Raw genomic sequence first — 55,078 nt, forward strand, 5'->3', positions numbered from 1 at the left:
CACCAAACGGCGCTTGTGAATTTGAAGTGTCAGCTCCAGGAACCAATTGGCATCTGCCTTGGATTTTGCCTGCCGCCCTCGTGTTTTCTGTGTCACGGAGAAATTTTACCGCACGCGAAAACAAAAAAATTACCGCATTCAGGGAAACCTCACGCTTTAAATCCCGGCAAGCCGTTAGCCGCTCGCCATTCCTTGATCGTCTTGGTGATGCCTCCGGCGGATGTATCGGCTCCTGGCTCCGGGTAATAAATCAAATCTGCTCCGCTGGGATGACCGATAATCTGCCTGAAATGAAATAGCAGCTCATCCGCACGTTCATCAGTAGGCGCTTTATCTTCTTTCCGAATCTCATCGATAAGACCTATGAACTCTTCTTCGGAGTAAGCCGAAAAGCTGTTTTTAATAGATGCATCGCTCATGCTCTAACGCCTTGATGCTTTTGCAAGTTCCTTAAAGCCCGGCAAGCCGTTAGCTGCTCGCCATTCCTTGATCGTTTTAGTGATGCCTTCGGCGGATGTATCGGCTCCCGGCTCCGGGTAATAAATCAAATCAGAGCTCGCAGGATGACCAGCGATTTTATCGAGATGCAGCAACAGCACATCATCACGATTACCAGTGGGTGCCACATCCGCCCTGAAAAGCTCCTCCAAGAACGCGATGAACTCTTTTTCCGTGTAATCAGAAAGACTGTTTTTAATAAACGGATCGCTCATTTTTTTTGCCCTTGATTTTTGTGTACATCGACGTGGTTTTTTGGCGTATTAACTCGCAAATTATCGACGTTGTAGACTTCTCCACCCTCAGAAATTGGCTCAACGTGATGGATATCATGCGAATTCCTGGAACCCGCCCAATCAATCCGTCGAGCTCGCGGCGCACGCCCAACACTCATACGATCCATCTCTTTTGACGTGAACTGTTCACCTAGCTTCGGATCTCTCGAAACCGCAACCCAAAACGCCCGCCTGAACGAATCAAAGCTCGAAAACTTGCGACCTCGCAATGCATCCGCAACACCCGTCGGAATCGGTGCACCCAGCCCCGACCGAGCATGATCAAGCCATTCACCTGGTACGTCTTCACCGAGCCCACTCACCACTCCCGGCTCACCCCGACGCACGCTCAGCGACAGGTAGATTGGCGCAATCGTCGGTTGGCTGGGAAACCAGATAATAGCGTCCTGATAATCCGGCGGATACGCCGGGTTAATCAGGATCTGCTCTGCCTTGGGGCCGGGCGGATACACCCAGACCGCAGGTTTGAGCGTCACACCCTCGAGCGCAGGAATCCCCAACACGGCATTGGGATCAGCAGCCGGCGTCCAAATAATTTCAACACCGTCGCCCATGTCCGCGACCCACTGGTCGCCGCAGGGCTCGGCTTTGATGACCGGCACGCTCTGCCAATCCGTTTTGCCGCCGGTATAAAACCCGTACAGGTCAACCGAGCCGTCTGGCAATTGCTTGAGCGTTACCCGAACGCGGGTATTGCCTTTGGTCAGTTCGGCATAGTGCGCGGATGAATAAAACGCGCTGTCCGGCGAAGTCGTGTTCGGGATCAGTGCCGCCACCGTGATCGCCAGCCCACTCGGTAAAACCGCCGCCAGCGTGCCGCCGAGTCGAGCCGTCAGGGCCGATGCACTGACAGACCCTCCAACCCATTCCAGCGCCTGCGCGCCTGCGGCCATCGCTGCCCTGGAACCAAGCACCGCATAGGCGCCGTAATGCTCTAACGACTCCACAGGCACAAAACCTGTGTGGTCCATCACCCCGTCCGGGAGTGCGCGAGACTTCGCAAAAACGTACCCGTTATGCTCACCTTCGTCCTGATTCTGGGCCTTCTCCCAGCGCTCATCAGCTTCCCGATCGTTGCGTTCGTTTGCCGCCACCGCCCGATCCCAAGCAGCCTGTGCCAACTTTGTCGCCTTGGCATGCTCCTCGTTGCCATCTCGGCCATTGACCCCAAGCGTACTTATTTTAAGCATTTCGGTAGGCATAGCGCTCCTTGCCCTAATCGGTTCGATCCCCAAGACAGTCACCCGATCACTGATTTTTCAGCGACCGAGCGACCTTAGAGACGCCCAATCAAGCGGACAAGCCAGCCGATTCCGACGCAGCCGTAGGCAATGGAGCAAAGCGCTGTAGCCTCTGCCCGCACCTCGTGCGCAGGGGGGGATCGCGGAACGCTACGAAGACGTGCTCACCTTCGAAAGCCGGTTGAGAGCAAAAACACTGCGATCCCGGATTTCAGCAGAACACCCAGGGCGAGTATTCATAGCTGGCCCCAGTCTCGCAAACGTTGGAGCCGCCAGGAAACCCGGGGCGGTTCAGCGGATTAATTTGATAGCAACAAACGGGAGGCTCGCGTTGATTGCCTGCGGTATGTTGACAATCACGCCTACCAGAAGGGAATGCCAATGGCCGACACGGCACTGGAAAAAAGGCTCGCTTGCGAAAACTGGAGCGAGCATCTACATCGCGTAAACGGCAGCGGCTTTAGCGTTATTCAGAACCTGCTCGACCCAGACGTCTGCCAGCGCCTTACCGAGAGCTACAGCGAACCGGATATCTTTCGGTCGTGTATCAATATGAGCAGGCACGGCTTCGGTTCAGGCCAATATAAATACTTCGCCTACCCGCTGCCGTCGATTATCGCCACATTGAGATCCTGTGTTTACCCGCAGTTGGTTCCACTGGCCAACTATTGGAACACTAAGCTTGGCCTCGAACCGCCTTATCCCGAACGCCATGAAGACTTTCTAAGCCAGTGCCACGACGCCCGGCAAGAGCGCCCCACGCCACTGCTGCTGCGCTACGGTGCAGGTGACTACAATTGCCTGCACCGCGACCTGTATGGCGACATTCTGTTTCCCGTACAGATGGCTATCCTCCTGTCTGAGCCCAATGACGAATTCAGCGGCGGAGAATTCGTGCTTACCGAACAGCGACCACGCATGCAGTCCAGGGTCAGCGTAGTGCCGTTGCGCAAGGGCGATGCTGTGATTTTTGCCGTCAACCGCAGGCCCGTGAAGGGAGTCAGAGGCTTCTACTCCGTATTTACGCGGCACGGCGTGAGCGAGGTCCGCGCGGGGGAGAGGTTTACCCTTGGGGTGATATTCCATGATGCGCAGTGATGGGACGGCCAAGCGTGCGAATTTGAAAGCAAGACTCGGGGTTTTAACGCGGCTCGAAAGCGATAGGCTTGTGCAAATTGCGAAGAGGGGGCATTGCCATGGAATGCTTTAAAGAACAAACCACCCAGCCGCTGCTGAGGGCCGAGGACGATCCGCGCTGGAATATCCTCGTAAACCGCCAGGCTGATGCGAACCTCGATTTTGTCTACGGAGTGCTGACCACCGGGGTTTATTGCCGGCCCTGCAGTCCGACCAAGCTGCCTCGGCCAGAAAATGTCGTATTTTTTGACACCGCGGCCGAGGCCGAAAGGGCCGGGTTTCGCCCCTCCAAACGTGATAGCAGCAACCCCGCGGCCGTCGCCCAGAAGCACACCGCGGCCGTCGCCGAAGCGTGCAGGCTCATCGATACATCGGACACGGTGCTCAACCTGGGCGACCTGGCCGAACAGGTGGGCATGAGCAGCTTCCACTTCCACCGCGTCTTTAAGAAACTCACAGGCCTGACGCCGAAAGCCTACAGCGTAGCTTCATTGCGTTCGCGCGTCAGAGACCAGCTTTCGCTCAGCGGCACCATCACCGACGCACTCTATGAGGCCGGCTATAACTCCAACAGCCGATTCTATGAAGCGTCGCAAAACATCCTCGGCATGAAGCCAACCGAGTACCGTGCCGGGGGCGCCAACGTGGATATCAAATTCGCACTGGGCGAAAGCTCGCTGGGTTCGATTCTGGTGGCCAGAAGCGCGCGCGGCATTTGTGCCATTTTATTGGGCGATGACCCTAACGCGCTGGTGGAGAGTTTTCAGGACCAGTTCCCCAACGCCAACCTGATCGGTGGCGATGTCGAGTTCGAGGCGCTGGTTGCGATCGTCGTCGGCTTTGTCGAATCGCCGTGTTCAGACCTTGCGCTTCCGCTGGATATTCGTGGCACCGTGTTTCAAGAGCGGGTGTGGCAGGCGCTCAGGGATATTCCTGCAGGCACGACCGAGACCTATGCCCAGGTCGCCGCGAGGATAGGCATGCCCAGCGCCAGCCGTGCAGTGGCTAACGCGTGCGGGGCCAATAAGCTGGCGGTGGCGATTCCGTGTCATCGCGTAGTGCGCAGTGACGGATCATTGTCTGGCTACCGTTGGGGGGTGGAGCGTAAGCGCACGTTAATTGAGCGTGAGAAGGGCATGCATGCTGCACACGTTGGCGGATGAGCCGAGCCGTGGGTATGGGCTGATCTTGCGTGCTGGCACTGAACGGGGTAGAGCGCGTAATGAAGCGTTGGAAGATCATGGACGCCCACGGCAAGCTTGCCCTCAGTCACACGCCGGGACAGTTTGGCGGGCATAAAAAAAGCAGGATCTACGGGCGCCTGGACTGCCCGGCTGCACTGCGAGCCTTGAGCAAAGGCGGGTATGTGAAGGATCGTGTATTTTTTATCGATGAACAGACCGCCCGATTGGCAGGCTATCGCCCATGCTTCAGGTGCATGCCTGCCCGTTACCGTGAGTGGAAGCTGACAACTGAAGGCCATTTGGCACAGCTGGGTAATACCGCAAAAATATAATCCTTTAGCTATCGCTGTGTCCGCGACTTCATTGATATGGCATGAAACTTTGCCGGCCCTTGTTGTTAAGTAATGGCATGCAAGTTTCATTTTTGCGCACGCTAAAAGTGTGTAGTAGGGCACCGTACAGGATAGATGCATTTTTCGTGGTGTGTGAAAAAATTCAAATATAAAAAGATATAAAAGCAAGAAACAGAGTTTTTCCAGAAATATTTTGCAATATTTTGACCCTGCCGCTCGCTGCTCCCATAGTGCTGACGCGCGGTGCAAGGCTATTGCGTCGCCAACATGCGATAGGCCGAGCGATAAATGTTTTGGTTCTATCGATAAACCTAATCATTTGGGAGTGATGCAATGGATATGCCGGTAACTGAAGACTTTGAACCTCTAATGAAGCGCTTGGGTGAAATAGAACTTTACCATGACGGCGAGGACTGGGTGGAAGCTGAATCTGTCTGGAAGCGGCCCCTTCGACCGCAAGCTTTTCCCTACACTACGTTTGACAGTGTTACGCAAAGTACACTATTCAATTATTCGTCGCTGACGATGAACCGAACACTTACCGCGCTGTACGAACAAGACTTCCTCTACCTGCCCGCTGCCTCCGACACTATTATACAAGACCTTAAAGCTGCCTATACCACGCCACTGAGAACGCTGGCAAACCAGCTGATTGCTCCGCTCGAAGAGAAGGTTCTGGGTAATTTACAGCATCAGGTAAACGTTGGCGGGGGATGGAACAAGGAACTGTTCAAATGCTTTCTCGCCGAAAAGCTGGAACCCCGCGGTGAAGCCGTACACGATTCTTTGAGCCTGATTCAAAGTGCCAGTGATCCGCAACTGATGCTGAAGCTGTTACTGATGCAACACGCTGTGGATTTCCTTCCCGAGTCTTCGCACATGGCGCGGTTTGCAAAGGGTGATTATGGCGACGCGCAATCTGCAGTGTTCCGCGTATTGCTCGATGAGTTCGGTTACGGTAAACACGCGACCAAGCACAGTACGTTATTCAAGGCGACACTGAAATCCATTGGCATGCTGGATAATTCCCACGCCTATTGGAATTTCTACCTGACGTCCTCGCTGCTCAATAATAATTACTTTCATAAGTTGACGCGAAGCCCGGAGTGCTTTTTTGAATACGTCGGCGCAATAACGTATGCAGAAAACTCCTTCGGACCTTATTGCGGCAGCGTCAGGAATTTGCTCTTGCAACACTTTCCCGATGTGGACGCGCGCTATTACACCGAACATGTGCATATCGACGATTTCCACGGTTCAATGACCCTGAATGAAATTCTGCTGCCGCTGGCGGAACGTTACGGGCCGTCGGTGTATCCCGAGTTTGTGCGTGGCATTGAAATGTCCTGCTTGCTCCAGCAGATCATGGAAGATGATCTGTGCGCGCAGATCACCTGGATGAACAAGCGGCCCCTCTATCGCCAACTGGCGATGGACATTAAACACAGGGTGTTGGAAAACATTGAAAACATCCCGGTGGCCCACCTCAACGAGCCCAAGGGCGAGTTGTCTGTTCCGCACGTCCATGATGGTGACGAGTTTTGTATTGTCGATGAAGGCCTGCTGCGGTTTTGTCACGGCCCAGACTGTTTCAGCGATCTCTCGCCCGGCGAGTGCGTGGTCATCGCGAAGAACAGGCTGCACGGTGCGTTGGTGTTGTCTGAGTTTTGCAAATATCGAATTCTGTCTATCGGGGATTATCGCCACTATGCAACTTATAGCCTTTGACCGATCTCAGACGCCACCCGTTATCAAGACGGCGGGTAAATACATCCAAATGCAGCGCGATGAAGGGGGGCAGATAAAGTTTAAAGACATGACCTGTCAGCACCGGGGTGGCCCGCTGACCCATGGCACTGAAGACACTGAGTCGGTGATCTGCCCCTGGCATGGCAAAAAGACCAGAAAGTGCCGGATTAACTACCTGGATATAGCCTTCGTGGAAAATGCGAACACGGTCTGGGTCGGGCTTCAAGATTTTGAACGACTTATTTACAACGTCTGATCTATCCCGCTGAACTGGACGCACCGCCAAACTTCGGAGATTTAGCATGTTGAGTCATAACAGTGAGCCTGTGTTTAACGCGACCTCCATTAATAAGAACGATCCGTTGATAGCTACCATCCCCCGTTGGCATTTTTCCATGTTGAACGACCACCAACGCAATCAGGCTTTTTTTAATGCCATTGAGGCGACCGACTTTACCAATAAAACCGTACTTGATATTGGCACCGGCTCAGGCCTGTTGGCGATGCTGATTGCACGAAAGGGCGCCCAGCATGTTTACACGTGTGAGTTCAACCCACTGGTGGCTGCCAAGGCAGAGGAAATAATTCGGGTAAATGGTCTGGAACATCGCATTACCGTGATCAACAAATTGTCAACCGATCTGATAGCGGGTGAGGATCTTCCACGTCATATCGAGATTATGATTTCCGAAACCGTTGATTGCGGGTTTTTTGGCGAAGGCTTTGGTCACGCGCTGACTCACGCAAAACGTGAGTTGCTCAGTCCCGGCGCCATTATCATTCCTCAATCGGTGAAGCTGAATGCCTGCTTGTTATCAAGTCAGGAGGTGGCCAATCTAAACTATGTGTACGACGATATTTTTGGTCTCGACGTCAGTGCGTTCAATAGTTTCCAAACCGCCGGTTATTTTCCTGTGCGCTTGCAGACATGGCCGCATCGGTTGGTCAGTAACACGGTGGCGTTCTATAATGCCGATTTCAAGAACGCGTTTGTTTTTGATGCCCATCAAGAACTGACGTTTACCGCCGATGCCAATGCGCTGGCGCATGGCATTGTGTTTTGGTTTGATCTTTTTCTTAAAGAAGACACCTGTTTATCCAATGACCCACATAATGTTCGCATCGCACTGGATGCAGGCTGTTCAATTATTTGACTGCCCTATTTACGTTAGAAAATCCCAGGATTACCGAGTCTCGTTAAATCTGAGTTGTGACGGTGTTCGGTTTGGTAAACAACTGACCTCCCGGCTGTTTGAAAATATCGCCAGTTGATAAGCCGGGTCGTTCGGCAGGCCTCGAGCGACGTTACTTTTGTTGAGTCAGGAGAAGGTGTATGGACGCTGAACGAAAAAATCCGTTACTGCGCACCGACCACAAAAATTTCAATTTGCTCTGGTCAGGGCAGTCGCTGAGCCTGCTGGGCAATCAGTTCCTGGTGATCGCGCTGCCGTTCCTGGCGGTGCAAACAGTGGGCGCATCGGCAGCACAAGCCGTACTTTTGCCATTTTTAATGTTTGTACCGTTCCTCGCGTTCGGCCTGCCGGTCGGCGCCTTGATTGACCGGTTGCCCAAGCGAAAAACCATGATCCTGGCGGACCTGGTGCAAATGCTGGTCTACGCCACGGTCGCGCTCATGGCCATGGGCGGCATGCTGACATTCCCGATACTGATGGGCCTGATCCTGATCGCCGGCATTGCGACGGTGTTTTTTCAGGTGGCATACAACTCCTTCCTGCCGGAAATCTATTGCGCTGCGTCCGACTTGCAGAAGGGCAATGCCAAATTGTTTTTCTCCGAGTCGATTGCCCGCACATTGGGGCCAGTAGGGGCGGGACCTTTGATCACGGTGTTCGGCCCGCCGATGGCGATTCTTCTCAACGGCTGCTCGTTCCTGGTGTCGATCCTTACGTTGAGTGCTATCGGCGATGCACCGGTGGCAAGTGCACAGGATCATGCCCCCGCCGCACGCACATCCATCATGGCGGATATAAAAACCGGGCTGAAGTTCGTGTTTTCGCATCCCAAGCTCGAACCGGTTTTTTTGTGTGGTGCCGTTTATGTGTTGTTTCTGACGATTATCGAGACCAGCCTGGTGCTTTATTGCAAGGATATCCTGCTGCTTGCGCCCAGCGTCATCGGCTTGGTCATCGGTGCGGCGGCTGTCGGTTTTCCGATCGCCAACCTGGTCGCCGCGAGGTTGCTCAACCACTTCGGCATGGCGCGCACCCTGGTAATTGCCGCCGCTACGTCGGTCAGTGGGTTGTTTCTGATTGCAGTCTTTGGCGCCTCTGGGTCGATCGCCGGCCTTATAGCTGCCAGCGTGTTGCACGGGTTGGGGGAGGGGGTGTTCGGGCCCACGTCCCTGACGTTGAGGCAGACCGATACGCCGTTGTCCCTGCTCGGTCGCGTTAATTCAGTGCAGCGCTTCATGATCTGGGGCGCCATTCCCCTGGGCAGCGTGATGACTTCATTGATCATCAAATACTGTGGGCTTGAATGGACACTCTGGGTCGGCGGCATTGGCACCGCGCTGTGCCTGTTACCGCTCATTCGCCGCGGAATACTGGCGGATCTGCGAGAACCGAATATTCCCTTTAGTACAGATTCTCCCCACAGCTGACAGGAGCCATTGCGATGACTTACGCACCGGGTATCGAAGAGTTCGTTGATCGTTGTAACGCGGTTATGCCTGCCGATTTCTTCACCTATGCGATGGAGGACCAGCGCCGTCTGTACCAGAGCCTTGTGGTCGAGTTTCCTTATGCGCTGCCGCTTGATGTGCACTGGTCACAACACAACGTCACCGAAGGTGACGCGCACCCTGGATTCAGGCTTTACGAACCGTCGCAGCCGATGACTGAGGGGCTGGTTATTTATATTCGCGGCGGCGGGTTTGTCATGGGGTCCCTCGATACCCACCATTCTGTCGCGGCGGAAATCGCTTCAAAATCCCGTATCAAAGTCATGGCCGTCGACTTCCGGCTGGCACCGGAATACCCATTCCCGTTTGCACTGGAAGATTGTTACAACGCGCTGCTCTACGCTCACGCACAGGCGGATACCCTGGGTATCGACCGAAACAAAATCATCCTGGCCGGCGACAGCTCGGGCGCCAATATGGCGGTGGTGGTTGCAATGATGACGCGTGACCGCAATGGCCCTGCGCTTGCGGGCCAGGCTCTGATAAGCCCCGTACTGGATTTTACCCGCTGGCGTAATGGCGGCGATGATGCGCCGCTGCTGACCGGGGGCGAGATGGAGTTCTACACGGCCTGCTATACCCCGGACCCGTCGACCACCTCGCACCCTTACGTCTCGCCCCTGGTTGCCGGTGATTTCAGCGGTTTGCCCAAGGCCTATGTGATGGGCGCGGAGAAAGATTCGCTGGCGATCGATGCACAGCTCTATGCGCAAGCGTTGCAACGTCAAGGCATTGATGTCGAATTGGTTATCGAGCCCGGCATGGTTCATGCCGCCATCCGCGCACGCGCGCTCAGCCCCACAGTGCAAGACGCATGGACGCGGTACTGCGGCAAAATCAGCGAAATGGCGAGGGCCGTATCATGACGCGCGCCCCTGAGCGTTATGCCGTGATTGTCGATCCGTATTCATCCGGAAATCAGTTTGCCAAGGAGTTTGCGCGTGAGGGTGTCAGGCTGATTGCGGTGCTGTCGTGCTCCGAACCGCCAGAGGTGTATGCCGCCTCGTATCGGCCGCAGGATTTCTTCAGGATATACGTAGCGCCTGTCGCCGATCTGGAGGCGCTGGCTGACGAGTTACGCGATTATTCGCCGATTTGCGTGCTCACCGGCTGCGAGTCCGGGGTGGAGCTTGCTGAACGCCTTGCGCCCCTCCTGCTGCCCCAGGCCTCCAATGCGCCGGGGCTTGCCCTCGCACGGCGTGACAAAGGCCTTATGGCGGCTGCGGCGTCTGCGGCGGGTGTACCGATGATGAAGCAGATATGCACGAATGACTTCGCGAGCGTGCAACGTTGGCGCGTTGACAATGGCCTGGCCCACCGGCACCTCGTGGTCAAGCCACCCAAAAGCGCAAGTACCGATGGCGTCAGTAAGGTCAGCCCGGATCAAAGCTTGCAGACGGCCTTTACACGGCTGCTCGATAAGCCCAACCGCCTGGGCATTATCAACGACAGGGTGCTGGTTCAGGAGTACCTGGCCGGTACCGAGTACGTCGTCGATACCTTCAGTTACGCAGGGGTTCACACCTTGTGCAGCGTCTGCCAATACACCAAGTTGGCCAACGCCAATGGCATGGCCATCTATGACCGGATGGAGTGGGTCAGCCACGACGCCCCGATCATTGAAACCCTGGCCACCTATGCCGAGCAGGTACTCGATGCGCTGGGTATTGCCTGGGGCAACGCCCATATTGAAATCATGCAGACTGCCGATGGCCCACGGCTGATCGAATTGGGCGCCAGGCCTCATGGCGGCGGGCACCCGGCGCTGTGCGTCATCGCCACGGGCGACAGCCAGGTTCATCGGGCAGTGAGGTACTTTGCCCAAGGCGTCACACCGCCCAAGCGCTTCACCCTGCTTAAGCATATGACGGTGGTTTTTTTCCGCGCGCTGGCGCCTTGCATCGCGAGCAATCTTGAAAAACTGCACGCCCTTGGCGCATTGCGCAGTTATGTCGATGCGAGCATTCAGGTCAAGGAAGGTCAGGCTGTACCAGCGACGCAGGATCTGTTCGCAACCCTGGCACTGGGCTTCGTGGTGCTGGCTAACGACGACCCGCAGCAACTTGCCAGGGATGTGGAGGCTGTTCGGCAGGCCGAAGCCTATGTGTTTCAACAGACTATACGGGGGGTTGCATGACGACTTCACAGGTACAGCACGCGCCCGGCATGTTCCATGAGGTACGTGGGAAGCGCCTTTGGGTCGAGCAAGCAGGGGACGGGCAGCCGTTGATGTTGCTCAGTGGACTGGGCCCGGCCGGCTCGCACGCTCTGTTTCATCCGCACTTTGACGCCCTGCACGCCGACTTCAGGGTCATCTATGTCGACCTGTATGGCCGTGGGCGCTCCGATAAACCGGAGGACCTGAGCGCTATCAGCTTCGCGCAAGACGTGCTGGATATAACGGCATTGATCAGCCAGCTTTGCCCTGAGGGTGCGCATCTGTTCGGCTTTTCGTACGGTGGCCTGATCAGCCTGCAGGTGGCATTGGACCGGCCCGACCTCGTGCGGTCCGTACTGCTTTGCAACTCGCTGCACAGCCCGCAGATGTGGCAGCAGAACCATGAGAATATCAATCAGGTCATTGCCACGCAGTTGCCGCATGTATGGGCGCAGATAAGCCAATTACACGCGCAGGGTGAAGTGTCTACAGCGCCGCGCATGCAAGCGCTGTTCGGTCAGGCGGCTACCCTGGTCAGGTTTTATGACCCGGCTAACGCGAGCAAATTGTTCAGTGAGCCAGGCTCACGCAATACAGAGCTGTATCCGCTGTTTTGCGGTGCCGATGTTGATTTCAGCATTGGCGGGCAATTGTTGCAGATCCCGGATTTCAGGCCGTTGCTCGACGACTTGGTGCCACCGACCAAGGTACTGGCCGGACGTTTTGATCGCGCGTTATATCCGGCGCTTCAACTTGGGTTTCAGTGCGCGCGCGTCGAACTGGCATTCCTGGAGCACAGTGGTTCGTTCGGGTTTATTGAGGACAATGAAGAGGTGTTAGGGCACATCAGGGCGCATTGCCGATGAACCGGCTGGGTTTCCTGCACGAGGGGTTGCCCTATGCGTGCGCGTGAACACGATCTCGGGGTTCATGCCTACCGTGCGGTCGCTGTAATGCAGGCCAGCGCGAGTGTGGCGGTGCTGCAATTGGTGCCCGCAGCAGGTTCGAGCGTAGTTCGCTATCGTGCCGGGCAGTACGTCACTGTCGAACTGAACGATGGGACACGCAGGGCCTATTCTCCCGCCACTGGCATGCAGGCCGATGGCCGGTTGGAACTGCATGTGCAGTTGTACGCAGAGGGGCGGTTTTCGCAGCGTGTCAAGCAGGGCGCCGATGCGTTGGGCCTGTTGAAGGTGCGCGGCCCTTTCGGTCAGTGCGTTTGGCCCAACTCACTCGATCAAGCGGGGCAGGCCATCCTGCTGGCGACCGGCACGGGTATCGCGCCCATCAGAGCGTTGGTCATGGATGCCCTGATAGCCGGGAAGGGCAAGGATATTCGCGTGTATTGGGGGGTTCCATCGCGCGATGATCTCTATCTGCGTGACGAATTCGCGGCGCTTGAGCAGCGATATTTACAGTTTCACTTTATTCCGGTACTTAGCCGCGAAAGCCCAGGCGACAAGCGTTATGTCCAGCACATAGCCTCGGCGCAGCACACCTCGCTGGCGCATGCCTGGGTAGTCGCCTGCGGCAAACCCGAAATGGTCAGCGCCGCCGCGAAGTTGCTTGGCGAGCGCAACGGTTTGCCTGCATCGCGGTTTTACGCCGACCCCTTCAGCGCGTCGAACACGCTGCCGCTTGCTGCCGCCGGGGTCTGGAAAGCGGCTGACATGCCCACACTGACAGTCAACGTGACACGTCCACGCAGCCGGTTTCCGGTGCCTGTGCGGGTCCGCGCCGAGGGCACGCTGATGTTGGCTTTGCGCGACGCTCAACTGATCCAGGGCGTCTGCAATGGCCAACAGTCGTGCGGCACCTGCCGGCTGACGCTGCCCAAAACGTGGTTTGACGCATTGCCCGAGGCCACGCGTTCCGAAGCCCGGCTTCTGCGTGCATTACCAGGGGCCGGCCCCCACGACCGTCTTGCCTGTCAGATTGCCCTGAGCCCTGATTTGGAAGGTATGCAGGTTTTACTCACTGAAAGTCCACGACTCACCCCAGGAACGGGAGAACACCCATGTTGAACTTAGCTGATCGTGACGCTCTGGAAGCTGTTGGCCAACATTACAACGTGAGCACCATGCTGAACGTACGGCAGATGACCCGGAACGCAATCCTGGACATCGCTCGTCAAATTAAACCCGGCATGGTCGAAGAGGATGCGCTGGAACTGGCCAAGGATGTGCTGGCCGAGCGCGAGATGCTTAAAGGGTGGCACGGTGTTTTTGTAAGGTTTGGCGCAAATACGACCAAAACCTTTGGCGCGCCTTCGCAGCCCGGCAGGGTGCTGGGTGAGGACGATATTTTCTTCATCGACATCGGCCCGACCTGGCGAGAGTGGGAGGGCGATGGCGGTCAGACGTTTGTAACGGGCGCAGACCCCGAAAAGACACGCTGCGCGGCTGATTCGAAAGCGATTTTCCATGAGGTACGCAACCATTGGCTCAAGACCGGAGCAACGGGCAAAGTGCTTTATCAGTTCGCGGTCGATGCCACTGAGCGTCGCGGCTGGCAGTTGAATCTGGACCTGAATGGCCACAGGCTTTCAGATTTTCCCCACTCTGCGGTCTACGGTGGCGCAATGTCCGACATTGAATTCACGCCAAGCAGCCAGCTATGGGTATTGGAAATTCATATCCGCAACCAGGCAGGCACCTTTGGTGCTTTTTTTGAAGACATGCTGCTTGAAGATGAGTACTTCAACGACTTTTGACGTACGTGGGTTTATTGACTTACACGGCTCGTGTGGGTCTTGCTGACGCATCAACCGCTACCTGGTGTCGTCCACTGCGCCAAGGCCTGCGACCAAGTGCATGCCACCGGCTTGAGGGTTTATCTGCAGACGGCCGCCTGCAGCAACTGCGGGCAGTGGTTATGCAGACGATCCGCTTGGCGGGCAATGGTTTGCCCATGTAGCGGTATTCACTGTCGTAATCGTTTTAACAGCGCCGCAGAGCGACTATTGGTATGTGTCAGCCTCCTCAGCCGGATAAAATTCGCCTTGCTTCCCGAGCTTTTCCAGGCGCTCGCGCGCGATCAACTCAACCGCGGCCACTGCGGCCTTATCGTCAGGGTTGACCAACTGCAAGCACAGGCGTCGGATATTTTGCTCGTGGGTGCCTTCGCTCATCATTTCGTGGGTGAAGACTTGTTCGCCACGCCACAGGCACAGCTGGGTATGCGTGCCGCCGAGCCATATCTCGTTGACGGATCTAAGGTCAGTGGTAGCCAGTTGATCCACGGTGATTGTCTTGTCCATTGCGCTGTTCCTTACCGATGATTAGTGACCGGTAGACTTACAGGCGCAGCGCGTCGTTCCCGGCGTTCGCAGTTCAATCGATCACGGCGTGTTGTAGGACATGTATTCGTTCTGCAAAACAATATGGTCGGCCACGTACTTCGCATCGTGCCAAACCCCGTAGATAAACGATGACGCACGGTTGACCAGGTTCGGCAGGCCGAGGAAGTAAATCCCGCTCTGCGCCGAGATCCCGCGTTTGTGGAACGGCTCGCCTTTTTCGTCGAACGCGTCGACTTTCAGCCAGCTGAAATCGAACGTGAAGCCGGTCGCCCAGAGGATTGTGGTGACGCCTGCTTCGGCCAGGTCCAGGCTGAGTATCGGGTTCACCAGGCACGCCGGGTCGGGCAGCAGTTCCCAGGCGTCGGGTTCCAGGGGGAACGGCAAACCGTTGGCCTCGATATACGCATCCGCATCGCGCAGCACATCAAAGTAGGCGCGGTCGCCTTCGGCCACGTTTTGGGACAGGCCTGGTTGGAAGGTCATGACGCCTTCGTGCCAGTCCTGCGTGACGCCGACCAGCGTGATGCCTTGGTGTGCCAGGCGGCGGAAGTCGACGGTCTTGCCACCTTCGTAACCACTGACCGCAAAGGCCACGTGCTTTTTCTTCGGCTGGATTTTGACTTCGTCCCACAGGCCCAACGCACCCAGCCACCAGCAATAGTCGCGGCTGCGGTAGGCGCGGGGCGGGCGGTAGTGTTCGCCTACCGAGAGGTACACGGTTTTACCGGCCTTTTGCAGTTCTTCGGCGATTTGTGAACCGGAGGCGCCGGCGCCGACCACCAGTACCGCGCCTGCGGGCAGTTGGCCGGGGTTTTTGTAGGCAGAGGAGTGCAGTTGGTGCACCTGCGCCGTGGTGGGTACGATGTTCGGGATGGCGGGCCGTTGGAACGGGCCGGTCGCGGCGACCACGTTGGTGGCCTCGATCACGCCGTGCGACGTGGTGACCTTGAAGCCGGGGCGGCCGATGTGGCGTTCCACTTGTTGCACTTCTACGCCGGTGCGCACGGGCGCCTGCAACTTCTCGACGTAGGCTTCGAAGTAGTCGGCCATGCGCTCTTTCGGCGGGAAGGCTTCGGGAGAAATGCCTTCGAATTTGAGTCCCGGAAAGCGGTCGTGCCAGGCCGGGCCATTGGCGACCAGCGAGTCCCAGCGCTCCGACCGCCAGCGTTCGGCGACGCGGTGGCGCTCCAGCACGATGTGCGGCACGCCCATCAGGGAAAGATGCTCGCTCATGGCGACCCCGGCCTGGCCTGCGCCGACGACCAGCGTATTGATGGTTTCTACTGACATAGCGGCTTCCTGAAAAAGTAAAAAATCGTCTGGAACATCCATCAAGGCTTTAGCAACTCGGCGACCGCCGTGAGTGCCAGTTCATAACCTAGTGCGCCCAAGCCTGCGATCACCCCGGTGGCCGCCCTGGACACACAGGAGTGGTGCCGAAAGCGCTCGCGCTTCCAGATATTGCTCATGTGCGCCTCGATAACCGGGCCGTCGAAAGCCAGCAGCGCGTCGAGGATCGGCACCGAGCTGTAGCTCAGCCCGGCGGCGTTAATCACCACGGCGTCGGCGTTCAGTCGGGCTTCCTGAATCCAGTCCACCAGCACGCCTTCGTGGTTGCTCTGGCGAAAGTCCAGGGTCAAGCCTTGCGCAGCGGCGTGGCGTTGGCAGCGTGCTTCGATGCTCGCGAAACTTTCGCTGCCGTAGCTGCCGTTGGTGTCCAGCCCGTAGAGGTTGGCGTTGGGGCCATTGAGAAAAAACACGCGGTGAGGCATGGCGGTACTCCAGATTATTGCGCGACGGTGAGCACGACTTTGCCGACGCTGGCGTTGGCTTCCAGCAGCCGGTGCGCCTCGGCGGCCTGTTGCAGTGACAAGCCCACCGGCACCGCCAGGCAATGCGCGGCGTCGGCCACGCAGAACTCGGCATAGCCGCCGCCATTGAGCAGCGCCATTACGCGGTCGCCAGGGGCAAATTCATCCACGCCGCTGCCGACGGCCACCACGATGCCCGCCGCTTCCAGGCCCAGCACGTCGGTAACGCCAGGCGGAATCGGCGCGCCGCTGCGTTGCATCAGGTCGGGGCGATTGACCCCGGCGGCGGCCACGCGAATCAGCACTTCGCCCGCCTGTGCTATCGGCTCAGGGCGCTGCACCTGTTGCAGTACGTCAGGCCCGCCCGGTTCACGCGCAATCACCGCTTTCATACTGCCCAGTCGTCCGGCACGACGGCGATCACGTCGATTTCCATCAACCATTCCGGCTGGCCCAAGCCTGCTATCACTAGCCCGGTGGAAATCGGAAACACGCCCTTGAGCCACTTGCCGACTTCCTGATACACCGGCTCGCGGTAGCGCGGGTCGGTCAGGTAGGTAGTGGTTTTGACGATGTGCGACAGGTCGGAGCCGGCTTCCTCCAGCAGTTGCTTGACGTTTTTCATCGCCTGCTCGGCCTGTGCACGCGGGTCGCCGAGGCCGACCAGGTTGCCGTCGAAATCGGTGCCGATCTGGCCGCGCACATAAATCGTATTGCCGGCGCGCACGGCCTGGCACAGGTCGTTGTCCAGCGCCTGGTTGGGGTAGGTCTGTTGGGTGTTGAACATGCGGATGCGGGTGTGGGTAGGCATAACGGGCGACTCGTCGGAAGCGGGATACAGCCAGCTTCACATCGCCTGGTGTCTTGCGAAACCAGCATTTGCGCAGGGTAGTGCTTAGGAAAAACCGAAGCCGGTGCCTGTCATCGGCCAGCGCGTGACCCGGCGCGTGACCCGGCACGAACCCTGCAACGCTGCCGGTACAGTCATTGTTGAGGTGAAGGCGAGATGCTCAGTCGTATTACTCAGCGCCAACTGGAATATTTTGTCGCGTCCGGCGAGGCCGGCAGCATCAGTGCGGCGGCTGAACGCATCCACGTGTCGTCGCCGTCGATCTCGGCGGCCATCACCCACATGGAGGCGGAGCTGGGCATCCAACTGTTTATACGGCACCACGCGCAGGGCATTTCGCTCACGGCGGTGGGGCGCCAAGTGATGCAAGAGGCCAAGTTGATTCTGGAGCAGATGAGCAACCTCTACACCATCGCCTCCGAGTCGTTGAACACCGTGCGCGGGCCGCTGCGCGTGGGCTGTTTGGAGTCACTGGCGCCGATGATCACGCCTGAATTGGTGTTTGGTTTTGGCCGTGCGTTTCCCGGTGTTCGGCTGACGCAAGCCGAAGGCAACCACGAGGAACTGCTCGAAAAGCTGCGCAGCGGCGAGCTGGACATCGCGCTGACGTATGACCTGGTGACCAGCCCGGACATCGACTTCCAACCGCTGGCGCACCTGCCGCCGTATGTGATGGTTGGCGAATATCATCCGTTGGCGAGCTTGCCGGCGGTCAGCATGCAAGACCTTGAAGCGTACCCGGTGGTGCTGCTCGACACGCCCTGGAGCCGCGACTATTTCCTCAGCTTGTTTATGCAGGCGGGCACCACGCCGAACATCATCATGCGCTCGACCAACCTCGAAACGGTGCGCGCGATGGTTGGCAATGGCATTGGCTATTCCTTCGCGAATGCGCGGCCAAAATCCAATGTGTCGCAGGACGGTAAGCGCGTGATTCGCTTGCGCCTGGCCGGTTCGCATCGGCCGATGCGGCTGGGTTACGCCACGGCGAGCAACACCCAACTGTCGCGCGTGGTGTCGGCGTTTGCCGAGCGCTGCCGCCTGTTTGTGTCCGACCAATACATCCCCGGCATGGCCCCACCGAGCTTTTTTGACCCGCATGCGGTGCGGGTGTTGAGCGATGTGAGCTGAGCCTGCACTAAAAAGTTGCGCGGATGCCGGGGTGAACTCAAGCGCGCACCATGTTGGCCAAGTCCGGATCTCCCGGAACACAGCAGGCCAACTGTGGAAAGAGGCAAATGCAGGAATGGCTGATGTGGCAGTGGCTGATGTGGCAACAGCTTATGTGGCAAGGGGCTTATGTGGGAGGGAGCTTATGTGGGAGGGAGCTTATGTGGGAGGGGGCTTGCTCCCGATGGCGGTGTATCAGCCAGCTGAGGTGCAACTGACACACCGCCATCGGGAGCAAGCCCCCTCCCACAGTTGATTCCCACAGTTGATCTGTTCATCCATTTCACCTGCTTCCACATCGCCTGTTCCACACGTTGACCTGACTCACATTGGGGCTGTTTTCAGTTCGACGCTGTAGCGTTATCAGCGGTGGTCTGCGCCTGCATAGGTTCTGCCTACTCACTGGGCCGGGTTTTACGAATTGACCCCAAGTGCCTCCCCCCGCGACTCTCAATCCATCGATGCAGATCGACTTCTTTTTTTTGGCAAGGCACCGCGACGATGACATTCGACTGGAATTACATGTTTGGTTTGCTCGCCGATGCCGAGTTCTGGCGTGCGACGTGGACGGTGATCAAGCTCAGTACCCTGACCTGGGTGTTGAGCATTGCGCTGGGTTTTCTGTTGGCCCTGGCCAAACAATCCAAACAGCCGCTGCTGAGCATTCCGGCGCGGGGCTATATCTGGTTGTTCCGCAGCCTGCCGCTGCTGGTGCTGTTGATCTTTATCTACAACTTGCCCCAAGCGCTGCCCGGTACTTCGGCGGTGCTGGCCGACCCGTTCTGGTCCGGCTTGCTGGCCCTGGTGATTTGCGAGACCGCGTATGTCGCCGAAATCCATCGCGGTGGTTTGCTCTCGATCCCCAAAGGCCAGGGCGAAGCCGCGCGGGCGCTGGGGTTGAGGTTCTTCGGCACCCAGTGGCGCGTGGTCATCCCTCAGGCGTTGCGCGTGGCGTTGCCGTCGCTGGCCAACGAGTACATCTCTATCGTAAAGCTCACCTCGCTGGTGTCGGTGATCTCGCTGACCGAGATTTTGATGGTCGGCCAACGCCTGTATTCGCAGAACTTTCTGGTGATCGAAACCATGGCGGCGGTGGCGTTTTTCTACGTGTTTATCGTCACCGTGTTCGACTTCCTGCTCAAACGCCTGGAGCGCTTTCTCGACGTCAACCAGCGCAACGTGTCCCGCGTGCCGGACGCGGCGGTGCTGGCGCTGGCTACCCAACACCAAGGCGCCTTGCAACGCCCGGCCAGCAGCGGGGCGGCGGCGCTGCACGCCACGCGGCTGCACAAGGCTTACAACGACATCGAGGTTCTGGGCTCGGTCAACCTGCAGGTGCAGCCGGGTGAAGTGGTCTCGGTGATCGGCCCGTCCGGCTCGGGTAAAACCACACTGATTCGCCTGCTCAACGGCCTTGAGCAACTCGACAATGGCGAGATAAAAATCAACGGCCAGCCGTTTATTCACTTGAACAAAGCCGGCGCGCAGAAACCCCGGTACGTCGAGCACGCCGAGCACCGTTTGAACATCGGCATGGTGTTCCAGAGCTTCAACCTGTTCCCGCACCTGAGCGTGCTCGACAACCTGCTGATGGCGCCGAAATACCATCGCCTGGGAAGCACCCACGCACTCAAGCAACAGGCGTATGCGCTGCTGCACAAGGTGGGCATGCTCGACCATGCCTGGAAGTACCCGCACCAGCTTTCGGGTGGCCAACAACAGCGCGTGGCGATTGCCCGTGCGCTGATGATGCGCCCGCAAATCATGCTGTTCGACGAGCCCACCTCGGCGCTCGACCCAGAGAAAGTCAGCGAAGTGCTGCAAGTCATCGAGGCGCTGGCCGGGGAGGGCATCACCATGGTGATCGTCACCCACGAGATGAATTTCGCCTTCAAGGTCTCCGACCGCATCGTCTTCATGGAGAAGGGGCGCGTGGTGTGCGACGACACGCCCGACGCATTGCGCAGCGGCCAGAACCCACGCGTGGAGGCGTTCCTCAAGGACGTCTCGCTGGCGTGACCCTTTAACGTTGAGGAAACACAACATGATCGAGCAAGCGCAAATCGAACAGTTCCAGCGCGACGGGTTTTTGGTGGTCGAAGGCGTGCTGTCGGTGGACGAAGTGGCCGCGTTGCAGCACGACTTCGACCAGTGGGTAGACGAGAGCCGCCGCCACAACGAGGGTTGGGGCGCTACCGTGGATGGCCGCGCGCGGTTTGACCTGGAAGGCGATCACCGCCCCGATCACCCGTCGTTGCGCCGGGTCAGTTCGCCCACCGAGATTTCCACGGTGTATGAACAGGTGGCGTTGCACTCGCGGATGGCAGCGATTTCTGCGCAGTTGATCGGCGCTGGCGGCACGCGTTTTCATCACAGCAAAATCAACTCGAAACTGCCGCACACCGCGACTCAGGTGAAGTGGCACCAGGACTTTTTGTTCACGCCGCACAGCAATGACGACATCGTCACCGCCTTGCTGATGGTCAGCGACGTCACGCCGCAAAACGGCCCGCTGAATTTGATCCCCGGCAGCCACAAAGGCCCGCTGTGGTCGCACTGGCAGCACCAGCGTTTCACCGGCGCGGTCGACGATGCGGTGGTCGAAGAGCATTGCCAGCGGCCGGTCGCCTGCTACGGCCCGGCAGGTTCCGTGTGCTTTATGCACACGCGTCTTTTACACGCTTCCAGCCCTAACGAAACCGAACACCCGCGTACGCTTTTCATCAGCGTGTATGCCGCTGAAGACGCGCTGCCGTTCGGCGAAAATCCGCTGCCCAGCGCACACGCCGGCCTGCTGGTAGCCGGTGCCGAAAGTGGCGTGGTGCGCTCCACCGCAAACCAGCTGCGCTTGCCGCAGAAACCGCGTGGCGCGTCGTTCTTCGTGCAACAGGCCGGTCAAGACTCCGCCACTGCCTAACCTCCTAAAACCTTGCAGGTAATGACCATGACAGCGTTTCGTAACAGTGTTCGTCCTCTTGCCGTGTGCCTGTTCGGCGCAGCGGTTGCCATGACCTCGTTGGCGGCTTCGGCGTTCCAGCAGGAAGGCAAGATCATCGCCGGTTCCGACGTGACCTTCTTTCCGTATGAGTACATGGATAACAACAAACCGGCGGGGTTTGATATCGAGTTCATGGACGGCTTGGGCAAGGTCATGGGGCGCAAGGTCGAGACCCTCGACACGCGCTTCCCCAACCTGATCACCGGCCTGCAAGCCGGGCGTTTTGACCTCACCAACTCGTCGATGTACATCACGGCCGAGCGGGTCAAAGTCATCGACATGATCCCCTACCTGAAAAGCGGTGAGTCGATCCTCACGCTCAAGGGCAGCGCCTACCAGCCCAAGACGCCGGAAGAGTTCTGCGGCCACAAGCTCGGCTCGATGGGCGCGACCTCGTGGCTGGCGCAGATGCGCAAGCTGTCGGATGAATACTGCGTGGCCAAGGGCATGAAGCCGATTGAAATCAGCGAGTACAGCACCGACCCGCAAACCACCCAAGCGTTGCTGGCGCACGCGGTGGAAGCGCAAATCACCGACGCCGCCGTGGCGCGTGGGGTTATCGAAAAGCTTGGCGGCCGTGTGGTGATTTCCTCAAACACCTTGATCTACCCGGTGCTCAACGGCTTCGGCGTGAAGAAGGGCAATGACGCGGTGAAAAAAGCCTTGCTCGACGGCCTCGAAAAATACCGCGCCACCCCGGAATACGCAGCCTTGCTGAAGAAGTACAACTTCCAGGCGCCGACCGACGCCGACATCGCGGCGCTGATGCCCCAGTAAGCCAACCGCGCGGCCGCAGCCTTGCGGTCGCGCCCTGCGGAGACCGATTCATGGCGTTATCCCTCGAAGAGCAGGCGCGCATCGACCTGGCGGCGACCTTTCGGATTATTGCGCACGTGGGCATGCACGAGGCGGTGGCCAACCATTTCAGCGCCGCGGTGTCGGCCGATGGCAAACAGTTTTTGCTTAACCCGAAGTGGAAACACTTCTCGCGCATTCGCGCCAGTGACCTGTTGCTGTTGAACGCTGACGACCCCGCGTGTGCCGATAACCCGCAGGTGGATGCCACCGCCTGGTCGATCCACGGGCAGATCCACCGATTGTTGCCGCACACCCGCGCGGTGCTGCATTTGCACCCTGTCTACACCACGGCGGTGGCGTGCCTGGCGACGCCGCATATTCCACCGATCGACCAGAACACCGCGCGCTATTTCAACCGCGTGGCGGTGGACACGTTGTATGGCGGCATGGCCGATACCGAAGCCGAAGGCGCGCGCCTGGCCGGCTTGCTCGACGGCAAAAGCCGCCTGCTGATGGGCAACCATGGCGTGATGGTCACGGCAGGCTCCATCGCTGAGGCGTTTGATGACATCTGGACCCTGGAGCGCTCGTGCCAGATTCTTGTGACGGCGTGGTCCACCGGGCAGCCGCTGCGGGTGTTGTCCGACGAAGTCGCAGAAAAAACCGCGCGCGGCTGGGAAGGCATTGCGGACTTCTCACGCCAGCATTTTGAAGAAATGAAGCAGTTGATGATCGACGCTGACCCGTCAGTGCTCGACTGAGGAACTCACCATGACGTTTTCGATTGTTGCGCGTTGCGCCGACACCGGCCAGTTGGGCATTGCGATCAGCTCATCGAGCATTGCCGTGGGCGCGCGTTGCCCGTGGCTGCGTGCCGGTGTGGGCGCGGTGGCGTCGCAGAACATTACCTTGCCGAGCCTGGGCCCGCAGGTGTTGGATTTACTGGCACAGGGCCTGGCGCCCAGTGATGCATTGGCGGCGGTGTTCGCCGGGCAGGACCACAGCGAATATCGCCAGGTCACGGTGATTGATAACCAGGGCCGCACCGCGCATTTCAGCGGCGCAAAAACCCTTGGCATTCATCATGCGCTGAGCGGTGAGCAGTGTGTGGCGGCAGGGAATATGTTGGCCAACCCTTGCGTGATCGAGGCGATGGTGCGTGTGTTCGAGACCACCGCGGGGCCTCTCGCCGAGCGCTTGCTCGCGGCCATGCAGGCCGGTTTGACCGCAGGCGGTGAAGCCGGGCCGGTGCACTCGGCGGCGCTGGTGGTGGTCGACGAGGTGCTGTGGCCTGTCGTCAACCTGCGTGTCGACTGGGCCGATGAAGACCCCATCGGCGCACTCGTGCAACTCTGGCACGCCTATCGCGGGCAACTGCAAGACTACATCGACCGCGCCCTCAACCCGCACAGCGCGCCCGGCTATGCCGTGCCGGGAGATGAGCGTTGAACGCCAGCCGCGACATGCTGGCGCACCTGGTGCGCTTCGACACCACCAGCCGCGAATCCAACCTTGCGTTGATCGACTTTGTGCGCACGTATTTGCAAGGTCACGGGGTGGCCTGTGAACTGCTGTTCAACGCGCAAAAGAGCAAAGCCAACCTGCTGGCGACCATTGGCCCGGCAGATGTACCCGGCATCGTGTTGTCGGGGCACACCGATGTAGTGCCGGTGGACGGCCAGCGCTGGACGATGGCGCCGTTCGAACTCAGCGAAAAAGACGGCAAGTTGTACGGCCGTGGCACGGCAGACATGAAGGGTTATATCGCCTGTGTACTGGCCTGCGTGCCGGCGTTGGTGCAGGCGCCATTGCGCATGCCGGTGCACATCGTGCTGTCCTACGACGAAGAGGTCGGCTGCCTGGGCGTGCGCGCGTTGATCGAGCGGTTTCACGCGCAACCGGTCAAGCCGCTGCTGTGTGTGATCGGCGAACCCACTGAACTCAAGCCGGTGCTGGGCCACAAAGGCAAGTTGGCGATGCGCTGCGAAGTGCACGGCGCGGCGTGCCATTCGGCCTATGCGCCTACGGGCGTGAATGCCATCGAATATGCCGCGCGGTTGATCGGCGAGCTGGTGCGGCTTGGCGAAGGGCTCAAGGTGCCTGAGCAACGGGATGAACGTTTTGATCCGCCGTTTTCCACGGTGCAAACCGGTGTGATTACCGGCGGCAAGGCGCTGAACATCGTCCCGCAACAGTGCAGTTTTGACTTTGAAGTGCGCGCGCTGCCCGCGCATGACCCTTGGCAGGTGGCGGCGCAGTTAAGCCGTTACGCCGAGCACACCCTGCTGCCCGCGATGCAGGCGGTAAGCGCGCAATGCGCGATCAGCTTCACTGAGCTGTCGAGTTACCCGGGCCTGGCGACGTCGCTGCAAAGCCAGGCTGCCGAATGGGTTGCGCAGTTCTGCGGCTCTCAGGCGTTCGGCAGCGTGGCCTTTGGTACCGAGGGCGGGCTGTTTGATCAGGCTGGCATTCCCACCGTAGTCTGCGGGCCGGGCAGCATGGAGCAGGGCCACAAGCCGGACGAGTTCATCAGCCTTGAGCAACTGGCGGCGTGCGACCAGATGCTCGCACGCGTGCTCGCATTCGTGAGCCAGTAACCCCTAACACGCACCGACCCACAAAATGTGGGAGCGGGGTTGCTCGCGATGCAGGCACCGCGGTCCGACGCTTTAAACGCATACGAAACAACCGCTAATAGTACTCAACGGCCGCCCCTGCAGGGGTTAGCTAGGGTTTTGATTCCGGTTCTAGCCGGAATTAATAATTAACTAGCATCTGCAAGGGGTAGCCAGTAGGCTACAGGTGAAGTTGTGACCCATTTGATTGGCAGGACGCCGGAGTTTGATACGTGGCTCGACGGTATGAGGGATATTTGGGGGAAAACAGCGGTTCTGGCTCGGTTGGACCGTGCCGAAGAAAACAATTTTGGCGATTGCGAGCCCGTAGGCGATGGCCTGAGTGAAATGCGTGTTTTCGTCGGGCCAGGTTACAGAATCTACTTTGTACGCACCGGTATCACCGCTTACCTGATGCTTTGGGGGAGTGATAAGACCGACCAGAAGCGAGGAATTCAACGGGCAAAAGAGATTCTTGATGCCCTGAGAGGTCAATGAAATGAGTGAGTCGACATTCAAACCCGAGGACATGCCGATCCTCGATCTTGATACATCCGGTACACGCGTCTATGAAGCGTCACGCTTCCTCGACAGCCCGCGAACCATCAGCGCCTACCTGGCGCAGAGCATGAAGTCGCAAGACCCGCAGGTACTCATGAAAGCACTCGCCGAGGTCGCCAAGGCGCAGGGCGTGAACAAGGTGGCCGAGGCGGCGGGGGTTAATCGTGAAAGCCTGTATAAAACCCTGAAAGGCGGTGCAAAAACGCGTTATGAGACGGTTCAGAAGCTGATGCTGGCGTTAGGCGTGGAGCTGACTGTGCAGCCAATGGCAGCGCCCGACATTCAAAAATGGCGAGAGCGAAACGGCCAGTAGCCCGCCAACGCTGATCTTAAAGGCGCCCCCTCAAGGGCGCTTTTTATTGGCGCAGCCTCAACACCTTGCGGCTGACACCCGTTAACGCACCAGGCACGGCTGCTTGTTATTGAATGTCCAGCCCGGAATCAAAAACTGCATGGCCACGCTGTCATCGCGCGCGCCCAAGCCCATGCCTTTGTACACCTCGTGCGCTTTGGCCACGGCGTCCATGTCGATCTCCACGCCCAAGCCAGGCTTGGCAGGCACCTTCACGTAGCCGCCTTCGATTTTCAGCGGTTGCCTGGTCAGGCGCTGGCCGTCCTGCCAGATCCAGTGAGTGTCGATGGCCGTGATGTCACCCGGTGCGGCGGCGGCTACCTGGGTGAACATCGCCAGCGAAATATCAAAGTGGTTGTTGGAGTGCGAACCCCATGTCAAACCCCAGTCGTTGCACATCTGCGCAACCCGCACCGAGCCCTGCATCGTCCAGAAGTGCGGGTCGGCCAGCGGAATGTCGACCGATTGCAGCTGGATCGCATGGCCCATTTCGCGCCAGTCGGTGGCGATCATATTGGTTGCCGTTTTAAGGCCGGTAGCACGGCGGAACTCAGCCATGACTTCGCGGCCCGAGTAGCCGTTTTCGGCGCCGCAAGGGTCTTCGGCGTAGGCGAGCACATGGTGCTGGTCGCGGCACAGGCGGATCGCTTCTTTGAGTGACCAGGCGCCGTTCGGGTCGAGTGTGATGCGCGCATCGGGGAAGCGTTCGGCCAGTGCAGTGACCGCTTCGATTTCCTCATCGCCACTCAATACGCCGCCCTTGAGCTTGAAGTCGTTGAAGCCGTATTTGGCTTTGGCCGCTTCTGCCAAGCGCACTACAGCCTCGGCGGTCATGGCTTTTTCGTGACGCAAGCGGAACCAGTCATCGTCGGCGTCAGCCTCGTTGCGGTAAGCCAAACGGGTGGCCGTGCGATCACCCACGTAAAACAGGTAGCCGAGCATTTTTACCGCATCGCGCTGCTGGCCTTCGCCGAGCAAGGCGGCCACCGGCACTTCGAGGAACTGACCGAGCAAGTCGAGCAGTGCGGCCTCCACGGCGGTGACGGCATGGATGGTAATGCGCAGGTCAAAGGTTTGCAGGCCTCGGCCGGCACTGTCGCGAGCAGCAAACGTAGTGCGCATCTGATTGAGGATGCGCTGGTATTGGCCGACAGGTTGGCCGATCACCAGGCTGCGCGCGTCTTCCAGGGTTTCGCGGATGCGTTCGCCACCGGGTACTTCGCCCACGCCGGTGTTGCCGGCGTTGTCCTTGAGAATCACGATATTGCGCGTAAAAAACGGCCCATGGGCGCCGCTGAGGTTGAGCAGCATGCTGTCGTGGCCCGCCACCGGGATGACGTGGAAATCGGTAATCACAGGTGATTTTGAAGTATTCATGGCTCGCTCCTGAAAAGCTTAAAGGGGTTTGCTGATGGCGGCTGTGGGCACGACATTCGGCGCTGCCAGCACCGCAGAGGGTGACGTCTTGGCGAAGAACACCAGGATCGCGGCAAGCACCGAGGTGCCCGCCAGTGCATACAGGCCGCCCTGGATCGAACCGGTGGTTTGTTCCAGGAAACCGAAGGTGGTGGGCGCCACAAAACCGCCGAGGTTGCCGATGGAGTTGATCAGCGCGATCACCGCGGCGGCGATGCGTGCGTCCAGGTAGCCCTGCGGGATTGGCCAGAACAGTGACGAGGCGGATTTGAACCCGATGGCCGCAAAGCAAATCGCCACAAAGGCAAAGATCGGCCCGCCGGTGGTCGACATGAACATGCCTGCTGCGGCGATCAACAGCGCTGCGGCGACCCAGGCTTGCTGGAACTTGAATTTGCCCGACAGCGAGGCAAAGGTGTACATGGCGATGATCGAAATCAGCCACGGTATCGAGTTGAAGAACCCGACTTGTATGTCGCTCAGATCACCCATCTTCTTGATGATGCTCGGCAGCCAAAAGGTCGCCGCGTAAATCGTCAGCTGGATGCAGAAGTACAACGCGCAAAACAGCAGGATCTGGCGGTCTTTGAGCAACTTGCCCAACGTCGGCTTCACGCTGCTCAGCGCCTCACGCTCGCGCTGTTCCTGGTCGATAGCGCCCACCAGCGCGTCTTGTTCTTCGCGGGTCAGCCATTTGGCGTCATGCGGCTTGGAGTCCAGCCAGAACCATACAAAGAAACCCAGTGCCACGGAGGCCAGCCCTTCGAGGGCGAACATCCATTGCCAGCCATGGAAGCCGAACCCTTCGATCTGCAACAGGGCGCCGGACAAAGGCCCGGAAATCAGTGACGCAACCGCCGAGCCGCTGAGGAAGATCGCGATGGCTTTACCGCGCTCAACGCCCGGCAGCCAGCGGGTGAAGTAGTAAATCACCCCCGGAAAGAACCCGGCTTCGGCCACGCCGAGCAGAAAACGCAGGATGTAAAAGTGGGTTTCGTTCTGGATGAACGCCATCATCGTGGCGACGATGCCCCAGGTGAACATGATGCGGGTCAGCCAGATTCGCGCACCGACCTTTTGCAGCAGCATGTTGGAAGGCACTTCGAACAGCGCGTAGCCGATGAAGAACAGCCCGGCACCGAAACCATAGGCCGCAGCGCCGATGCCGAGGTCATGCTCCATGTGCGTACGCACAAAGCCGATATTGACCCGGTCGATGTAGTTGAGGATAAACATGACCACGAACAGTGGGAGCACATGGCCCTTCACTTTGCTCACGGCACGCGCGAGCACCGAAGCACTTTCTGGAGCGGCAGATACATGGTTTGAATTGTTCACAATTCAAAACTCCCCTTGATTATTTTTATGCGGGTTTTTGCTGTTTTGTTGAATGACATCATACAAGTGGATTTCTCAGGTCCGCAATCCTGTGTAGCGTATTTTTATGCTTATAAGGCGGCATCTGCTTCAGGTATTCTGGTTATGTACCCTATTTTATTGGGTTTAAAGCGCGCGTCGAGGTGGGGTGTGTGCGAGGATGCGTTAGCGGGACATTTGCTAGGTCACCCATGATAAAGCCTACTTGTCATACAAGTTTAAGGCTTTTTGAATCACCTCAGGCCTCGCCGCCGGGCGGGGTGTTAAGCTCGCTCCTGCCCAACCGCGTGGACCCGCAACGATGCCCATTGAAAACGCAAACCCTGTGCGTAAACGCTCCAACAACCTCGCCCAAGGCGTGGTCGAGGCGCTGACCCAGTGCATCCTGCTCGGGCAAATCAAGCCCGGCGAAAAGCTGCCGTCAGAATCCACCATCGTGCGTGAGCATGGCGTGAGCCGCACCGTGGTCCGCGAAGCTATCTCCAAGCTGCAAGCGTCAGCGTTGGTGGAGACGCGTCACGGCATCGGCACCTTTGTGTTGGCGCAGCAACCGCAGTCGGGTCTGCGTTTGCATGTGGACACAGTTGCCAGTGTGCGCAGCATGCTTGAGTTGCGCCTGGGCCTGGAGGTGCAGGCCGTGGCGCTGGCCGCCCTGCGCAGGAGTGATGAGCAGCTTGCACGTATGCGCGCGGCGCTGACCGACTACCAGGCCTCGCTGGCCAATAACGACAGTTGCGTGGAAGAGGACAAACGCTTTCACCAACTGATCGCCGAGGCCACCGGCAATACCTTTTTCACTGAAATCATGTTGCACCTGGGCAACGCAATGATTCCGCGCACGCAGGTCAAAGGTGACGAGCGTGGCGGTGCCGACTTTGCCAAGCTGGGGCAGTTGGCGAACCTGGAGCATGAGGCGATCTTTAATGCAATCAAACGCCAGGACCCGGATGCGGCGCGGGCGGCGATGGTGTTGCACCTGACCAACAGCCGGGATCGTTTTTCGGGTGAATAACTTCGTGTTGATAAGGAACAAACGTTGAACCAACACACACTTTCCCTGCGCCTGGAACGCGTGGCGGCAAACGTGCCCGCCGGCGCGCGCTTGGCCGACATCGGCTCGGACCACGGCTACCTGCCGGTGGCGTTGATGCGTCGCGGCGTGATCGCGGCGGCGGTGGCGGGGGAGGTGGCAACCACGCCCTTTCACGCGGCCCAACGCACGGTGCGCGACAACGGCCTGGAGCCGCACATCAGTGTGCGTCTGGCGAATGGTTTGGCGGCGATCACGCCGTGCGATGCGATCACGGCGATCAGCCTGTGCGGCATGGGTGGCGAGACAATTCGCGAGATCCTCGACAGCGGCAAGGCGCACCTCAGCGGCCAGGAACGTTTGATCCTGCAACCCAACGGCGGCGAGCAACCCTTGCGTGAATGGCTGATGGGCAACGGCTACCAGATCCTGCGCGAAGAGCTGCTGCAGGAAAACCGGTTCTACTACGAGATTATCGTCGCCGAGCGCGCGGCGCCTGTTACCTACACCGCCGAACAACTCTACTTCGGCCCACTGCAAATGCAGGCGCGCACCCCGCAATTTCTGGCCAAGTGGCAACGCATGCTGCGCCAGAAGCACAAGACCCTGGCCAGCTTTGAGCAGGCCCGACACGCCGTGCCTGAACAAAAGGTGCAGGAAGTGGCCCGGCAAGCGCGGTGGATTACGCAATTGTTGGCGTGAACCCGCTTGTAACTTTTCCGGCGGCTGTGCAAAGATCGCCCATGACTGAATTTTCGCACAGCAACCGCCATCACCCCCACGGACCTTGCCCAAGGTGCCGTGGTTGCTTGCGCTCACTGATTGAACAGCCTCGCTGATCACTCACTGAACCCACCCCAAGGCGCCCATGGCGCCTTTTTTATTGCCTGTAAAAAATGGAGATTCAACACATGACAATGCTACGTGGTACCCGAATTGTGACCGGCAAAGAAGCTGCAGCGATGCGCGAAGTAGAGGGCCGTTTTCGGGGTTATCTTCATCGAAGCGGGCGCTGAAGAAGCCATCGTGCCCGCGTTGTGGGGCCAGGACACGTTCATCGAAAAGGCCGGCGGCAGTGAAATCATCGGGCAAATGTGGGCCTTTGATGACAAGGCCGGGCGCAAATGTTGCCTGATCCCGGAGGCCACCGCGTTGTTCCAGGAGCGTAATGCGCAACTGCTCGATGGGCGGCGCGAAGCAGTGTTTTTCTACGTGGCACGGTGTTACCGGTACGAGCGCCCGCAAGCCGGTCGCTATCGTGAATTCACCCAGCTGGGGCTCGAGATTCTCAGCCCTGAACCAGCGCTCGCATTACAGCGCAGTCAGGCGCTGTGTACCGGTTTTTTGGATACGCTGGGCCTGGACTATGAACTCAATCTGGCGGTGAAGCGTGGGCTGAGTTATTACCTCGAAGGCAATGGCTTCGAGGTGCGTTGCCCCACGCTCGGTGCGCAGCAGCAAGTGGTTGGCGGCGGTGCCTACCGGGAAGGTGCCGGTTTTGGCATCGGGCTTGAGCGGTTGGTGCTTGCGTTGAGGTGACGGCCTTGGCGGTGCAGCGGCAGCGACTGTCATCAATGAGTCAAGCTTGTTGAATAGTTTGGAACACGGCCGCTGCCCTGCAGCAAAAGCGTTGTTTAAGACCGCGCACCGGTGAGGGTTTGAATAATGATTCGTGATGCACAACCTGGGGATGCGAAGCGCATCGCTCAGGTTCATGTCAGTAGCTGGCAACACGCTTATGTTGAGCTGATGCCGGCTGATTTTTTAGCCTCGCTGACGGCGACGCTGCCTAAAAGAGAAGCTCATTGGGTTGCTTCAATTGAACGCAAGGACGCTGACGTATTAGTCGCCGAAGTCGATGGAAATATTGTGGGTTGGGTGTCGGTTGGGCCTTGCCGTGATGAAGATAAACCCACAGTCGAAACGGGGGAGGTCATGGCTATTTACCTGTTGGCAGACTATTGGGGTAAGGGTATTGGCGGCCAATTGTGGACGTCAGGTTTAACGCGTTTGCTTGATCAGGGTTATAAAAATATTACGTTATGGGTGTTAGCCGGGAATCAAAGAGCTGTCCGCTTTTATCAGGCGTTCGGAGGAAAAGAACAATCTGGCAGCCGCCGCACGCTGGTGCGTGGCGGGGTGACGCTGGAGGAGGTGAGGTATGTTTGGGAATATTAAGTTTAGCCAGACGCTGAAATAGACTTACTTCAGGGCTTGGCGTTGCTCGCAACTTAACTGCCTTCCAGCGACATGGCGAGTATTCGATCTATACAACGAATACCACAGGTACTTGGGAAGCATCCTACATCAAATTTTTTTCCTTATTGGTAGCGTGCTCCGAAATTTGAGCTCGCGCAGGCTAAGGCTTGTACATCGCGTCTTGCTCCCTCTTTTTGTGCTTAAGGAAGGGTCATGTTACCGACCGCTAAGGATTGGCTGAACCATTTGATGGCAGAGGCGCGCAGCGCACAGCTTGATCACCTGGATGTGTTGATCAACTGCGCAGCGCTGCCCGCACCACTGTTGCAGACACTGCTTGAACTGACACCTGCACCGTCGTGCGCCTGGTTATTTGAGCAAACGCCTGAGCATGCATTGGCGCAGTACGGCCCCGTGCTGTTGCGCATTGAGTTGGCCAGCCAGGAACAGCGCGCTGCAGTTGCGGCGCTGCTTGACGCGGTCTACTCCAACTTTTGTGCGCTGATACTTATCAGTCGCTGGCCTTTTGCGGAACTGGCCGCGCACTTGCGCAGTGCTACCCAAGCCACCTGGAGCAAAGGCACCCGCTCCGGGGTGCTGCGTTATTACGACACGCGCCTGTTCAGGCACTTTTACGATCAGCTTGATCCCCGTCAACGAGCGCTTTTTAACGCCCCGGTCATCCAGTGGCACTGGATCGACCAGGACAACAAGGCCGCCAGCGTTTCAGGGTTCGACAGCCTTCTGGATAACCAGAACAGGTTGACCGGGATGAGCCTGACCGACGAGCAAATTTCGCACTTGCAGGCCGTGAGCGCCGCGCTTCGGTGGTTTAACGACTATGAAAAAACGCCAAATGAACATGGGTTCACTTCACGCGAGGCCATGATTCGCTGCCTGATCACAGCCCATCTGGATATCAGTCGCACCCAGTTGGAAAGGCCGCATCACGAAGATTTTATCGCCAGCGTGCTGAGCGAACATCGTCCACTGATGTTCACGCTTCCCGAAACCCTTTTATGAGCCGTTTACCCCTCTTGATGTTAATGAGCGGTGTTTCGCTGCTGGGATGTACGCAGCCGCAGCCTGAACGATTAGGCACGCCAATCGAGGGCTATAGCCATACCTCGGCGGCTATTAACCGGTTCTCGGTGAATGGTAATGGCGGACCGAATTTGGCTCCTTATGGATATGGGGGCGGGCAAATGTGCTGCGCGCCGCTTCCGGTGAAGTGGCATCCCGGTTTGACCGTGGTGGTGGAGTGGGAGAAAGACCCAAATCCGCATGACTATGTAAATTGGCCTCCGCTTGGGACAGATGGCTACAGGGCTGCTTACAAACTGCATGCGGCCAAATACACCCGTCATCGTGCGGTTGTGGCTGTGGTGCCATATGAAGACTTGGGCTTGGTGAACGTGCATTTCTTACCGTGTAACCAAGTTGCTGTATCGGCGGGCACTACTTATCCCGGTCGTTCAGATTACCCATTTCACTTTCCTGAAAAAATGATGGAACCAGCCACGTGCCCGAAGCCATGAACCCACAACTCAAAAAGCCTGCTGCGGAATTTCTCAGTCCGACTCCCGATTTCGAAATGGGTGGGCTGCTGCCACAAACACGAGGGGATGTCTTGCGTAATTATCGGGAGCAAAAAAAAGCCTATTACCCGTTTGAACAACAGTCGATGGACGCACACCGTGCGGCTGGACTGGTTTATCCAGGCCCGCCATGTATGAAGATCGTGACGATTACACTTTGCTTTGACGGCACCAACAACCATGAACCGTCAGACAGCCTCGCATTGCCTTCAACCACGACCAATGTGGCTCGCCTGTTTCATGCAAGCCTGGGAGGTTCTGGTGACGATGCAGAAGAGAGAGAAGGTTTTTACCGCTACTACATGCCGGGGGTTGGCACCGAGTTTAAAGAAATAGGCGAGTTTAAACCTGATAGCCAAGGGCTCACCATGTCGACAGGAGGCGAAAACCGGATCAACTGGGGATTGACCCGTTTGATCGATGCGCTGAAAAGGGCATGCGACGAGAAACCATTGAAAGTGCCTGATGCCTACGCCCTTGTGCAAAAAATGGGTACCAGCCTTACCGAGGACGCGCTCGGCGCTTCGATATTCAAAAACAGCTATACGCGCCGCCGAGAGGTGTTGGCCCAACCGCTGGCGGAACTTAAAAGCCAAATTGACGCAGCCCATACAGCCAAGTCGATCGCTAAAATCATGGCAATACGTTTGTTTATTTATGGTTTTTCACGCGGAGCCGCCGAGGCGCGAGCGTTTGCGACCTGGCTTGAAGCCCTGACCAAGGTCGAGGTGGAAGGTGAAACCTGCTACTTGTTTGTCGGGCTGCCGATTAAAATTGTGTTCATGGGGCTATTCGACACGGTGGCCTCGGTCGGCCTTCCGTACCTGGTGCCGTTTGCTGCCGGGCATATGGGTTGGGCCGACGGCGCCATGCGTCTGTCGGACTCCGAGGCGTTTCTTGAACACTGCGTGCACTTGGTGGCGGCCCACGAACAGCGCAGTTGTTTCCCTGTCGACTCGATTCGGCGCAAAGCCAACCCGGACGATCCAAACTGCCCGTCTACCTATCGCCAGGGCACGGCGGAATACATTTACCCCGGCATGCACTCCGACGTTGGCGGCGGCTACCCGCCGGGCGACCAAGGCAAGGCCGCCGAGGGCGGCCATATGGTGTTGTCGCAACTCGCTCTGCACCATATGTACAGTGAGGCCTACAAAATTGGTGCGCCGTTGCAGGCTCCCAAAGATGCGCTCGGGAGTGAGTTAGCAGCGCGCTGGCCTTGGCGAGTTATGGATGGTGAAACTCGAAACGAGTACGACGTAGGCCCCCAACTCATCGAACGCTTCAACATCTGGCTCGACGCCATGGACAACGGCCCGTTGGAAGCGGTCATGGCCCGCGAAGCCGGGCATATCACCGGTTGGCGAATCAGCCGTTATGCCAAGGGCCGTGCCAAACACACCGACTTTTACGCCCGCCTGATGAAAAACGGCCCCGCGGCAGACATGACCGCCGAGGAAGTCGCCGCCTTTGAAGCCTTACACAGCCTGCAACTTGAGGAAGATGCCGCCAACCGCGCGGGCACCCCGGCGCCGGTCTGGTCTGAACGTCAGTTGGCCACGCAAAACGATAATCAACTGATCAAGCTGAACTACGAACGTCGCACCGGCGCCCGCGCCTCAAGTGCTTTTAACACCAGCAAAGTGTATGAACCGAACCTGGATTGCCGCCAGTTGCTCAACGCCATGGCCGATTTTCGGCGCGATTATGTGCCGGAATGGACCTGGCCAGCCGGTGAACTGTTCAGCCTTGGCACGCTTGCCAACACCTTGGTCGGTGGCCTTGTGTACATGACCAACGCGCAAGACGAAGCCCAGCACTATGCCGACCTGCGCGAGGCCGGCGAGATGAACTACGCCAACTTGTTCGGCGCAGACGGCAAATCGTTAAACGACAAAGTCTACCCGATCATCCAGATGTTTGATGAACACGTGCACGACTCGCGCGCCTGGTTTATGAACGCGGCCTTGAATGAACGGGAAATTTTCAGCGACTCCTTTCGTTATCGCGGCATATTTTTCGACACTGAAACCAATAACCCGCTATCGCTGTTGGTCACCGCCGAACGCGTGGTGGGCGTGGGGTTGGCGGTCGCCAGTGTTGGCCTGACGATCAGACGCCGCAACCCACGCTACCTGATCGGGCTGGTTGTCCCGTCGCTGGGCACGCCGGTGATTCGCGGCAAGGTGGACTTCCCCAGCATCCGTGCGTTTGACCGTGTCACCGGCCTGACACTGCCGATGCTTGAGGGGCTGGAGGCGATTCGCGCCTTTACCGTTGAGACCGGCGCTGCGTCAGAAGCGGTGCAAGCCTTGCCGGTGCCGCCTGCATTGACGGCGAGCACCGCCACGACTCAAGACTTGATCGAGATACTCAAAGCCTCGCAGGCATTAGAAGCCCAGGTACCACCTTCCCAAAGCTGGCTGGACCAGGCCCAGGGCGCGGTCGCACGTGTGACGCCTTAGAGCGTACGCCAGCGTTCGACGATAAAAGTTTTTGCGCATTAAAGTCCTGCCCGAATGACACCCTTCAGCCGAAGAATCCTCGCGTCAGAACTTGCCGAACGCTGACTTTGCGACGAGTATCAGCCTGACGCCTGTGCCGATGTAAAATCGGGTTACATTTCTACGCTTCACGCTGAGTGCTTTCGCCCCATTTTAGCGCGCGCTACCGGGTTGTTTCATCGGCGCACCGCCTATTTACGGCTTCTTCACCAGCGGCCCGTATCTTGCTAGAGCCAAGCTAATCAATGACATGGCATTTTGCCGTTAGTTATATCAAGGCTTCGCCCGCCGGTGCACCGTGTGGGTTGTTTTAGGGGTTAGTCGGCCATGCACAGTCTTTTATCACCCGGTATCCGCCTGCTCGGGCGTTTCGGTTTTGCGCGCAAATTCCAGATTCTGTTCATCATGTTCATGCTGCCTCTGGTGGGCAGCCTGTGGATGATCGGCCAGGACTATCGCGAAAAATTAGCGGTGATTTCCAGCGAGAAGTCTGGCGTCAGCCAGCTATTGGCCATGGAGGCTCTGGATGGGCAATTGACGGCCCAGCGTAACCTGGCGGCGCGCTGGAAAGCGGTGGACATCCTGCACACCCAAACGCCTGCGGTTCAGGCGGCGATGGATAAGGTCGATGCCGGCAGCCCGGTCATCCTGAAGAGCCTGCAAGCGCTGGGCGACTCGCTCAAAGCCGAGCATGCCAGCGCCGACACCTTGACGCGTTTCGAGGCGTTGCAGGCGACCGTCAAGGGCATGGACTCACAAGCCCTGCGCACTGTGGGCTGGTGGCCGGATGGTTACGACCGCTTCACCGCCGCCCTGGCCGCCGTGCAAGCGCTGCGCGAGCAGATTGCTCTCGACACTGGCCTGATCCTCGATCCTTGGCTGGAAACCTACACGCTGATGCAAATTTCCACCCAGCAGACGCCGGACCTGATCGAGCGCGTTGGTCGTATGGCAAGTGTTGGCGAGTCGTCCATCGCTTCGGGGCAGTTCACCTTGCAAAGCCGCTTGCAGATGCGTGACCTGCGCAGCCGCATTGGCGATGCACGCGACCAATTGGTCAAGGCCGCCGCCTCGCTCAAAGCCAAGCAATATGAGGGGCTCGAACCGTGGACGGCGCAATACGACAGCAGCCTGCAATTGCTCGATAACCAACTCAAGCTGTTGGACGACGGCGTTTTTGGCGGCACCATCAAGCTTGACATGGCGGGCTTCGACCGCAGTGTCGACAGCATGCTTGGCGCGTTAGGTACGTTGCGCAACCAATCGCTGAATTCGATGGATCAGCGCTTGAGTTACTACCGCGACCTGTCGTTCCGGCACTTCATCCCGGTGGTGGCGACCTTCAGCCTGTTGGCATTGGCGGCGCTGTACCTGTTTATGTGCCTGCAAGCTGCTATTCACCGCAGCGCCAGCGGCATTACCACGCTCGCCGAGTCCCTGCGCGACGGCAACCTGTGCGTCGAAGTGGCGGTGGAAGGCCGTGACGAACTGGCCGCCATCAGCACCGCGCTCAACGTCGCGGTGGTGCAATTGCGCACCAGCCTGCTCGGGGTTAATCACGAGACCCAACTGCTCGGCTCGGCCGTGCTCACGCTGAATTCGCAGTCCGGCAGCACCCTTACAGAGGTCGAAGACCAACAGTCACAAATCAGCCAGATCGCCGCCGCCGCCACGCAACTGGCGGCCACCTCGATGGGCGTCGCCAGAAGCTGCGAACAAGCGGCTGGCAGCGCCCAGCAAACCCGGCGCATTGCCGAAGACAGCAGCCGCGACAGCCAGCGCACCACGGCCAGCATCCAGCAACTCAACCAGCGCCTGACCGACACCGCCAACGCGTTGGAGCAAGTCAGCCAGCAAGGGCAACAGATTCAATCGGTGGTCGACACCATTCGCGGCATCGCCGAACAAACTAACTTGCTGGCGCTCAACGCGGCCATCGAGGCTGCACGCGCAGGCGAGCAGGGCCGTGGTTTTGCGGTGGTGGCGGACGAGGTTCGCAGCCTGTCGCAACGCACCCAGGCGTCGACGGCGCAGATCGCCGGCACGGTCGACAGCCTGCGCGCGACGGTCAGCCAAGCGGTGACGCTGATGGGTGCCGCCTGCGAACAGGCGCTGACCGATGCGGAGTCGGTCACCGGGCTCGGCACGCGGCTGGGCGAGATCGCCGGCGCGGTGCAAAACGTCACCGACACCCTGGCGCAGATCGCGACGGCAGTAGAAGAACAGGCGGCCACCGCCGACGAGGTCAGCGGCAACATCCAACAAGTTGATCAGGCCGCCGGGCGTTTGCTCGATGGCGCGCGAGCCGTCAACCGCGCGGCAGACACCCTGAGCAAGGGCAGCCAGGCGTTGAGTGACAATACCGCGCGCTTCAGGTTGGGCTGAGGGCTATTGCGCTGAGGTGTGCAGGATCTCAATCCACAGCGCACCTTTGCCCGATGGCGCTTCGCCCACACGCTTCAAGGCACCTGTGTCGCTGACCGCGTAGGTGCCGACTTTCTCGCTTTTTTCACCGGTCACCAGCAACCAGTGGCCATTCGGTGAAAAGGCGATATTGCGCGGCTGCTGCTCTGCGACCGGGTAGTTATCGACAAACTTTATGCCACCCGTGGCGGTGTCCACCGCAAACACCGACACCGAACTGCTGGTGCGCTCGCTCATCAGTAGCAGCTTGCCGTTCGGCGACATGCGCAGGTCTGCTGCCCAAATACGCGGCGTCGGGTCGTCCTTGAGGTCATTGTTGCGCGCGTCACGCACTTCGCCATGGGCCAATTTCAAACGCTCGGGAATGCCGTTCGCCATGCCTGTTTGGGTCAGTGCGCCGGTGCTGCCATCGATGGAAAATGCGCTGACGGTGCCGCTCATTTCACCCACCACGTAGAGGTATTTGCCGTCCGCAGAAAAGGCCAGGTGCCGCGGCCCGGTATTGGCCGGAACACTCACATAGCCGCTGCCAATCGGCGTTAACGCGCCCGTGTTGGCATCAAAACGGTATTGCAGCACATGGTCCGCGCCCAAGTTGCCCGCGTAGGCAAAGCGATTGCTCGGGTCGGTGCGCAGCGAGTGCGCATGGGGGCCGGTCTTGTAGGTCTGAAGGGTGCCGGAGGGTTTTCCAGCCGCGTCGATCGCTTGCACGCTCAGGGTGTCGGCACCGTAAGAGGCGGCGAGCAGGTAACGCCCGGCGCGGTCAGTCGCAAGATACGCCATGCTTTCCGCCAACGGCGCCTTGGACTGCGCGGTCAACCGCCCAGTCGTGGGGTCGACGCTGTACCCTTGAACCTGAAACGGCTTGACCCGCAACGCCGCAAACAAGGTTTTACCGTCGGGGCTGAGGGCCATCGGGTTGACCTGATCGCCGGCATTCACCTGATCGATCAGGCTCAGTGCGCCGTTGCTTTCGTCCAGGCGATAGTGGGAAATCAGGCCGTCGCCGGGGCTGGAGATATACGCAAAAGTGGCGGCGTTCGCGTGCACACTGAGGCCGCACACGACAGCGGCGGCCATGAGAAGGGGTTTACTCACGAGTGATCCTTTATTTTTATGGTTGTGATCAGTCATCGTATGACTATGTTTGAGTCAGGGCAATGGGTCGCCTGGATTCACGGCACTCCACGGGGGTCGCGTAGTCTGTTTGCTATACACCCACTCTAGTTCAGCGGAGCCTTTATGATCACTGTCCACCACCTCAACAACTCTCGCTCGCAACGCATCCTCTGGCTGCTTGAAGAACTCGGCTTGCCATACGCAATCAAGCGCTACGAGCGCGACCCGAAAACCAACCTTGCGCCACCCGAACTCAAGGCCATCAACCCGTTGGGTAAATCGCCGGTGATTGAAGACGGCGCGCTCGTGCTGATCGAATCCGCCGCGATTATTGACTACCTGATCCGCCGCCACGGCCAGGGTCGCCTGCAACCCGACCCTGCCACCGCCACCTACGACCAATACGTGCAATGGCTGCACTTCGCCGAAGGTTCGGCCATGCTGCCGCTGATGCTTAACCTCTACGTCGGCCGCCTGGGTGACGCGGGCACGCCGTTGCACCCGCGTATTGAGTCGGAAGTGGCCAATTACCTCGGCTACCTGAACGACGTGCTGGCGGACACCGCGTATTTGCTGGGTGACGAACTGAGCGGCGCCGACGTACAAATGAGCTTTATCGGCGAGATCGCCAAGGCGCAAGGCAAATTGCAGGCCTACCCGAACCTGGCGGCGTGGGTGCAGCGGTTCCAGGCGCGGCCGGCTTATCGCAAGGCGGTGGAGCAGGGCGGGGAGTACGCGTTTGCCAAATAGCCGCGGAGCTATCGTCGAGCGTTAGCACGGCGGGTATTCAGGCCGTTCGATATAACCGTCACGCTGGCGAGCGCGGCGTAGTGGCCGCGCGCCTCTATCTTCAAACCTTGGGAGCTCTGGTGCGCGGCCGCGGCAGGCGTGTAAACGCGCACGGGGTAATGATCCGCCAGTTGCTCAATCGCCAAGGCGACTTCACACACCATGCAGCCGGGGTAGTGCAGTAACGACACGTCGGAACGCGCGATAGGTGTGAGCATTAATGCACCCTGTTTTAACGCAGTGACTGTATGCGCAGCGGGCGGTGTGCTGGGCGTTGATTCAAGCCGCATGACACTGCCAGTTCCGAATGAGACCAAACACGCACGGAGAAATCAGCAAGGGCTTCGGATTTTGCCGATAGGGTCGTTTCCAGGGTGCCGATTAATATCCGCTTATTAAGTGGACAGTTAATCTAAGTACTGAAGGGAAGACGTATGCAGCAAGTGACGTTGGTAGTCAGCCTTGCCACGACTGCGCAAGAGGTACGCGAAGCTCAACAACTACGGTTTACAGTATTTAATCAAGTGTTCGAGATGTCGGCAGTGGCCAATGCGGGCGGCATTAATGCGGATGAGTTCGATGACTACTGCGATCACATAATTGTTCGCGATACTAAAACGTCATGCGTGGTGGGCACGTATCGCGTCATGAGCCCAACAGCGGCCCACCGCATGGGGCGCTATTATGCCGAACAAGAGTTCGACATGAGTGGCCTGGGTCCTGTACGCAGCTCTGTTATCGAACTGGGCCATGCTTGCATTCATCAAGATTACCGCAGTGGCAGCGTCCTCAGGCTCTTGTGGGGCGGCCTGGCGAGGTATATCCAGCGTGAACGCTGTGAATACCTGATCAGTTGCTCCAGTGTCAGTGCATCGGACGGGGGCCAGAATGCCACAGCCCTGTATCACGCTTTTACCTCAAAACATTGTGCGCCCGCCGAGTTTCGCGTGACGCCATATGACCCCTTTCCCATTCACGCCTTTGACGCCGCGTATGTGCCCGTCATCCCGCCTTTGTTAAAGGGGCTTTTGCGCAGGGGCGCGTGGGTCTGTGGCCATCCCGCGTGGGACCGTGATTACAACTCAGCGGATTTTTTTATGCTGTCACCGCTGTCGAAACTGAACGGCCACTGTGCGCAGGTTAACGGTAAAAAAGATCAGCCGTTATAAAGCGCGCACCGACGCCACGTGATAATGAAATTATCAATGTGCTGGCTGACGCTCACACTTATGAATGAAGACGCTTATTACCATGTACTTACACGACGAAAGAAACACCGCGTTCGAACTGATGCCGCGTATGGTCGACTTTCTCGAAGCGGCCTCGTTGCTTGATCTTGAGCGCGGCGAGCCGAAACGATTGGCCGACATGTTCCGATCGGTTGGCCTGCCCGGCCTGGCCGTCGCAAAGGAATTGGGCGGAGCGGGTATCAGTGCGCTGAAACTGGCGCAACTGCACACGTGGGTCGGTGCGCATTGCCCTTCGCTGGCGTTAATGATGACCATGCATCACCACACCGTCGCCGGGATGATGGCGGCTGCGCGGTTCTTTCCGGACATTCAGGGGTTGTTAGGCCTGGTCGCACGCGACAACTTATTGGTGGCTTCCGGGTTTTCCGAAGGGCGTGCGCATGCACCTATTCTGGAATCGACGATGGCCGTCGAGAAAATCGCGGGCGGTTACTTGGTTAATGGCAGCAAGAAACCTTGCACGATGACGCATAACTTTGACGTGATCACGTTTGGCGTCAACTACCTTGACCCGGAGGGTGAGACCCATGTGGGTATTGGCGTAGGTTTTGCGGGCGACGCCAGTATCGAGCGCACGCCGTTCTGGTCTGTGCCGCACTTGCTGGCGGCAGACAGCCACGAAGTGACCTTCAATAACTTGATGGTTCCCGACGCCATGATGTGTTTCAGCGCTGCCGTCGATGATCAACTGGATGACGCGCAGCAGGGCACGGGGAACCACTTGTTGGCGATCTGGTTTCAACTGCTGGCGTCGGCGTCTTACCTGGGCATGGCCTCGGCGCTGGCGTCACGGGCCTTGTCAGCCAATAAAGGCTCGCTTGATGACCGAGCGGCGCTGCTGATTGACCTGCAAGGCGCCACGATGGCACTGCGCGGTTTGGCCGGCTCGATTGACGAAAACCGATTTTTGCGCAGTGACTTGGCGCGTGCACAGGCAACAAGGTTTTCCATACAGGCGGCCGTGAACCGTATTAGCACGCGCGCCTTCGAAATTCTGGGAGGCATGGCGTTCATGTCGTCCGAGGAAGTCGCTTACTTGCTGGTTGCCACGCGTTTATTCGCCTTTCACCCCACTTCCAAACTCGTCAGCACCCCCTTCCTGTGTGAACAGCTGATTTAAACGACCTAGCGGGCGAGTCGCTGCTTTACCGGCGGGCCAGGCGCGCGCGCCAATCGCCGCCGTGCTGGGCGCTGCAATCTTCTTCGCAATCGAACTGCACGCAGCGCTCCAAGGGCACGGGCGGCGCGTCGGTGTCGTGCAGCGCAGCGGCGGTCAGCTCACGCATCCGTTCGCCTGCTCCGCCGGCCAAGGCCTGGTCCTTATTGGCCCGCGTGTCGAACACCCATGTCACGCGAAGGCTGTTGGCGAAGGCTGCGTAGTCGACGGTATGTGTCAGCCAGATGAACCCTGGAATGTCGCCTTTGGCGGTTTCGCAGGCCTCGGTGAGGGTGGCGACAAGGCGGCGTTCGAGGCGGGCGTTGTCGCGTTTGGTTAATTTCATAGGGGCTCCCCGAGTGCGCAAACGCCTTAGATTAACAGCGTGCCGATGATTTTGAACCAAGGCACCCCGTCGCGACGGGACGAAGACACTTTGGTGACTCGCTGTCAGCGCGAAAGCGGCCCCTTTCTTTGCCAACAGGGCTACCATGCCATCCCCGGCAGTGGTTCACGCGCTACCGACTTCTATCTTTTAAGGTACTGCCATGACCATCGACCAAATCTCGCTTCCCAAAGGCGTTGGCCCTCACGCCACTAAACTGCTCGACGCTATCACCGGCGCGGCCACCCACGAAGAACTCAACCGCGCTGGCGGCAAAGCCGAAGGTTTCGTGTTGGGGCTGGAATCGGCCAAAGCCATTAAAAGCCAAATCGCCGAGTCGTTGTATGTGGCGTATGACGACGCGGCGAGTAACCGCGCCGGCGAGCTAAAGGGCTAAACGTTAGCCAGGGCAGGGCGCTTCGCGGTCGAGGAGTTTGGCCGTGAGGAGCACGCCCAGTTCGCTCAGTTGGTGGATGGCCAACGCGATGTCGCGGTGTTTGACAGGCATGTCGAGCAGGCTGCTGACGGGAGCGAAGACTTCTTGCTGCAAGCTCGTTCATATCAACGGGAATGTCCGAGTGTTGAGCCTGCTTCACTTGCTTATTCTCATGGCCGCTGCACAGTGTCGGCCTCTATCAAAACCGTATCGTTAACAAGGATGTATAAATGAGCGATCTGCTTCCCTGCACGGCAATTCTGCGGGCCAAGTATCACCGGGAGCCTGGCTTCAACCTTTTTTCGGTACTGCGAACCAGTAGCGACGAAGTCTATTTACATTCCCGTTTCCTCTCTCATCTACTTGATCCCCATGGCTCACACGGCTGTGGCGTGGATTTATTACGTACGTTTCTTGAAGTGATGAAGGTCGAAGGATTTGACGTTAACACCGCGACCGTGCACGCCGAATACAAAAGTATCGATGTGTTCGTCCGCAACCGGCAAGGCCAGGCCATCGTCATCGAAAATAAGATCTACGCACGCGATGCCTATGAGCAGCTCTATCGTTACGATCAACTCGTCAAGCGTGAAGGCTACCGGGAGACTTGGATCTTGTACCTGACATTGGACGGTTCGGAGCCGGCGGAGCACAGCAAAAAGGAGCTTGACGTCAGTCTCATCAGCTATGAAACCGATGTCATCCGATGGCTGGAACGATGCTTGCCTTTAGTGGCCCGCAACGCAGGGTTACGCGAGTCTATTTTCCAATATATTGAATTGCTGCAAAGGCTGACATCCACTGATCAGGGCGGGAAATACATGGAAGAGTTGAAGAAAAAGCTGAAGGAAGGTGACAATCTCCTGCTCGTAGCCGACATTAATCGTGCTTACAAAGAAGTGCAGGTGGAGCTGCAGGCAGAGCTCTGGGAGCGCATGCGGGAGTATCAGTTGAAAACCTATCCGCAGATGCCGGCACCTGATGATACTGCGGATATTGACACCATCCGCAACTACTACACTAAGTCAAAAAGCAATCGGCACTTCGGTTTGTATTACCCTCTAGGCATGGTGCCGGGATATGCCTATATCGAGTTGGACCACTGTCTTTATTTCGGTTATCACCCCCTCGATGATGAGCGCGAAGGCGCCGTTGAAGCGTTGATGACTCTGACCAGTCAGCTGCCAAGGGGTGACGGTGAGGTGGATGAGTTTTTCTGGCGCTACCCGTCGCAGGATCTAAACTTTAAAAATCCGAAAGGCGTGGACCTCAATGTTCTTCGTGATCCAGATCAGCAACAAGCTCTGGCTCAAGAGTTGATTGATGGTGTGTACATGTTGTGGTCCAAAGCAAACAGCCGCGCTGTGGTTTTGTAATCGACTGAGTTCGAGTGTTAATTGGCTTGCAGCTCCTCGTACCGTTTGTGGCGCGTCGGCATACTGCGCGCCCTACATTTCAGGATGAAGCTTTCATGTTTAAAGTTGCTGTCGCGTCACTGCTGCTGAGCTGCGCGTTCTGCGCTTCTGCCGATACCAACGTGGATGTCTCGAAGATCTACGGCAAGATCCAGTTTGTTGATAGCTATCCGGACTACAAGGTCAAAGTGGTAAACCAATACCCCGACCTTAAAGTGAAACAGGTGGATAGCTACCCCGACTCGGTCGGCAAATGGAAAATCGTTGATAGCTACCCCGACTACAAGGTCCAGATTGTCGATTCCTACCCGGACTTCAAGATTCAATACGTGGACAGCTACCCTGGGGTTAATTGAGAACGGCTCATTGCCGTGCCGTTGCAGATGCTGTGCGACGACGCGGCGTTGAGTTGACGGGGCGTTAGCCAGGGCAGGGCGCTTCGCGGTCGAGGAGTTTGGCCGTGAGGAGCACGCCCAGTTCGCTCAGTTGGTGGATGGCCAGCGCGATGTCGCGGTGTTTGCCGCACAGGTCTTCGGACAGGGCGAGCAGCAAGGTGCTGACTGAGGTGAAGGTTTCGTAGCTGTTGGTGATCAGGGTTTCGGTGCTGGCGTCGGCAGCGACGGTGTAGAGCGTGGTTGAATCCGGGTTGATATTAACCATTGTCAAGTTCCTTGCTTGGGCCACAACCTCATCGCTACTAAACGAAAGGGTGGTAGCTGAACGCAGGTTAGTAGACCGGTGGAACCTAACAAAACCGGCGCGCCCGAGGGCGCCCTGCGCACAGCCACCATCGAGCACAGACAGGAACGTCTGAAAGATGAGACTTATGCACGTGTTAGGTTAAACCGTAGGCTACTAAACCCGATCACTGAGAGATTCAGCGACCGAGCAACCTTAGAGACGGGCACCTTGGTGCACAAGTCGGCGGATTCTGACGTACGCGTAGGCAATGGAGCAAGGTGCTGTGTGCTTAATGCACGGGGCTTGTGGGGTCTGGTTTTTCTGGTGCATGGTGTGTGCTGGTTTTGGGGCTGCTGCGCAGCCCAACGCGAGCAAGCCCGCTCGCCACAGTAAGCCTGCATGCCACAGTAAGCCCGTTTGCCACAGCAAGCCCGCTCTGCAGAGCAAGCCTGCTTGCCACAGTACCGAAGGACCGCCAATGACATTGACCGTCAAAACCCTGCTTGAACTGGCCATGGCCAACCCCGTCAACGCTGAAATTATTGCGCGTCTGCCGGACCTCGGTGTGGACCAGTGCATGCTGACGGCGGGCTGTCTGTTCCAGGCGGTGTGGAACCATCAATCGAATCTTCCCGCTGCTCAGGGCGTAAAGGACTACGACGTTTTTTACTTCGACACCGACCTGTCCTGGGAGGCGGAAGACACGGTGATCCGCGCGGCCGACCGGCTGTTTCAGGACTTGGGCGTGAATGTTGAGGTCAAGAATCAGGCGCGCGTTCACCTTTGGTACGCTGAGCGTTTTGGTCGGCCCTACGCGCAACTGCACTCGGCTAAACAGGGGGTTGACCGTTATTTGGTGGCCGGTACGTGCATCGGGCTGGAGATTGCGACGGGCGAGGTTTACGCGCCGTTTGGTTTGGACGATGTGGAGCAGGGCGTGCTGCGCATCAACCCCAACCACCGCGAGCCTGCGTTGTTTGATCAGAAGGCGCGCAGCTATCAGGCACGCTGGCCGTGGCTGAGGATTGTGCAGCCGGATTAATCGTCGACGGTTTCTGTGAACTTTTGCCTGCCTGTTGCACGTCCAAGCTTCAAACGAACCGCCAAGGACCCGCCATGACCTTCTTTATCTTCCTGCTCGCCTGCGCCGCCGCCGCCAGCACCGGCGTCATCTTCAAGCCCGGCGCCTGGTATGAAGCGCTGATCAAACCGAGCTTTACGCCGCCTAATTGGTTGTTCCCGGTCGCCTGGTCGATCATCTACCTGCTGCTCGCGTGGGCCGGCTACCGCTTGAGCCTGATCCCGGGCAGCCAAACGGTAATGGCCTTGTGGGCGGCGCAAATCGCCTTGAACACGCTGTGGACACCGGTGTTTTTTGGCGCGCATCACGTGCTCGCCGGCATGGTGATTATTTTGCTGCTGTGGCTCACCGTCGCGGCCATGGTGGTGCTGGCCGTGCGCCTGGACCTGATTACCGGGTTGATTCTGTTCCCCTACCTGGCGTGGCTGTGTGTGGCGGCGGCGTTGAATTTCTCGATCCTGCGCAATAACCGCTGATGGCTTACACACGGTGGCCTGCCAGTGAGCCAGAACTGGCGCAGATGCGGCAATTCAATAAAAAACTCGCGTGGTTGCCGCGCTTTAAAATCCGCAACCGCGTCACGCCACGCTTGATTCAGGCGCTGTTGCGGGCCAGCCAAACGCTCAAAAAGGCGCCTGCTGTGCAAACCCGCCGGGTCGGTGTGGGCGGCGTTCAAGTGCCGGTGCGCATTCTGCGGCCGCAGGGCAAGGCCAAAGGCGTGGTGCTCGACATTCACGGCGGCGGTTGGGTGATCGGCAATGCGCAGATGGACGATGACCTCAACCTCGGCATGCTCCACGCGTGCGACGTGGCGGTGGTGTCGGTGGATTATCGGCTAGCGGTTAACACGCCGGTTGAAGGGCTGATGGAAGACTGCCTGGCTGCCGCACGTTGGCTGCTCGGTAGCGATGAGTTTGCCGGCCTGCCGGTGATCGTCGTCGGTGAGTCGGCCGGCGGGCACTTGGCGGCGGCGACGTTGCTGGCGCTCAAGCAATGGCCGGACTTGCTCAAACGGGTCCGCGGCGCGGTGTTGTATTACGGTGTTTACGACTTGAGCGGTACGCCAAGCGTACGCGCAGCCGGGCCGCACACGTTGTTGCTGGATGGCCCCGGCATGGTCGAGGCGCTGCGCCTGCTGACGCCAGGGTTGACCGATGAAGCGCGTCGCCAGCCGCCGTTGTCACCGTTGTATGGCGACTTTACCGGGCTGCCGCCGGCACTGATGTTTGTCGGCGAGTTGGACCCGCTCAAGGATGACACGCTGCTGATCGCCGAGCGATGGGGCGCCGTTGCGCAGGTGCAAGCGCACCTGTTGCCGGAGTCTGCGCATGGGTTTATTCACTTTCCGGTGGCGATGGCGGCTCAGGTGCTGGCTTATAGCCAAACGTGGATCACGGCGCGGACGCGCGGCTGACCCCATTAATTGTGGGAGCGGGCTTGCTCGCGATTGCGCTGTGTCAGGTAAGTAGTTTTCAACTGATACACCGCTATCGCGAGCAAGCCCGCTCCCACAGTTGACCGTGTTCGGCTTTAAAACGGGATTGTTTCATCAGCTAGTTGGGGCGCAGCCGCAAGATCAGCGCGCCGTCAAACGGGTCGCTCAGGTAATGCGCCTGCACCCCAAACGTGTCCAGCAACCGCTGCGGTGTCAGCACCTCCAGCGGCTTGCCGAGTGCCACCAACCGGCCCTTGTCCAGCACGGCCAAGCGATCACAGGTCAGCGCTTGATTGAGGTCATGCAACGCAATCAAGGTGGTCACGGGCAACGCGTGCACGCCTTTCAAAATCCCCAGTTGGTGCTGAATATCCAGGTGATTGGTCGGTTCATCCAGCAGTAAAATCTGCGGCCGTTGCGCCAGTGCGCGGGCAATGTGCACGCGTTGGCGTTCACCCCCGGAGAGGCTGCGCCAGGCACGGCTGCTCAAGTGCGTGGCGTCGACGTCATGCAGCGCTTGGCGCACGATGGCATCGTCAGCGCTGGACCACGGGCTCAGCGCCGACAGCCACGGCGTGCGGCCCAAGGCCACGGCGTCGAACACGCGGATGGCGTCGCAGGTGTCGGCTTGTTGCTCCACCACTGCGAGCGTTTGCGCAATCGCGCGGCGCGACAATCCACTCAAACGCTGGCCACCCAGTTGCACGTCGCCGGCCGCAGGCGTGCGCAAACCCGCGAGCAGTTTAAGCAAGGTGGATTTGCCGGAGCCGTTCGGGCCAACAATGCCCAGGGTTTCGCCGCGCTGAACCTCCAGGTGAATGTCACGCAGCAACGCGGTCTCACGCACCTTGAAGCCCAGCCCGTGGCAGCTCAGTACCGGCGCGCTCATCGGGCGTTTCTCCGGCCGATCAGAATCAGCGCAAACACCGGCGCGCCGACCAGCGCGGTGACCACGCCCACCGGAATAACCTGGCCTTTGACCAACGTACGCGACAGCACATCGGCGGCAATCAAAAACAACGCGCCGCCCAAGGCGCTGGCCGGCAGCAACCGCGAATGCCCGGTGCCGAGCAGCAGCCGCGCGGCGTGCGGGATCACCAGGCCGACAAAGCCGATGGAGCCGACAATCGACACCATCACCGCCGTGACCAACGCCGCGCAGCCCACCAGCACAATTTGCACACGCCGCACCGGGATGCCCAGTGAAGCCGCCGAGTCTGTGCCGAAGGTAAACGCATCCAGCGCGCGACGGTGCCACAGGCACACCGCCAAACCCGCGACTGCCACCGGCACCGCCAGCCACACGGAAGGCCAGCGCACGCCGCTGAGGTTGCCGAGCAGCCAGAACATGATGCCGCGCGCCTGCTCGGAGCTGGCCGACTTGGTGATCAGGAACGCCGTAAGGGCATTGAACAACTGCGAACCGGCGATGCCCGCCAAAATAACCTGCCCTGTGGCGCTGGACGAACCACTCACGCGCGCCAGCAAAATCACCAGTGCAAAGGCTGCCATGGCGCCAGCAAATGCACCCGCCGACAACGAAATCAAACCGCCGCCGATGCCGACCAACGCCACCAATACCGCACCAGTTGAGGCGCCGGCGCTGATGCCCAGCAAGTACGGATCGGCCAGCGCGTTACGCAGCAACGATTGCAAAATCACCCCGCACGTGGCCAGCCCCGCGCCACAGGCTGCGGCCACCAGGGCGCGGGTCAGGCGGTAGTTCCACACCACGCCTTCGTCGATCGGGTCGAGCACGTAACCCGCCGCCCACAGTTTGTTGGCGAGCACCTGCAACACCACCTGTGGTTCGATGTTGGTTTCGCCGATGGCTGCCCCGGCGAGTACGGCGATCAACAGCAGCGCCAGGGCGAGTAGGCTGCGCATCATTTGTGCAGGTCGTAGCCGTCGATGGCGCTGGCCAGTTGTTCAAGGCCATCAAAGGTGCGCAGGCTGGCCTGCAATGCGAGGGCGTCGAGGATGATGATGCGGTTGTTTTTCACGGCGTCCATGTTGCGCGTGACCGGGTCGCTGCGCAGGAACGCGAGTTTCTTTTCATGGTCGTCGGCCGGGTAGCGGCGGCGGTCCATGCGGGCGATGATCAGGAAGGTCGGGTTGGCCTTGGCGATGGTTTCCCAGCCGACGGCTGGCCACTCTTCATCGGACTGCACCACGTTGTGCAGGCCCAGCGTTTGCAGCATGAACTCGGGAACGCCCTTGTGGCCGGCCACGTACGGGTCGCTGTTGAGCTCGGCGCTGGAGAACCACACCACGGCGCTGGCGTGCTTGAGGCCTTTGCTCTGCACGGTGGCGACGGCGTTGGCCAAGCGGGCCTTGAGCGCGTCGGTCAGTTGCTGGCCGCGCGCCTGTACGTCGAAAATCTCCGCCAGTTGGCTGATGCTCTTATAGACGGTGTCGATGCGGAATGGCGCCAGCCGCGTGCCGTCGGCGCCCACCAGGTTGTCCTTGGCTTCGCAGTCGGACGGCAGCAGGTAGGTCGGGATTTTCAGTTCGTGAAACTGCTCGCGGGTGCCGACCACGCCTTGCGGGCCAACCACCCATTCCAGCTCGGCGGCCACCAGTTGCGGGCGCTTGGCGATCACGGCTTCAAAGCTCGGCTCGTTATCGGCCAGGCGTTCGATGCTGTCGTTCTGCGCCTTGAATGACGGTGAAACGCTGTTGAACCACAGCGAGGTGCCGACCACTTTATCGCCCACGCCCAGGGCGTAGAGCATTTCGGTGGCAGACTGGCCGATGGTCACACTGCGCGCGGGTGCGTGCTCGAAGGTCAGCGTGCTGCCGCAGTTCTGCAGCGTCAGCGGGTAGCTGGTGGCGTGGGCCAGGGCGCAGAAACCCATGCCGGTGATCAAGGCTGTAACGCGTAACAGCATGGCGCAATCTCCGTGTGAACCGTAGGCGAAGCAGGGGAGGTACGGCTCGGAAATACGCCCTTGAAGGCTGCAGGTTTTGCAGGGCAAGGAGGTCCTTCCCGGACACCCCGCCGGTTAGTCATTTTGCTTGGCCGGCAGGTCTCCTGACTGATGCGTCGCGGCCTTGCTCACGCCTTCCCGGACGCGGTCCAGTGGCAGTTGGGAGCAGGCTCGGCATCTACAGTTGCGGGGGCAGTTCCGATTGGCGCGGTGTACCGCGCGTTGGATTCCCTGTTAGTCCCGTTTGGGAACCGGCGCGGTATGGTAGTCGATTGCGCGGGCACGGGCGAACCTGATGTAAGGCACCGTGGGTGCCTTACCGGTGGGTGCGGTTAAACACGAATATCCGCAGGGCCGTGGATAAGCGCTTCGATGCGTGTGCCGGTGGCGCGCTCCTCGTTGCTGAACCCGTCGTAGTCGGCCAGGTTGGCAAAACGGATACCGGTCAGTTGCTCTATCTGAATCACACTGCGCTGGTAGGTTCTGAGCTGGCCAAATATCAGGTCAAGCTCACCCAGCTCGCGGCTTTGGTCAATCATGTAGGCGCTGGCGGATGGCTTGCCGTCGTCGCTGAGGTAGGCGACCACTTTCCAGAACGCCTTGGGGATTTTAACCCCACGGTAAACGCGGTCGTCGTCAGCCAACACTGGCCCGGTAAACACTGTTGCGCGTGTTTTCCAGCGCCGCGTGTTGTCAAGGATGTAGTCCTCAAGTTCCAGCCAGGTCTTCTGGTTGAAGGCGCTCATCTGCGGCGAGCAGTTGGTGAAATGGAAGGTGTCGGCGTTGGCGGTTTTCGCGTCCTCGCCCCAATTGGGGTCTTGTCGGCGCACCAGGTGGCCGCGGTCCAGGCCGTTGTTGGTGTAAAGCTCTTCGCCTGTCTGGGCGGTGATGGGCAAACGGCCATCGTATGCCCATACGTCATTGCTGCGAATAATATCGACCTGCTGGCCACCGTCGATATTGACGCCCACGTAAAGCGCCAGGCGCCGCGAACGCGACATCGTCACCGAGAAATGCGTGTAGTCCAGACGCTCGCCGCCGCCTTCCAACGGCTGCACATCCTCGGCGATTGAATCAGCCACCGTGGGCCACGGCACCGCAAAGCTGCCGAGAAAGTCTTGCGCATAACCGCGTCGGTTCTGCAGCGCTTTGGCCGGGGTAACATGCGGTTGGGGCGCGCGGGCCTCAAGGTTGGCGATTGCCGGGTTGGCCGCGATCAGCGGGCGCAGATCGGCGAGTCTGGGGCGGTGTAACAGGTCGACAGTGGCTTTACGGGCGGGCATCGGACGTTCCTCACGGGGCTCGAATCCACACAACTGCAACACAATTTGATGACATTAATGGGTACACATAACCCATCGGCCGACTACCCTGAAAGAACCACCCGAACAGTAGTCATTCGCAAAAATGGAGTCAGCCAATGTGTGTTCGCCATCCCCGCAACCCGGTTTTCTGCTTGATCCCGCCTTATATTCTTGAGCAAATCATGCGCAACGGTGACAAGGCTCAACGCGAAATTGCCTTGCGTACACGCGCCAAAGACAGCACGTTCCGATCGTTACGCATGGCCGCGGTGCCAGCCAAAGGCCAGGCGCGCATGCTGCTGGCCGCAGGGGCGAGCAAACGGCGCTCGATCTACAGCGCCGACGGCAGCGAAGCACTGCCGGGCACCCTGATGCGTGGCGAAGGCCAGCCAGCCAAGGGTGACGCCGCGGTCGACGAGGCCTACGATGGGTTAGGCGCCACGTTCGATTTTTTTGACGAGGTGTTCGACCGCAATTCCATCGACGATGCCGGTATGGCGCTGGACGCCACCGTGCACTTTGGCAAGAATTACAACAACGCCTTCTGGAATTCGACCCAGATGGTCTTTGGTGATGGGGACGGGCAGTTATTCAACCGGTTCACCATCGCGCTCGAAGTGATCGGCCATGAGTTGACCCATGGCGTCACCGAGGACGAGGCCAAGCTGATGTATTTTAATCAGTCGGGCGCGTTGAACGAGTCGGTGTCAGACGTGTTTGGCTCACTGATCAAGCAATATGCGTTGAAGGAAAAAGCCGAGGACGCCGATTGGTTAGTGGGCAAAGGGCTGTTTACGCCAAAAATCAACGGCGTCGCGCTGCGCTCGATGAAGGCTCCCGGCACCGCGTTTGACGACAAGTTGCTGGGCAAGGACCCGCAGCCGGGGCATATGGATGATTTTGTGCACACCTATGACGACAATGGCGGCGTGCATATTAATTCCGGTATCCCCAACCATGCGTTCTATCAAGTCGCCACCAGGATTGGCGGTTTCGCCTGGGAGCAAGCCGGGCGTATCTGGTATGACACGTTGCGTGATTCGCGGCTGCGGCCGAACTCGGGTTTTTTGCGTTTTGCGCGCATCACCCACGATATTGCCGGGCAACTTTACGGCGTGAACAAGGCGGAGCAGAAGGCGGTCAAGGAAGGCTGGGCGGCGGTTGGCATTAATGTCTGACACACCACGTGGGCAGTGAGGTATAGCCATGCAAATTTCGATCAAGGAAAACGGCGGCCCGGCGTTTTTTCCGGGTTTGGCTAAACCTCGCACGGTGCGCCTGGACGCGCTGCCCGAGCCGGACCAGCAGGAATTGCGGCAACTGATTGAAGCCTCAAACTTCTTTCAGTTGCCGCAAAGCACAGCCCCGGACCGCTGCAAGCCAGGCCAGGTGCATTACACCCTGACCGTCACCGAAGGCGAGCGGGAACACACGGTGTGCATGGAGGCGCCGGTAAAATCGCAGGCACTGGACGGGCTGGTGCAGTGCGTGCGGCGGCACATTCGCAGCTGACGCCGTGTCGCCACGGCGCTTGGCTCAGGTGCGGTCCAGCCACACGGTTTGCGCGTTGCAGAATTCGCGCACACCAAAGTGCGACAGTTCACGCCCGAACCCGCTCTTTTTCACGCCGCCAAAGGCCACACGCGGGTCGGACACGCTGAAGGCGTTGACGAACACGCCGCCGGTTTCCAGCTGGTTGGCGATGTCGCGTGCCTTTGCCGAATCAGTGGTGAAGATGCTGGCGGTAAGGCCGAACTCGCTGTCGTTGGCCAGTGCCACCGCGTGGTCGGCGTCGCGGGCGGTGATGATCGAGGCCACCGGGCCAAACAGTTCCTGTTTGAACGAGGTCATTTGGTCGGTGACATCCGCCAGCACGGTCGGCGCATAGTAATTGCCGGCGCCGGGTACTTTGTCGCCGCCCAGCAGCAGGCTCGCGCCTTCCTCCAGCGTGGCCTGCACTTGGCCGTGCAACTCGTCGCGCAGGTCAAAGCGGGCCATGGGGCCGACGTAAGTGTGGGTGGAGGTCGGGTCGCCCATCACCAGCGCGCGGCTGGCTTCAAGGAATTTAGCGGTGAACGCTTCGACCACGCCGGCTTCGATGATCAGGCGTTTGGCGGCGGCGCAGACTTGGCCGCTGTTCTGGAAGCGGCCGATCACCGCGGCTTGCACGGCGGCGTCGAGGTCGGCGTCATTGAGCACGATAAACGGGTCGGAGCCGCCCAGTTCGAGCACGCATTTTTTCAACGCGGCACCCGCCTGCGAGCCGATGGCCATGCCGGCGCGCACGCTGCCGGTGAGTGTGACGGCGGCAATGCGTGGGTCGGCGATGGCGTTGGCCACACCGTCCTGGTTCACGTTGAGCACTTCGAACAGGCCTTCAGCGAAGCCGGCTTTTTGGAACGCCGCTTTCATCAGGTAGGCGCTGCCCATCACGTTCGGCGCATGTTTGAGCACATAAGTATTGCCGGCGAGCAGGGTCGGCACGGCGCCGCGCAGCACTTGCCATACCGGAAAATTCCACGGCATTACGGCGAGTATCGGGCCTAGCGGGCGGTATTCGATGTGCGCGGTGCCGTTGTCCACCAGGGTCGGTTCCGGCGCAAGCATGGCCGGGCCGTGGGCGGCGTACCATTCGCTGAGGTGTGCGCATTTTTCGATTTCGGCACGCGCCTGAGCGATGGGCTTGCCCATTTCCAGGGTGATCATCTGCGCCATTTCTTCGGCTTGCTCACGCAGCGCACCGGCCAGGGCCAAGAGCAATTCGGCGCGCTGGCTG

General features: G+C 58.9%; 59 protein-coding genes, 1 pseudogene and 1 riboswitch (1 of these 61 cut by a window edge). Of the genes and pseudogenes, 40 read left to right on the forward strand and 20 right to left on the reverse strand.

Features of this window, described 5'->3' with window-relative positions:
- Positions 1-149 precede the first annotated feature (149 nt).
- The 3 genes from AO240_RS07300 to AO240_RS07310 are packed head-to-tail and all read right to left on the reverse strand — an operon-like array spanning position 150 to position 1,996.
- A complete protein-coding gene (locus tag AO240_RS07300; protein WP_099235800.1) occupies positions 150-419 on the reverse strand; it encodes a bacteriocin immunity protein in 270 nt (89 codons plus the stop codon).
- Positions 420-422: 3 nt separating this feature from the next.
- On the reverse strand, positions 423-713 hold the full coding sequence (locus tag AO240_RS07305) for a bacteriocin immunity protein (protein ID WP_099235802.1): 291 nt from the start codon (positions 711-713) through the stop codon (positions 423-425).
- Positions 710-1,996 (reverse strand): S-type pyocin domain-containing protein, encoded by a 1,287-nt coding sequence (locus AO240_RS07310; RefSeq protein ID WP_256585879.1) that lies wholly within the window; start codon positions 1,994-1,996, stop codon positions 710-712. Before AO240_RS07310 ends, AO240_RS07305 begins: the two co-directional genes overlap by 4 nt.
- Before the next feature lie 420 nt (positions 1,997-2,416).
- Between AO240_RS07310 and AO240_RS07315 the strand changes: the two genes are divergently transcribed.
- From AO240_RS07315 to AO240_RS07370, 12 genes are all read left to right on the forward strand, one after another.
- Entirely contained in the window at positions 2,417-3,133 is a 717-nt protein-coding gene (locus tag AO240_RS07315; protein WP_099235803.1) for a 2OG-Fe(II) oxygenase, read from the forward strand.
- A 98-nt stretch (positions 3,134-3,231) separates the two neighbouring features.
- Entirely contained in the window at positions 3,232-4,335 is a 1,104-nt protein-coding gene (gene ada, locus AO240_RS07320) for a bifunctional DNA-binding transcriptional regulator/O6-methylguanine-DNA methyltransferase Ada (protein ID WP_099235804.1), read from the forward strand.
- A 77-nt stretch (positions 4,336-4,412) separates the two neighbouring features.
- Complete coding sequence (locus AO240_RS07325) at positions 4,413-4,688, forward strand: Ada metal-binding domain-containing protein (protein ID WP_371918602.1); 276 nt, start codon at positions 4,413-4,415, stop codon at positions 4,686-4,688.
- Between the two features lie 354 nt (positions 4,689-5,042).
- Positions 5,043-6,437: an iron-containing redox enzyme family protein gene (locus tag AO240_RS07330; protein ID WP_256585880.1), complete on the forward strand. Its 1,395-nt coding sequence runs from the start codon at positions 5,043-5,045 to the stop codon at positions 6,435-6,437.
- Complete coding sequence (locus AO240_RS07335; RefSeq protein ID WP_099235808.1) at positions 6,418-6,714, forward strand: Rieske 2Fe-2S domain-containing protein; 297 nt, start codon at positions 6,418-6,420, stop codon at positions 6,712-6,714. The genes AO240_RS07330 and AO240_RS07335 overlap by 20 nt, the downstream gene beginning before the upstream one ends.
- 46 nt (positions 6,715-6,760) lie before the next feature.
- Positions 6,761-7,612, forward strand: coding sequence for a 50S ribosomal protein L11 methyltransferase (locus AO240_RS07340; protein ID WP_099235810.1), 852 nt, complete (start codon positions 6,761-6,763; stop codon positions 7,610-7,612).
- Positions 7,613-7,791: 179 nt separating this feature from the next.
- Positions 7,792-9,078 carry an MFS transporter gene (locus AO240_RS07345; RefSeq protein WP_099235812.1) on the forward strand — a complete coding sequence of 429 codons (1,287 nt, stop codon included), beginning with the start codon at positions 7,792-7,794 and terminating at the stop codon, positions 9,076-9,078.
- A 14-nt stretch (positions 9,079-9,092) separates the two neighbouring features.
- On the forward strand, positions 9,093-10,025 hold the full coding sequence (locus AO240_RS07350) for an alpha/beta hydrolase (protein ID WP_099235814.1): 933 nt from the start codon (positions 9,093-9,095) through the stop codon (positions 10,023-10,025).
- Positions 9,974-11,296, forward strand: a complete 1,323-nt coding sequence (locus tag AO240_RS07355) for an ATP-grasp domain-containing protein (protein ID WP_256585881.1) — start codon at positions 9,974-9,976, stop codon at positions 11,294-11,296. The genes AO240_RS07350 and AO240_RS07355 overlap by 52 nt, the downstream gene beginning before the upstream one ends.
- The gene (locus tag AO240_RS07360; protein WP_256585882.1) at positions 11,293-12,183 is read left to right on the forward strand and encodes an alpha/beta fold hydrolase; all 891 of its coding nucleotides are present in this window, start codon (positions 11,293-11,295) and stop codon (positions 12,181-12,183) included. The genes AO240_RS07355 and AO240_RS07360 overlap by 4 nt, the downstream gene beginning before the upstream one ends.
- Before the next feature lie 33 nt (positions 12,184-12,216).
- Complete coding sequence (locus AO240_RS07365; RefSeq protein ID WP_099235818.1) at positions 12,217-13,341, forward strand: FAD-binding oxidoreductase; 1,125 nt, start codon at positions 12,217-12,219, stop codon at positions 13,339-13,341.
- Positions 13,335-14,030 carry a M24 family metallopeptidase gene (locus tag AO240_RS07370; RefSeq protein ID WP_099235820.1) on the forward strand — a complete coding sequence of 232 codons (696 nt, stop codon included), beginning with the start codon at positions 13,335-13,337 and terminating at the stop codon, positions 14,028-14,030. The genes AO240_RS07365 and AO240_RS07370 overlap by 7 nt, the downstream gene beginning before the upstream one ends.
- Positions 14,031-14,276: 246 nt before the next feature.
- Here AO240_RS07370 and AO240_RS07375 read toward each other — a convergent pair whose 3' ends face one another.
- The 5 genes from AO240_RS07375 to AO240_RS07395 form a co-directional block, all read right to left on the reverse strand.
- Positions 14,277-14,576: a hypothetical protein gene (locus AO240_RS07375; RefSeq protein WP_058411893.1), complete on the reverse strand. Its 300-nt coding sequence runs from the start codon at positions 14,574-14,576 to the stop codon at positions 14,277-14,279.
- A gap of 81 nt (positions 14,577-14,657) precedes the next feature.
- Positions 14,658-15,908 (reverse strand): NAD(P)/FAD-dependent oxidoreductase, encoded by a 1,251-nt coding sequence (locus AO240_RS07380; protein ID WP_099235822.1) that lies wholly within the window; start codon positions 15,906-15,908, stop codon positions 14,658-14,660.
- Positions 15,909-15,949: 41 nt separating this feature from the next.
- Positions 15,950-16,390, reverse strand: coding sequence for a type II 3-dehydroquinate dehydratase (locus tag AO240_RS07385; RefSeq protein ID WP_099235823.1), 441 nt, complete (start codon positions 16,388-16,390; stop codon positions 15,950-15,952).
- Positions 16,391-16,404: 14 nt separating this feature from the next.
- Positions 16,405-16,821: an alcohol dehydrogenase catalytic domain-containing protein gene (locus AO240_RS07390; RefSeq protein WP_371918603.1), complete on the reverse strand. Its 417-nt coding sequence runs from the start codon at positions 16,819-16,821 to the stop codon at positions 16,405-16,407.
- Positions 16,818-17,240: a RidA family protein gene (locus AO240_RS07395; RefSeq protein ID WP_099235825.1), complete on the reverse strand. Its 423-nt coding sequence runs from the start codon at positions 17,238-17,240 to the stop codon at positions 16,818-16,820. The genes AO240_RS07390 and AO240_RS07395 overlap by 4 nt, the downstream gene beginning before the upstream one ends.
- A gap of 195 nt (positions 17,241-17,435) precedes the next feature.
- Between AO240_RS07395 and AO240_RS07400 the strand changes: the two genes are divergently transcribed.
- The 9 genes from AO240_RS07400 to AO240_RS07440 all read left to right on the forward strand — a co-directional run bounded on the left by AO240_RS07400 (position 17,436) and on the right by AO240_RS07440 (position 25,734).
- Positions 17,436-18,410: a LysR family transcriptional regulator gene (locus AO240_RS07400; RefSeq protein ID WP_099235837.1), complete on the forward strand. Its 975-nt coding sequence runs from the start codon at positions 17,436-17,438 to the stop codon at positions 18,408-18,410.
- 540 nt (positions 18,411-18,950) lie between these two features.
- Positions 18,951-20,468 carry an amino acid ABC transporter permease/ATP-binding protein gene (locus tag AO240_RS07405; protein ID WP_099235839.1) on the forward strand — a complete coding sequence of 506 codons (1,518 nt, stop codon included), beginning with the start codon at positions 18,951-18,953 and terminating at the stop codon, positions 20,466-20,468.
- Between the two features lie 25 nt (positions 20,469-20,493).
- Entirely contained in the window at positions 20,494-21,366 is an 873-nt protein-coding gene (locus AO240_RS07410) for a phytanoyl-CoA dioxygenase family protein (protein WP_099235841.1), read from the forward strand.
- Positions 21,367-21,393: 27 nt separating this feature from the next.
- Positions 21,394-22,224: an ABC transporter substrate-binding protein gene (locus AO240_RS07415; RefSeq protein ID WP_099235843.1), complete on the forward strand. Its 831-nt coding sequence runs from the start codon at positions 21,394-21,396 to the stop codon at positions 22,222-22,224.
- 50 nt (positions 22,225-22,274) lie between these two features.
- Complete coding sequence (locus AO240_RS07420; protein WP_099235844.1) at positions 22,275-23,006, forward strand: class II aldolase and adducin N-terminal domain-containing protein; 732 nt, start codon at positions 22,275-22,277, stop codon at positions 23,004-23,006.
- Between the two features lie 10 nt (positions 23,007-23,016).
- Positions 23,017-23,694, forward strand: coding sequence for a DUF1028 domain-containing protein (locus tag AO240_RS07425; RefSeq protein ID WP_099235846.1), 678 nt, complete (start codon positions 23,017-23,019; stop codon positions 23,692-23,694).
- Entirely contained in the window at positions 23,691-24,842 is a 1,152-nt protein-coding gene (gene argE, locus AO240_RS07430) for an acetylornithine deacetylase (protein ID WP_099235848.1), read from the forward strand. Before AO240_RS07425 ends, argE begins: the two co-directional genes overlap by 4 nt.
- A 213-nt stretch (positions 24,843-25,055) precedes the next feature.
- Positions 25,056-25,358, forward strand: a complete 303-nt coding sequence (locus AO240_RS07435) for a type II toxin-antitoxin system RelE/ParE family toxin (RefSeq protein ID WP_099235850.1) — start codon at positions 25,056-25,058, stop codon at positions 25,356-25,358.
- A 1-nt stretch (position 25,359) separates the two neighbouring features.
- Positions 25,360-25,734, forward strand: a complete 375-nt coding sequence (locus AO240_RS07440) for an addiction module antidote protein (protein ID WP_099235851.1) — start codon at positions 25,360-25,362, stop codon at positions 25,732-25,734.
- Positions 25,735-25,815: 81 nt separating this feature from the next.
- Here the strand turns inward: AO240_RS07440 and gudD are convergent, their stop codons facing one another.
- Positions 25,816-27,150, reverse strand: a complete 1,335-nt coding sequence (gene gudD, locus AO240_RS07445; RefSeq protein WP_099235853.1) for a glucarate dehydratase — start codon at positions 27,148-27,150, stop codon at positions 25,816-25,818.
- An 18-nt stretch (positions 27,151-27,168) separates the two neighbouring features.
- Positions 27,169-28,527: an MFS transporter gene (locus tag AO240_RS07450; RefSeq protein WP_099235855.1), complete on the reverse strand. Its 1,359-nt coding sequence runs from the start codon at positions 28,525-28,527 to the stop codon at positions 27,169-27,171.
- A 340-nt stretch (positions 28,528-28,867) separates the two neighbouring features.
- Here AO240_RS07450 and AO240_RS07455 point away from each other — a divergent pair, with 340 nt between their 5' ends.
- From AO240_RS07455 to AO240_RS29265, 8 genes are all read left to right on the forward strand, one after another.
- Positions 28,868-29,578, forward strand: coding sequence for a FadR/GntR family transcriptional regulator (locus AO240_RS07455; RefSeq protein ID WP_099235856.1), 711 nt, complete (start codon positions 28,868-28,870; stop codon positions 29,576-29,578).
- A 24-nt stretch (positions 29,579-29,602) separates the two neighbouring features.
- Positions 29,603-30,298, forward strand: coding sequence for a tRNA (adenine(22)-N(1))-methyltransferase TrmK (locus AO240_RS07460; protein ID WP_099235858.1), 696 nt, complete (start codon positions 29,603-29,605; stop codon positions 30,296-30,298).
- A gap of 291 nt (positions 30,299-30,589) precedes the next feature.
- Positions 30,590-31,135, forward strand: coding sequence for an ATP phosphoribosyltransferase regulatory subunit (locus tag AO240_RS07465; RefSeq protein WP_099235860.1), 546 nt, complete (start codon positions 30,590-30,592; stop codon positions 31,133-31,135).
- Between the two features lie 126 nt (positions 31,136-31,261).
- The gene (locus tag AO240_RS07470) at positions 31,262-31,774 is read left to right on the forward strand and encodes a GNAT family N-acetyltransferase (protein ID WP_099235862.1); all 513 of its coding nucleotides are present in this window, start codon (positions 31,262-31,264) and stop codon (positions 31,772-31,774) included.
- 234 nt (positions 31,775-32,008) lie between these two features.
- On the forward strand, positions 32,009-32,818 hold the full coding sequence (locus AO240_RS07475; RefSeq protein WP_099235864.1) for a DUF4123 domain-containing protein: 810 nt from the start codon (positions 32,009-32,011) through the stop codon (positions 32,816-32,818).
- Positions 32,815-33,333 carry a DUF3304 domain-containing protein gene (locus AO240_RS07480; RefSeq protein ID WP_256585883.1) on the forward strand — a complete coding sequence of 173 codons (519 nt, stop codon included), beginning with the start codon at positions 32,815-32,817 and terminating at the stop codon, positions 33,331-33,333. Before AO240_RS07475 ends, AO240_RS07480 begins: the two co-directional genes overlap by 4 nt.
- 194 nt (positions 33,334-33,527) lie before the next feature.
- Entirely contained in the window at positions 33,528-35,858 is a 2,331-nt protein-coding gene (locus AO240_RS07485) for a DUF2235 domain-containing protein (RefSeq protein ID WP_256585884.1), read from the forward strand.
- Between the two features lie 1,731 nt (positions 35,859-37,589).
- On the forward strand, positions 37,590-38,282 hold the full coding sequence (locus AO240_RS29265) for a methyl-accepting chemotaxis protein (RefSeq protein ID WP_371918605.1): 693 nt from the start codon (positions 37,590-37,592) through the stop codon (positions 38,280-38,282).
- Positions 38,283-38,285: 3 nt separating this feature from the next.
- On the opposite strand, the gene AO240_RS07495 is transcribed toward AO240_RS29265, so the two are convergent.
- Positions 38,286-39,455: a lactonase family protein gene (locus AO240_RS07495; RefSeq protein ID WP_099235870.1), complete on the reverse strand. Its 1,170-nt coding sequence runs from the start codon at positions 39,453-39,455 to the stop codon at positions 38,286-38,288.
- A 108-nt stretch (positions 39,456-39,563) separates the two neighbouring features.
- Here AO240_RS07495 and AO240_RS07500 point away from each other — a divergent pair, with 108 nt between their 5' ends.
- The gene (locus AO240_RS07500; RefSeq protein ID WP_099235872.1) at positions 39,564-40,190 is read left to right on the forward strand and encodes a glutathione S-transferase family protein; all 627 of its coding nucleotides are present in this window, start codon (positions 39,564-39,566) and stop codon (positions 40,188-40,190) included.
- 8 nt (positions 40,191-40,198) lie between these two features.
- On the opposite strand, the gene AO240_RS07505 is transcribed toward AO240_RS07500, so the two are convergent.
- The gene (locus AO240_RS07505; protein WP_099235873.1) at positions 40,199-40,447 is read right to left on the reverse strand and encodes a hypothetical protein; all 249 of its coding nucleotides are present in this window, start codon (positions 40,445-40,447) and stop codon (positions 40,199-40,201) included.
- Positions 40,448-40,663: 216 nt separating this feature from the next.
- On the opposite strand from AO240_RS07505, the gene AO240_RS07510 reads away from it, so the two are divergent.
- Both AO240_RS07510 and AO240_RS07515 read left to right on the forward strand, forming a co-directional pair.
- Complete coding sequence (locus AO240_RS07510) at positions 40,664-41,398, forward strand: GNAT family N-acetyltransferase (protein WP_099235875.1); 735 nt, start codon at positions 40,664-40,666, stop codon at positions 41,396-41,398.
- Between the two features lie 82 nt (positions 41,399-41,480).
- On the forward strand, positions 41,481-42,599 hold the full coding sequence (locus AO240_RS07515) for an acyl-CoA dehydrogenase family protein (RefSeq protein ID WP_099235877.1): 1,119 nt from the start codon (positions 41,481-41,483) through the stop codon (positions 42,597-42,599).
- A 25-nt stretch (positions 42,600-42,624) separates the two neighbouring features.
- Here the strand turns inward: AO240_RS07515 and AO240_RS07520 are convergent, their stop codons facing one another.
- Complete coding sequence (locus AO240_RS07520; RefSeq protein ID WP_099235879.1) at positions 42,625-42,981, reverse strand: hypothetical protein; 357 nt, start codon at positions 42,979-42,981, stop codon at positions 42,625-42,627.
- 202 nt (positions 42,982-43,183) lie between these two features.
- On the opposite strand from AO240_RS07520, the gene AO240_RS07525 reads away from it, so the two are divergent.
- On the forward strand, positions 43,184-43,417 hold the full coding sequence (locus AO240_RS07525) for a hypothetical protein (RefSeq protein WP_099235880.1): 234 nt from the start codon (positions 43,184-43,186) through the stop codon (positions 43,415-43,417).
- Positions 43,418-43,420: 3 nt separating this feature from the next.
- On the opposite strand, the pseudogene AO240_RS28530 reads toward AO240_RS07525, so the two are convergent.
- Positions 43,421-43,561 (reverse strand): annotated as a pseudogene (locus AO240_RS28530) (DUF6124 family protein); the annotation flags it as partial.
- Between the two features lie 125 nt (positions 43,562-43,686).
- Between AO240_RS28530 and AO240_RS07530 the strand changes: the two are divergent.
- Positions 43,687-44,832 (forward strand): PD-(D/E)XK nuclease family protein, encoded by a 1,146-nt coding sequence (locus tag AO240_RS07530; RefSeq protein WP_099235882.1) that lies wholly within the window; start codon positions 43,687-43,689, stop codon positions 44,830-44,832.
- Positions 44,833-44,927: 95 nt separating this feature from the next.
- Positions 44,928-45,227 (forward strand): hypothetical protein, encoded by a 300-nt coding sequence (locus tag AO240_RS07535; RefSeq protein ID WP_099235884.1) that lies wholly within the window; start codon positions 44,928-44,930, stop codon positions 45,225-45,227.
- A 64-nt stretch (positions 45,228-45,291) separates the two neighbouring features.
- Here the strand turns inward: AO240_RS07535 and AO240_RS07540 are convergent, their stop codons facing one another.
- On the reverse strand, positions 45,292-45,531 hold the full coding sequence (locus AO240_RS07540) for a DUF6124 family protein (RefSeq protein ID WP_099235886.1): 240 nt from the start codon (positions 45,529-45,531) through the stop codon (positions 45,292-45,294).
- Positions 45,532-46,030: 499 nt separating this feature from the next.
- Between AO240_RS07540 and AO240_RS07545 the strand changes: the two genes are divergently transcribed.
- From AO240_RS07545 to AO240_RS07555, 3 genes are all read left to right on the forward strand, one after another.
- Positions 46,031-46,594: a nucleotidyltransferase family protein gene (locus tag AO240_RS07545; RefSeq protein ID WP_099235888.1), complete on the forward strand. Its 564-nt coding sequence runs from the start codon at positions 46,031-46,033 to the stop codon at positions 46,592-46,594.
- Between the two features lie 74 nt (positions 46,595-46,668).
- A complete protein-coding gene (locus AO240_RS07550; protein WP_099235890.1) occupies positions 46,669-47,109 on the forward strand; it encodes a TspO/MBR family protein in 441 nt (146 codons plus the stop codon).
- The gene (locus AO240_RS07555) at positions 47,109-48,047 is read left to right on the forward strand and encodes an alpha/beta hydrolase fold domain-containing protein (protein WP_099235892.1); all 939 of its coding nucleotides are present in this window, start codon (positions 47,109-47,111) and stop codon (positions 48,045-48,047) included. The genes AO240_RS07550 and AO240_RS07555 overlap by 1 nt, the downstream gene beginning before the upstream one ends.
- Positions 48,048-48,186: 139 nt before the next feature.
- Here AO240_RS07555 and AO240_RS07560 read toward each other — a convergent pair whose 3' ends face one another.
- The 4 genes from AO240_RS07560 to AO240_RS07575 form a co-directional block, all read right to left on the reverse strand.
- Positions 48,187-48,957 carry an ABC transporter ATP-binding protein gene (locus tag AO240_RS07560; protein ID WP_099235894.1) on the reverse strand — a complete coding sequence of 257 codons (771 nt, stop codon included), beginning with the start codon at positions 48,955-48,957 and terminating at the stop codon, positions 48,187-48,189.
- On the reverse strand, positions 48,954-49,958 hold the full coding sequence (locus AO240_RS07565) for an iron ABC transporter permease (RefSeq protein ID WP_099235896.1): 1,005 nt from the start codon (positions 49,956-49,958) through the stop codon (positions 48,954-48,956). The genes AO240_RS07560 and AO240_RS07565 overlap by 4 nt, the downstream gene beginning before the upstream one ends.
- A complete protein-coding gene (locus tag AO240_RS07570; RefSeq protein ID WP_099235897.1) occupies positions 49,955-50,959 on the reverse strand; it encodes an ABC transporter substrate-binding protein in 1,005 nt (334 codons plus the stop codon). The genes AO240_RS07565 and AO240_RS07570 overlap by 4 nt, the downstream gene beginning before the upstream one ends.
- A 115-nt stretch (positions 50,960-51,074) precedes the next feature.
- Positions 51,075-51,269: riboswitch (cobalamin riboswitch) on the reverse strand.
- A 61-nt stretch (positions 51,270-51,330) separates the two neighbouring features.
- Positions 51,331-52,281: a DNA/RNA non-specific endonuclease gene (locus tag AO240_RS07575; RefSeq protein ID WP_099235899.1), complete on the reverse strand. Its 951-nt coding sequence runs from the start codon at positions 52,279-52,281 to the stop codon at positions 51,331-51,333.
- Positions 52,282-52,418: 137 nt separating this feature from the next.
- On the opposite strand from AO240_RS07575, the gene AO240_RS07580 reads away from it, so the two are divergent.
- Both AO240_RS07580 and AO240_RS07585 read left to right on the forward strand, forming a co-directional pair.
- Positions 52,419-53,480, forward strand: a complete 1,062-nt coding sequence (locus tag AO240_RS07580) for a M4 family metallopeptidase (RefSeq protein WP_099235901.1) — start codon at positions 52,419-52,421, stop codon at positions 53,478-53,480.
- A gap of 28 nt (positions 53,481-53,508) precedes the next feature.
- Positions 53,509-53,814: a protealysin inhibitor emfourin gene (locus AO240_RS07585; protein WP_058411869.1), complete on the forward strand. Its 306-nt coding sequence runs from the start codon at positions 53,509-53,511 to the stop codon at positions 53,812-53,814.
- A gap of 24 nt (positions 53,815-53,838) precedes the next feature.
- Here the strand turns inward: AO240_RS07585 and AO240_RS07590 are convergent, their stop codons facing one another.
- Positions 53,839-55,078: the 3' portion of an aldehyde dehydrogenase family protein gene (locus AO240_RS07590; protein ID WP_099235903.1), read on the reverse strand. 152 nt of this gene lie beyond the right edge of the window; the window shows 1,240 of its 1,392 coding nt (coding positions 153-1,392); its start codon lies off the right edge, out of view; its stop codon occupies positions 53,839-53,841.

The organism is Pseudomonas sp. ICMP 460 (genome assembly GCF_002723595.1).
Classification (GTDB): Bacteria; Pseudomonadota; Gammaproteobacteria; order Pseudomonadales; family Pseudomonadaceae; genus Aquipseudomonas; species Aquipseudomonas kitaguniensis.

What these genes read in the sequence shown, in the direction of transcription:
- AO240_RS07380 (WP_099235822.1), bottom strand. Translation starts at nt 15,908, where the DNA reads ATGTCAGTAGAAACCATCAATACGCTGGTCGTCGGCGCAGGCCAGGCC.
- AO240_RS07385 (WP_099235823.1), bottom strand. Translation starts at nt 16,390, where the DNA reads ATGCCTCACCGCGTGTTTTTTCTCAATGGCCCCAACGCCAACCTCTAC.
- AO240_RS07555 (WP_099235892.1), top strand. Translation starts at nt 47,109, where the DNA reads ATGGCTTACACACGGTGGCCTGCCAGTGAGCCAGAACTGGCGCAGATG.
- AO240_RS07455 (WP_099235856.1), top strand. Translation starts at nt 28,868, where the DNA reads ATGCCCATTGAAAACGCAAACCCTGTGCGTAAACGCTCCAACAACCTC.
- AO240_RS07415 (WP_099235843.1), top strand. Translation starts at nt 21,394, where the DNA reads ATGACAGCGTTTCGTAACAGTGTTCGTCCTCTTGCCGTGTGCCTGTTC.
- AO240_RS07495 (WP_099235870.1), bottom strand. Translation starts at nt 39,455, where the DNA reads ATGACTGATCACAACCATAAAAATAAAGGATCACTCGTGAGTAAACCC.
- AO240_RS07340 (WP_099235810.1), top strand. Translation starts at nt 6,761, where the DNA reads ATGTTGAGTCATAACAGTGAGCCTGTGTTTAACGCGACCTCCATTAAT.
- AO240_RS07310 (WP_256585879.1), bottom strand. Translation starts at nt 1,996, where the DNA reads ATGCCTACCGAAATGCTTAAAATAAGTACGCTTGGGGTCAATGGCCGA.
- AO240_RS07315 (WP_099235803.1), top strand. Translation starts at nt 2,417, where the DNA reads ATGGCCGACACGGCACTGGAAAAAAGGCTCGCTTGCGAAAACTGGAGC.
- AO240_RS07550 (WP_099235890.1), top strand. Translation starts at nt 46,669, where the DNA reads ATGACCTTCTTTATCTTCCTGCTCGCCTGCGCCGCCGCCGCCAGCACC.
- AO240_RS07565 (WP_099235896.1), bottom strand. Translation starts at nt 49,958, where the DNA reads ATGATGCGCAGCCTACTCGCCCTGGCGCTGCTGTTGATCGCCGTACTC.
- AO240_RS07330 (WP_256585880.1), top strand. Translation starts at nt 5,043, where the DNA reads ATGGATATGCCGGTAACTGAAGACTTTGAACCTCTAATGAAGCGCTTG.
- AO240_RS07305 (WP_099235802.1), bottom strand. Translation starts at nt 713, where the DNA reads ATGAGCGATCCGTTTATTAAAAACAGTCTTTCTGATTACACGGAAAAA.
- AO240_RS07480 (WP_256585883.1), top strand. Translation starts at nt 32,815, where the DNA reads ATGAGCCGTTTACCCCTCTTGATGTTAATGAGCGGTGTTTCGCTGCTG.
- AO240_RS07515 (WP_099235877.1), top strand. Translation starts at nt 41,481, where the DNA reads ATGTACTTACACGACGAAAGAAACACCGCGTTCGAACTGATGCCGCGT.
- AO240_RS07485 (WP_256585884.1), top strand. Translation starts at nt 33,528, where the DNA reads ATGAAGATCGTGACGATTACACTTTGCTTTGACGGCACCAACAACCAT.
- AO240_RS07400 (WP_099235837.1), top strand. Translation starts at nt 17,436, where the DNA reads ATGCTCAGTCGTATTACTCAGCGCCAACTGGAATATTTTGTCGCGTCC.
- gudD (WP_099235853.1), bottom strand. Translation starts at nt 27,150, where the DNA reads ATGAATACTTCAAAATCACCTGTGATTACCGATTTCCACGTCATCCCG.
- AO240_RS07475 (WP_099235864.1), top strand. Translation starts at nt 32,009, where the DNA reads ATGTTACCGACCGCTAAGGATTGGCTGAACCATTTGATGGCAGAGGCG.
- AO240_RS07535 (WP_099235884.1), top strand. Translation starts at nt 44,928, where the DNA reads ATGTTTAAAGTTGCTGTCGCGTCACTGCTGCTGAGCTGCGCGTTCTGC.
- AO240_RS07525 (WP_099235880.1), top strand. Translation starts at nt 43,184, where the DNA reads ATGACCATCGACCAAATCTCGCTTCCCAAAGGCGTTGGCCCTCACGCC.
- AO240_RS07520 (WP_099235879.1), bottom strand. Translation starts at nt 42,981, where the DNA reads ATGAAATTAACCAAACGCGACAACGCCCGCCTCGAACGCCGCCTTGTC.
- AO240_RS07440 (WP_099235851.1), top strand. Translation starts at nt 25,360, where the DNA reads ATGAGTGAGTCGACATTCAAACCCGAGGACATGCCGATCCTCGATCTT.
- AO240_RS07370 (WP_099235820.1), top strand. Translation starts at nt 13,335, where the DNA reads ATGTTGAACTTAGCTGATCGTGACGCTCTGGAAGCTGTTGGCCAACAT.
- AO240_RS07350 (WP_099235814.1), top strand. Translation starts at nt 9,093, where the DNA reads ATGACTTACGCACCGGGTATCGAAGAGTTCGTTGATCGTTGTAACGCG.
- AO240_RS07425 (WP_099235846.1), top strand. Translation starts at nt 23,017, where the DNA reads ATGACGTTTTCGATTGTTGCGCGTTGCGCCGACACCGGCCAGTTGGGC.
- AO240_RS07335 (WP_099235808.1), top strand. Translation starts at nt 6,418, where the DNA reads ATGCAACTTATAGCCTTTGACCGATCTCAGACGCCACCCGTTATCAAG.
- AO240_RS07300 (WP_099235800.1), bottom strand. Translation starts at nt 419, where the DNA reads ATGAGCGATGCATCTATTAAAAACAGCTTTTCGGCTTACTCCGAAGAA.
- AO240_RS07325 (WP_371918602.1), top strand. Translation starts at nt 4,413, where the DNA reads ATGGACGCCCACGGCAAGCTTGCCCTCAGTCACACGCCGGGACAGTTT.
- AO240_RS07540 (WP_099235886.1), bottom strand. Translation starts at nt 45,531, where the DNA reads ATGGTTAATATCAACCCGGATTCAACCACGCTCTACACCGTCGCTGCC.
- AO240_RS07545 (WP_099235888.1), top strand. Translation starts at nt 46,031, where the DNA reads ATGACATTGACCGTCAAAACCCTGCTTGAACTGGCCATGGCCAACCCC.
- AO240_RS07560 (WP_099235894.1), bottom strand. Translation starts at nt 48,957, where the DNA reads ATGAGCGCGCCGGTACTGAGCTGCCACGGGCTGGGCTTCAAGGTGCGT.
- AO240_RS29265 (WP_371918605.1), top strand. Translation starts at nt 37,590, where the DNA reads ATGGGCGTCGCCAGAAGCTGCGAACAAGCGGCTGGCAGCGCCCAGCAA.
- AO240_RS07470 (WP_099235862.1), top strand. Translation starts at nt 31,262, where the DNA reads ATGATTCGTGATGCACAACCTGGGGATGCGAAGCGCATCGCTCAGGTT.
- AO240_RS07530 (WP_099235882.1), top strand. Translation starts at nt 43,687, where the DNA reads ATGAGCGATCTGCTTCCCTGCACGGCAATTCTGCGGGCCAAGTATCAC.
- AO240_RS07405 (WP_099235839.1), top strand. Translation starts at nt 18,951, where the DNA reads ATGACATTCGACTGGAATTACATGTTTGGTTTGCTCGCCGATGCCGAG.
- AO240_RS07500 (WP_099235872.1), top strand. Translation starts at nt 39,564, where the DNA reads ATGATCACTGTCCACCACCTCAACAACTCTCGCTCGCAACGCATCCTC.
- AO240_RS07395 (WP_099235825.1), bottom strand. Translation starts at nt 17,240, where the DNA reads ATGCCTACCCACACCCGCATCCGCATGTTCAACACCCAACAGACCTAC.
- AO240_RS07510 (WP_099235875.1), top strand. Translation starts at nt 40,664, where the DNA reads ATGCAGCAAGTGACGTTGGTAGTCAGCCTTGCCACGACTGCGCAAGAG.
- ada (WP_099235804.1), top strand. Translation starts at nt 3,232, where the DNA reads ATGGAATGCTTTAAAGAACAAACCACCCAGCCGCTGCTGAGGGCCGAG.
- AO240_RS07575 (WP_099235899.1), bottom strand. Translation starts at nt 52,281, where the DNA reads ATGCCCGCCCGTAAAGCCACTGTCGACCTGTTACACCGCCCCAGACTC.
- AO240_RS07420 (WP_099235844.1), top strand. Translation starts at nt 22,275, where the DNA reads ATGGCGTTATCCCTCGAAGAGCAGGCGCGCATCGACCTGGCGGCGACC.
- AO240_RS07365 (WP_099235818.1), top strand. Translation starts at nt 12,217, where the DNA reads ATGCGTGCGCGTGAACACGATCTCGGGGTTCATGCCTACCGTGCGGTC.
- AO240_RS07375 (WP_058411893.1), bottom strand. Translation starts at nt 14,576, where the DNA reads ATGGACAAGACAATCACCGTGGATCAACTGGCTACCACTGACCTTAGA.
- AO240_RS07345 (WP_099235812.1), top strand. Translation starts at nt 7,792, where the DNA reads ATGGACGCTGAACGAAAAAATCCGTTACTGCGCACCGACCACAAAAAT.
- AO240_RS07360 (WP_256585882.1), top strand. Translation starts at nt 11,293, where the DNA reads ATGACGACTTCACAGGTACAGCACGCGCCCGGCATGTTCCATGAGGTA.
- AO240_RS07410 (WP_099235841.1), top strand. Translation starts at nt 20,494, where the DNA reads ATGATCGAGCAAGCGCAAATCGAACAGTTCCAGCGCGACGGGTTTTTG.
- AO240_RS07390 (WP_371918603.1), bottom strand. Translation starts at nt 16,821, where the DNA reads ATGAAAGCGGTGATTGCGCGTGAACCGGGCGGGCCTGACGTACTGCAA.
- AO240_RS07355 (WP_256585881.1), top strand. Translation starts at nt 9,974, where the DNA reads ATGGACGCGGTACTGCGGCAAAATCAGCGAAATGGCGAGGGCCGTATC.
- AO240_RS07585 (WP_058411869.1), top strand. Translation starts at nt 53,509, where the DNA reads ATGCAAATTTCGATCAAGGAAAACGGCGGCCCGGCGTTTTTTCCGGGT.
- AO240_RS07505 (WP_099235873.1), bottom strand. Translation starts at nt 40,447, where the DNA reads ATGCTCACACCTATCGCGCGTTCCGACGTGTCGTTACTGCACTACCCC.
- AO240_RS07580 (WP_099235901.1), top strand. Translation starts at nt 52,419, where the DNA reads ATGTGTGTTCGCCATCCCCGCAACCCGGTTTTCTGCTTGATCCCGCCT.
- AO240_RS07570 (WP_099235897.1), bottom strand. Translation starts at nt 50,959, where the DNA reads ATGCTGTTACGCGTTACAGCCTTGATCACCGGCATGGGTTTCTGCGCC.